Annotated in this window: 46 protein-coding genes (1 of these 46 cut by a window edge); 9 read left to right on the forward strand and 37 right to left on the reverse strand. The window is 68.9% G+C overall.

The features are described 5' to 3' along the window. A protein-coding gene (gene eccB, locus ABZ420_RS19430; protein WP_357124376.1) for a type VII secretion protein EccB crosses the window boundary here: on the reverse strand, window positions 1–704 show its start. It extends 781 nt beyond the left edge of the window; 704 of the gene's 1,485 nt are visible here — the first part of the coding sequence; its start codon is at window positions 702–704; the stop codon falls past the left edge of the window. 113 nt (window positions 705–817) lie between these two features. Here eccB (ABZ420_RS19430) and eccE (ABZ420_RS19435) point away from each other — a divergent pair, with 113 nt between their 5' ends. After that, window positions 818–2,461: a type VII secretion protein EccE gene (gene eccE, locus ABZ420_RS19435; RefSeq protein WP_357124379.1), complete on the forward strand. Its 1,644-nt coding sequence runs from the start codon at window positions 818–820 to the stop codon at window positions 2,459–2,461. 221 nt (window positions 2,462–2,682) lie between these two features. Here eccE (ABZ420_RS19435) and ABZ420_RS19440 read toward each other — a convergent pair whose 3' ends face one another. Beyond that, window positions 2,683–3,243: an NAD(P)H-dependent oxidoreductase gene (locus ABZ420_RS19440; RefSeq protein WP_357124382.1), complete on the reverse strand. Its 561-nt coding sequence runs from the start codon at window positions 3,241–3,243 to the stop codon at window positions 2,683–2,685. 456 nt (window positions 3,244–3,699) lie between these two features. Between ABZ420_RS19440 and ABZ420_RS19445 the strand changes: the two genes are divergently transcribed. Next, window positions 3,700–4,542 (forward strand): NAD(P)H-binding protein, encoded by an 843-nt coding sequence (locus ABZ420_RS19445; protein WP_357124385.1) that lies wholly within the window; start codon window positions 3,700–3,702, stop codon window positions 4,540–4,542. Window positions 4,543–4,674: 132 nt separating this feature from the next. On the opposite strand, the gene ABZ420_RS19450 is transcribed toward ABZ420_RS19445, so the two are convergent. Further along, window positions 4,675–5,484: an S-methyl-5'-thioadenosine phosphorylase gene (locus ABZ420_RS19450; RefSeq protein ID WP_357124388.1), complete on the reverse strand. Its 810-nt coding sequence runs from the start codon at window positions 5,482–5,484 to the stop codon at window positions 4,675–4,677. 198 nt (window positions 5,485–5,682) lie between these two features. On the opposite strand from ABZ420_RS19450, the gene ABZ420_RS19455 reads away from it, so the two are divergent. Continuing rightward, window positions 5,683–6,006 (forward strand): metal-sensitive transcriptional regulator, encoded by a 324-nt coding sequence (locus ABZ420_RS19455; RefSeq protein ID WP_357124391.1) that lies wholly within the window; start codon window positions 5,683–5,685, stop codon window positions 6,004–6,006. Window positions 6,007–6,011: 5 nt separating this feature from the next. Here the strand turns inward: ABZ420_RS19455 and ABZ420_RS19460 are convergent, their stop codons facing one another. From ABZ420_RS19460 to ABZ420_RS19480, 5 genes are all read right to left on the reverse strand, one after another. Continuing rightward, window positions 6,012–6,947 carry a TAXI family TRAP transporter solute-binding subunit gene (locus ABZ420_RS19460; protein WP_357124394.1) on the reverse strand — a complete coding sequence of 312 codons (936 nt, stop codon included), beginning with the start codon at window positions 6,945–6,947 and terminating at the stop codon, window positions 6,012–6,014. After that, on the reverse strand, window positions 6,944–8,365 hold the full coding sequence (locus ABZ420_RS19465) for a HAMP domain-containing sensor histidine kinase (RefSeq protein WP_357124397.1): 1,422 nt from the start codon (window positions 8,363–8,365) through the stop codon (window positions 6,944–6,946). The genes ABZ420_RS19460 and ABZ420_RS19465 overlap by 4 nt, the downstream gene beginning before the upstream one ends. Window positions 8,366–8,393: 28 nt before the next feature. Next, on the reverse strand, window positions 8,394–9,053 hold the full coding sequence (locus ABZ420_RS19470) for a response regulator transcription factor (RefSeq protein ID WP_040864915.1): 660 nt from the start codon (window positions 9,051–9,053) through the stop codon (window positions 8,394–8,396). 46 nt (window positions 9,054–9,099) lie between these two features. Further along, on the reverse strand, window positions 9,100–10,470 hold the full coding sequence (locus ABZ420_RS19475; protein ID WP_357124400.1) for an MFS transporter: 1,371 nt from the start codon (window positions 10,468–10,470) through the stop codon (window positions 9,100–9,102). A 163-nt stretch (window positions 10,471–10,633) separates the two neighbouring features. Then, the gene (locus tag ABZ420_RS19480; RefSeq protein ID WP_357124403.1) at window positions 10,634–11,467 is read right to left on the reverse strand and encodes an LLM class F420-dependent oxidoreductase; all 834 of its coding nucleotides are present in this window, start codon (window positions 11,465–11,467) and stop codon (window positions 10,634–10,636) included. A 173-nt stretch (window positions 11,468–11,640) separates the two neighbouring features. Here ABZ420_RS19480 and ABZ420_RS19485 point away from each other — a divergent pair, with 173 nt between their 5' ends. Next, complete coding sequence (locus ABZ420_RS19485) at window positions 11,641–12,153, forward strand: Hsp20/alpha crystallin family protein (RefSeq protein ID WP_357124635.1); 513 nt, start codon at window positions 11,641–11,643, stop codon at window positions 12,151–12,153. 48 nt (window positions 12,154–12,201) lie between these two features. Here ABZ420_RS19485 and truA read toward each other — a convergent pair whose 3' ends face one another. The 8 genes from truA to infA form a co-directional block, all read right to left on the reverse strand. Further along, window positions 12,202–13,023 carry a tRNA pseudouridine(38-40) synthase TruA gene (gene truA / locus ABZ420_RS19490; protein ID WP_357124638.1) on the reverse strand — a complete coding sequence of 274 codons (822 nt, stop codon included), beginning with the start codon at window positions 13,021–13,023 and terminating at the stop codon, window positions 12,202–12,204. Window positions 13,024–13,169: 146 nt separating this feature from the next. Then, window positions 13,170–13,691: a 50S ribosomal protein L17 gene (gene rplQ, locus ABZ420_RS19495; protein ID WP_357124406.1), complete on the reverse strand. Its 522-nt coding sequence runs from the start codon at window positions 13,689–13,691 to the stop codon at window positions 13,170–13,172. A 128-nt stretch (window positions 13,692–13,819) separates the two neighbouring features. Beyond that, a complete protein-coding gene (locus ABZ420_RS19500) occupies window positions 13,820–14,878 on the reverse strand; it encodes a DNA-directed RNA polymerase subunit alpha (protein ID WP_039796155.1) in 1,059 nt (352 codons plus the stop codon). Between the two features lie 104 nt (window positions 14,879–14,982). Beyond that, window positions 14,983–15,588, reverse strand: coding sequence for a 30S ribosomal protein S4 (gene rpsD, locus ABZ420_RS19505; protein ID WP_040864912.1), 606 nt, complete (start codon window positions 15,586–15,588; stop codon window positions 14,983–14,985). A gap of 20 nt (window positions 15,589–15,608) precedes the next feature. After that, window positions 15,609–16,022, reverse strand: a complete 414-nt coding sequence (gene rpsK, locus ABZ420_RS19510) for a 30S ribosomal protein S11 (RefSeq protein WP_014349147.1) — start codon at window positions 16,020–16,022, stop codon at window positions 15,609–15,611. 9 nt (window positions 16,023–16,031) lie between these two features. Next, on the reverse strand, window positions 16,032–16,403 hold the full coding sequence (gene rpsM, locus ABZ420_RS19515) for a 30S ribosomal protein S13 (protein ID WP_040864911.1): 372 nt from the start codon (window positions 16,401–16,403) through the stop codon (window positions 16,032–16,034). A 246-nt stretch (window positions 16,404–16,649) separates the two neighbouring features. Next, on the reverse strand, window positions 16,650–16,763 hold the full coding sequence (gene rpmJ / locus ABZ420_RS19520; RefSeq protein ID WP_011207363.1) for a 50S ribosomal protein L36: 114 nt from the start codon (window positions 16,761–16,763) through the stop codon (window positions 16,650–16,652). 149 nt (window positions 16,764–16,912) lie between these two features. After that, complete coding sequence (gene infA, locus ABZ420_RS19525) at window positions 16,913–17,134, reverse strand: translation initiation factor IF-1 (RefSeq protein ID WP_003418601.1); 222 nt, start codon at window positions 17,132–17,134, stop codon at window positions 16,913–16,915. Window positions 17,135–17,645: 511 nt separating this feature from the next. Here infA and ABZ420_RS19530 point away from each other — a divergent pair. Continuing rightward, entirely contained in the window at window positions 17,646–20,936 is a 3,291-nt protein-coding gene (locus ABZ420_RS19530; RefSeq protein ID WP_357124411.1) for an AAA family ATPase, read from the forward strand. A 51-nt stretch (window positions 20,937–20,987) separates the two neighbouring features. Here ABZ420_RS19530 and ABZ420_RS19535 read toward each other — a convergent pair whose 3' ends face one another. Beyond that, on the reverse strand, window positions 20,988–21,299 hold the full coding sequence (locus ABZ420_RS19535; protein WP_357124414.1) for a DUF4254 domain-containing protein: 312 nt from the start codon (window positions 21,297–21,299) through the stop codon (window positions 20,988–20,990). Window positions 21,300–21,654: 355 nt separating this feature from the next. Here ABZ420_RS19535 and ABZ420_RS19540 point away from each other — a divergent pair, with 355 nt between their 5' ends. Both ABZ420_RS19540 and ABZ420_RS19545 read left to right on the forward strand, forming a co-directional pair. Further along, entirely contained in the window at window positions 21,655–22,461 is an 807-nt protein-coding gene (locus ABZ420_RS19540) for a GntR family transcriptional regulator (RefSeq protein WP_357124417.1), read from the forward strand. A 3-nt stretch (window positions 22,462–22,464) separates the two neighbouring features. Then, a complete protein-coding gene (locus ABZ420_RS19545; RefSeq protein WP_357124420.1) occupies window positions 22,465–23,070 on the forward strand; it encodes a GNAT family N-acetyltransferase in 606 nt (201 codons plus the stop codon). 90 nt (window positions 23,071–23,160) lie between these two features. On the opposite strand, the gene eccCa is transcribed toward ABZ420_RS19545, so the two are convergent. From eccCa to eccD, 3 genes are all read right to left on the reverse strand, one after another. Beyond that, on the reverse strand, window positions 23,161–27,240 hold the full coding sequence (eccCa, locus tag ABZ420_RS19550) for a type VII secretion protein EccCa (protein WP_357124423.1): 4,080 nt from the start codon (window positions 27,238–27,240) through the stop codon (window positions 23,161–23,163). Window positions 27,241–27,286: 46 nt separating this feature from the next. After that, on the reverse strand, window positions 27,287–28,624 hold the full coding sequence (mycP, locus tag ABZ420_RS19555; protein ID WP_357124426.1) for a type VII secretion-associated serine protease mycosin: 1,338 nt from the start codon (window positions 28,622–28,624) through the stop codon (window positions 27,287–27,289). Window positions 28,625–28,695: 71 nt separating this feature from the next. Then, window positions 28,696–30,174 carry a type VII secretion integral membrane protein EccD gene (eccD, locus tag ABZ420_RS19560; protein WP_357124429.1) on the reverse strand — a complete coding sequence of 493 codons (1,479 nt, stop codon included), beginning with the start codon at window positions 30,172–30,174 and terminating at the stop codon, window positions 28,696–28,698. A 239-nt stretch (window positions 30,175–30,413) separates the two neighbouring features. Here eccD and eccA point away from each other — a divergent pair, with 239 nt between their 5' ends. Continuing rightward, window positions 30,414–32,246, forward strand: a complete 1,833-nt coding sequence (gene eccA, locus ABZ420_RS19565; RefSeq protein ID WP_357124432.1) for a type VII secretion AAA-ATPase EccA — start codon at window positions 30,414–30,416, stop codon at window positions 32,244–32,246. A gap of 191 nt (window positions 32,247–32,437) precedes the next feature. Here the strand turns inward: eccA and eccB (ABZ420_RS19570) are convergent, their stop codons facing one another. Next, window positions 32,438–33,946 (reverse strand): type VII secretion protein EccB, encoded by a 1,509-nt coding sequence (eccB, locus tag ABZ420_RS19570; protein WP_357124435.1) that lies wholly within the window; start codon window positions 33,944–33,946, stop codon window positions 32,438–32,440. Window positions 33,947–34,211: 265 nt separating this feature from the next. On the opposite strand from eccB (ABZ420_RS19570), the gene eccE (ABZ420_RS19575) reads away from it, so the two are divergent. Continuing rightward, the gene (gene eccE / locus ABZ420_RS19575) at window positions 34,212–35,858 is read left to right on the forward strand and encodes a type VII secretion protein EccE (protein ID WP_357124438.1); all 1,647 of its coding nucleotides are present in this window, start codon (window positions 34,212–34,214) and stop codon (window positions 35,856–35,858) included. Between the two features lie 64 nt (window positions 35,859–35,922). Here eccE (ABZ420_RS19575) and ABZ420_RS19580 read toward each other — a convergent pair whose 3' ends face one another. The 16 genes from ABZ420_RS19580 to ABZ420_RS19655 all read right to left on the reverse strand — a co-directional run bounded on the left by ABZ420_RS19580 (window position 35,923) and on the right by ABZ420_RS19655 (window position 47,890). After that, complete coding sequence (locus ABZ420_RS19580; RefSeq protein ID WP_062971801.1) at window positions 35,923–36,216, reverse strand: hypothetical protein; 294 nt, start codon at window positions 36,214–36,216, stop codon at window positions 35,923–35,925. A gap of 60 nt (window positions 36,217–36,276) precedes the next feature. After that, on the reverse strand, window positions 36,277–36,582 hold the full coding sequence (locus ABZ420_RS19585) for a WXG100 family type VII secretion target (protein ID WP_062971803.1): 306 nt from the start codon (window positions 36,580–36,582) through the stop codon (window positions 36,277–36,279). 89 nt (window positions 36,583–36,671) lie between these two features. Further along, entirely contained in the window at window positions 36,672–37,463 is a 792-nt protein-coding gene (locus ABZ420_RS19590; RefSeq protein ID WP_357124442.1) for an ESX secretion-associated protein EspG, read from the reverse strand. Beyond that, entirely contained in the window at window positions 37,460–38,434 is a 975-nt protein-coding gene (locus ABZ420_RS19595; RefSeq protein ID WP_357124445.1) for a PPE domain-containing protein, read from the reverse strand. The genes ABZ420_RS19590 and ABZ420_RS19595 overlap by 4 nt, the downstream gene beginning before the upstream one ends. Before the next feature lie 42 nt (window positions 38,435–38,476). Next, the gene (locus ABZ420_RS19600) at window positions 38,477–38,818 is read right to left on the reverse strand and encodes a PE family protein (RefSeq protein ID WP_357124448.1); all 342 of its coding nucleotides are present in this window, start codon (window positions 38,816–38,818) and stop codon (window positions 38,477–38,479) included. A 32-nt stretch (window positions 38,819–38,850) separates the two neighbouring features. After that, window positions 38,851–40,230 (reverse strand): hypothetical protein, encoded by a 1,380-nt coding sequence (locus ABZ420_RS19605; protein ID WP_357124451.1) that lies wholly within the window; start codon window positions 40,228–40,230, stop codon window positions 38,851–38,853. After that, the gene (locus tag ABZ420_RS19610; protein ID WP_357124453.1) at window positions 40,227–40,544 is read right to left on the reverse strand and encodes a type VII secretion target; all 318 of its coding nucleotides are present in this window, start codon (window positions 40,542–40,544) and stop codon (window positions 40,227–40,229) included. Before ABZ420_RS19610 ends, ABZ420_RS19605 begins: the two co-directional genes overlap by 4 nt. A gap of 51 nt (window positions 40,545–40,595) precedes the next feature. Continuing rightward, on the reverse strand, window positions 40,596–40,943 hold the full coding sequence (locus ABZ420_RS19615) for a YbaB/EbfC family nucleoid-associated protein (RefSeq protein WP_357124456.1): 348 nt from the start codon (window positions 40,941–40,943) through the stop codon (window positions 40,596–40,598). 24 nt (window positions 40,944–40,967) lie between these two features. Beyond that, window positions 40,968–41,324 carry a hypothetical protein gene (locus ABZ420_RS19620; RefSeq protein ID WP_357124459.1) on the reverse strand — a complete coding sequence of 119 codons (357 nt, stop codon included), beginning with the start codon at window positions 41,322–41,324 and terminating at the stop codon, window positions 40,968–40,970. A 16-nt stretch (window positions 41,325–41,340) separates the two neighbouring features. Continuing rightward, a complete protein-coding gene (locus ABZ420_RS19625) occupies window positions 41,341–42,117 on the reverse strand; it encodes an ESX secretion-associated protein EspG (RefSeq protein ID WP_357124462.1) in 777 nt (258 codons plus the stop codon). Then, window positions 42,114–43,973: a hypothetical protein gene (locus tag ABZ420_RS19630; RefSeq protein ID WP_357124465.1), complete on the reverse strand. Its 1,860-nt coding sequence runs from the start codon at window positions 43,971–43,973 to the stop codon at window positions 42,114–42,116. The genes ABZ420_RS19625 and ABZ420_RS19630 overlap by 4 nt, the downstream gene beginning before the upstream one ends. A 470-nt stretch (window positions 43,974–44,443) precedes the next feature. Then, the gene (locus ABZ420_RS19635) at window positions 44,444–46,051 is read right to left on the reverse strand and encodes a hypothetical protein (protein ID WP_357124467.1); all 1,608 of its coding nucleotides are present in this window, start codon (window positions 46,049–46,051) and stop codon (window positions 44,444–44,446) included. A gap of 98 nt (window positions 46,052–46,149) precedes the next feature. Next, window positions 46,150–46,593 carry a hypothetical protein gene (locus ABZ420_RS19640; protein ID WP_357124470.1) on the reverse strand — a complete coding sequence of 148 codons (444 nt, stop codon included), beginning with the start codon at window positions 46,591–46,593 and terminating at the stop codon, window positions 46,150–46,152. Continuing rightward, window positions 46,590–47,081: a DUF6301 family protein gene (locus ABZ420_RS19645; RefSeq protein WP_357124473.1), complete on the reverse strand. Its 492-nt coding sequence runs from the start codon at window positions 47,079–47,081 to the stop codon at window positions 46,590–46,592. Before ABZ420_RS19645 ends, ABZ420_RS19640 begins: the two co-directional genes overlap by 4 nt. 29 nt (window positions 47,082–47,110) lie before the next feature. Beyond that, window positions 47,111–47,395 carry a hypothetical protein gene (locus tag ABZ420_RS19650; protein ID WP_040864907.1) on the reverse strand — a complete coding sequence of 95 codons (285 nt, stop codon included), beginning with the start codon at window positions 47,393–47,395 and terminating at the stop codon, window positions 47,111–47,113. A 48-nt stretch (window positions 47,396–47,443) separates the two neighbouring features. Then, on the reverse strand, window positions 47,444–47,890 hold the full coding sequence (locus tag ABZ420_RS19655; RefSeq protein ID WP_357124477.1) for a hypothetical protein: 447 nt from the start codon (window positions 47,888–47,890) through the stop codon (window positions 47,444–47,446). Window positions 47,891–48,405: the final 515 nt, after the last annotated feature.

Here is a 48,405-nt window from a genome sequence, read left to right on the forward strand (position 1 = left end):
ATCGCGTTGAGCAGGCCCTCGCTGATCGGCCGCGGTGCCACATTGCGAATGCCCAGCGCCTCGGTCACGGCGTTGCTGTTCATGTCAATGCGGGCGCGCTTGTTGTCGTAGACGAGGTAGGTGGCGTCCTTGCCCTTGACGAGCAGGGCGTTACCCGACTCCATCGCCGAAGCCTTGGCTCCCAGTTCGACGTCGCCGATGAGCACCGAAGTGGTGGTCTTGTTGGTGCCGTCGAGCTGGAGGGTGTCACACACCGTCCACGCCCGCCCCTTGCCCTCCTTGTCGAAGTGCAGCGAGCCGGGAGCGCCTGGAATGCCGATCAATTGGCCGCGCGGCTTCTTTCCGAGCTCGGACTCCTTCACGGTCGCGGGCTTGGCCGCCTCGCCCGCGGCGAGGCGGGCCGAGGCGAGGTTGAGGGCCGGGTGCACCACGTCGTCGATCACCACGTAGACGGCGCCGGAGTCCTTGCCGATCAGGATCTTGTTGTCGTCGCCGATCTTGCCCTGGGGACGAAGCAACGCGAGCACGCCGCAGCCTGCCAGGACGACACACGCCAGGATCAGTCCCGCCGCGTACGCGCGGGACTGGGATCGCATGGGGTCGTGCAGCATTCGCACGTCCCGGCGCACCAAGGCGTGCTCCATCCGCCGGACCAGAAAGCGGTAGCCGCTCACCTGCCAGCGTGTGGTGGGTTTTGAAGGCATTATTCCTCCCCCGAACAGTGCTCACGTTCGCGGAACACAGTACAGTTCCCAAGGACTCTTGTTCAGCTCGGCCACAGTGAACCGGCCGATATCGGGTACTTTGGGGGACGAGGATGGCGGAACCGGCAGGTGCGGGACCACGACCGCTTCTCGGGCGCGTCTCGATGCAGAACCTGCTGATCGCGCAGATCATCGGGCTGATCGCCGGAGTCGTCGCGCTGTTCGCCGGGCTGCCCGGACTTCCCGCGTTCGCCGTGGCGGTCGTCGTCGCGTCGATCCCGCTGGTTCCCGTCGCCAAACGCACCCTGCTGGACTGGATCGCCACGTATTGGCGCTATCTCACCCATCGTGACTACGAGCTCGGCGACACCGTCGACTTCCGCGGCACGGACGGACGTTCGCTCGGCCTGTACTGGGACGGCAGCCGCGTGGTGACGGTGGTCGAGGTGCTGCCCCCGCCAGGCGGGCTGACCAGGATCGCCCGCACCACGGTGCACGCCTCGCACCTGCTTCCGCTCGCCGAGCTGGCGAAATGCTTGAACCAGCACGACATCCTGCTCAACGGCATCGACATCATCAGCCACGGGCACCGCAGCCGTTCCGGCACACCAGCTGGCAAGATCTACGAATCGCTGCTCGGCCCGCTGCCCGCCACCGCCCACCGCACGGTGTGGCTCGCGATCGGTTTCGACGCGGTGGCCTGCCCGGAGGCCGCGGACCGGCGCGGCGGCGGAGCGGAAGGCGCCTCGCGCGCTGTCACCATCGCCACGCAGCGGATCATGCGCACACTCGAGGACGCCGACTGCAACGCCCGCATCCTGACGGCGCCCGAGATTCGCAAAGCGGTCCTGCAGATCACCGGTGGCTACGACCCGCGCACGCTCGAACACCGCTGGCGCTACGCCGAAATCGGCAACAACGTGAACATCGGCAGCGCCGTGGATCCCAAGCGGCTCGCGTCCGATCTGCTCGCCCAGCTCTGGGTGGCTCCCTCGCGCGGAACGACGGTGGCGGTGCGGCTGCGCCCCGGCAGTTCGGCCGACTCGGTGAGCATCGGCGCCGCATGGCGGCTGACCGCGCGGGAGCTGCCGGAACGGTCCGAGTTGCCGGGCATGATCTCGATGAACGGACGCCACCGCGACGGGCTGCTGGCCCATCTGCCGCTCGCGGTTCCCGGTGTGGACGACACCGTCCCGATGATCGAGCACCTGATCGACATCGTCGACGATCTGCACCTGCCCTCCTCCGGCTGCGGCCAGCTGATCGGGTCGGACGACGAGGGAAACGGTGTCGCGGTCCGCATCGTCGGCGCGGGCATTTCGACGGTGTACGTCGCGGGCGAGCTGTATCTGGCGCAGCAGTTGGTGTTCCGCGCGCTCGCGGTCGGCGAACGGATCCTGATCCGCACCGATCGTGCGCGGGCATGGGAGAACCTGGTCACCACGATCGGCAATCCGGAGCGGCTGACCATCGCGGCCGAAACACACCAGTCCGACGCGGGTTTCACCGCCACGGTGGTGGACGGGGTACTCGCGCCCGCCCCGCACGCGGGCGTCACCACCATCTATGTCACGGGTGATCCGATGGGCTGGCCCGCCAGCCGTCCCGACTTGGCCATCCACCAGCCCGGCGCGATCGGCAACCATGTGGTGCTGCGCACCGGCACCGCGCAGGTCGACCTGACCCTGGTGTCCATTCCCAGTGAAGCCACCTACATCGGTCAGCCGCGCGGCCGTCGGGCAATGCAACCGCAATAGACCGCGCGAGTCTCCGTGCCCGAAAGAATTCGACGCCGACTCACTCGGTGGCGACATTCGTTTGACGCTTCCAAATCGGAAGCTGATGTCTGGCAAGGCGGCTCGAGATCAGGGCCGTCCTGTTTGCGACCTGGCGCTGGTATCGGTTTCCGTTTGCGACCTGGCGCTGGTATCGGTTTCCGACGAGCCGACCACATCGGTCGGGCCGTGCCCGGTAGCGGTCAACCGGGATACGGGTCGGCAGCGCGAGCGGATCGCAAAGTGCGTGCCCACCATCCTAATTGGCGCAACATTCGTTCCGCCGCGTCGATGGCGGCGCCGTCACGAGTCTCGCCCGTTTCATCGAACGACTTCTTGGCCTGGTGGAAGCTGACCGTCTCGCGCACCGACACCATGTGGATTTCGGCGACGACCTGGCGTAGTTGCTCTACCGCACGCAGCCCCCCGGAAAGTCCGCCGTAGGAAACGAAAGCGATGGGTTTCGCGCGCCACTCGTGCTTCGCGGTGTCGAAGGCCGTCTTCAGCGACGCCGGATAGCCGTGGTTGTACTCGGAGGTGACGACGACGAAAGCGTCGGCCTGCCGCAGACGCGCGCGATAGGCCACGGTCTCGTCGTTCTCGGTGAGTTCCACCGGCAACGGTGTGTGCGCGAGATCGATGACACCGGTGTCGAATTCGGGATGGGCGCGCACCGTACGCAGGAACCAGTCCGCGACTACCGGCGCGAACCGCTCCGGACGCACACTGGCCACGATGACCTCGAGCCGTAACGGAGTATCCACCGCGCGAGCCTAACTCGGGACCTGTCGACCGCCGGGCACCGCCGCGCGCGGAACACCCCGCGAGCCGGGCTTGCCACCGTTGCAGGGCCACCACTGAGTACCGATACGCAAGTCGCAATTCGCCCGGCACGGACGTACACAGAAGAGTTGCCGCGAACCGCCTTCCCGGCAGTGGCGAATACCCGGTCCCCAATACAGCGGATACGCTTTGGCGGATCAGACCCCTACCCTTCGCGCGGCAGTGGACATCCCGAACGAGCACAGCGTTGAGCAGGCGCTGAAGGCGACTACACAACTGGACCAGCGAGCGTCCGATTCCGCGTATATCCCTCACGCGACGACATCGGCCCAACCAAGTCCATCGAGCCGAGCATTGCCCGTTCGCGGCCCGGCTCGCAATAAGCGGGTCGCGGAACACGGTGCTCCGCCGAACTGGAAGACGAAGACGGAGACGAAATGATCCTGGTAACCGGCGCCACCGGCAATGTCGGCGCGGAACTGGTGCGGACCCTCACCGGGTCGGGCGAGCAGGTGCGAGCACTGGTGCGCGACCCCGCCAAGGCGACGCTCCCGCCGGGCGCCGAGGCCGTCACCGGCGATCTGAATCGCCCGGAGACGCTGGCCGACGCACTGGACGGCGTGGATGGAATATTCCTGCTCCCCGGCTACGACAACCTGCCGGACCTGCTGGAACGCGCGAACAAGGCCGGGGTGCGCCGGGTCGCGCTGCTCTCCGGCGGTTCGGCCGCGCTGCGGGACATGGACAACGCCGTATCCCGCTACATGACGCTGTCCGAGGACGCGGTGCGCGCCTCCGAACTGAGCTGGACCCTGCTGCGCCCGCGGTCGTTCATGTCGAACGCGCTGCGCTGGTTGCCGCAACTCGCCGCGGGCGACGTCGTCCGCGTGGAGTTTCCCCGAGTCCGGGTCGGCGCGATCGACCCCGCCGACATCGCGGCGGTCGCGGCCGCGGCGCTCACGCGAGACGAACTCGCCGGGCAGGTGCTCGAGCTCACCGGCCCGCAGGCGCTGCGACCGGCGGAACAGGTCGCTGTGCTCGCCGCGGTGCTGAACCGGCCGCTCGTGGCACACGAACTCAGCGACGCGGAGACCGAGGCCGAACTGGCCGCCACCATGCCGAGGGAGTACGTCGACGCGTTCCTCGGCTTCTTCGTCGAGGGCACGCTGGACGAGGCGACGCTCTACCCGACCGTCGAGCAGGTGACCGGCCGATCGCCGCGCACCTTCGAACAGTGGGCGACCGACAACGCCGAAGCCTTCGCGCCGACACCGAGCTGACGGCTTCCGGCCGAGCCGATACAGCATGGTCGAGGCCACCTCGCCCCGAGCGTGGACAGGCGTCCCGAAGCGATGTTCGATGTGAGGAAGCCGGTCAGAGCCTGCCGAACGCCCCGGTGACCACCATCGGACTCAGGGCAGTTCGAACGGCAGCGACACTCCCGCGTGGACGCGGCAGCGGTCACACGTGCCGGTGCCGTCCACCCCGGCCACCGCGCGGCGGATGAGTTCTTTGAAGGGCGCGAGGTTGCGTTTGAACTCGGCGAAGACATCGACGGCGTGCACTCCTTCGCCCTCCTCCAGACCGGCGTCCAGGTCGGTCACGAGAGCGACGGCGGCGTAGCACATTTCGAGTTCGCGGGCGAGCACCGCCTCCGGATGACCGGTCATATTCACCAGGTCCCAGCCCTGGGCGGCGAACCACCGGCTCTCGGCGCGGGTGGAGAAGCGCGGTCCCTCGACCACGACCATCGTGCCCGCGTGCATCATGTGCAGCGCGTCGGACTCGGCCTTGATGGCGGCGGCACGCAGTTCCTCGCAGTACGGATCGGCGAAGGACACGTGAATGCCGCCGCCGTCGAAGTAGGTCTGCGGACGGCCGGAGGTCCGGTCGACCAGCTGATCCGGCACCGCGACCGTGCCGGGGCCCCAGTCCGCCCGCAGGCTGCCGACCGCGCAGGGCGCGAAGATGCGGCGCACGCCCAGCGAGCGCAGGGCCCACAGATTGGCCCGGTAGGGCAGGGTGTGCGGCGCGAATTCGTGGTTCTTGCCGTGTCGCGGCAGGAACGCCACCGGCCTGCCCTCCACCTCTCCGACGGCGATCCCAGCGCTCGCGGCGCCGTAGGGAGTCTCGACCTCGATGGTGGTCGCCTCGTTGTCGAAGAAATCGTAGAAGCCGCTGCCGCCGATGACGGCGAGCGCGGGCCGGGGGTGCGAACTCATACCCCGATTGTCTCGTCCCGCGACGGCCGTCGCGCGGCGGGCTGCGCGTTACCCTGCTTCCGGGGCGGCTCGTCGACTGTTGCGGCCGGCCGCCGGGTGGTCGTCACACGCGTCCGACCTGACAAGACGTCCCGAAAACTGTACCCTAGGGGGGTATTGATCCGGTTCCGGCGACCGGCAGGCAGCGAGGAGACATCGGTGGCAGATTCCCCCAACGACCACACGGCGGCCGAGCACGCCGCGCATGGCTATATCACCGCCAAGGACGACTACCTCAAGCGGCTGCGGCGCATCGAGGGCCAAGCGCGCGGTCTACAGCGGATGGTCGAGGAGGAGAAGTACTGCATCGACATCCTCACCCAGGTCTCCGCGATGACGAAAGCCCTGCAGGCGGTAGCGATGGGCCTGCTGGAGGACCACATCAGCCACTGCGTGGTCGACGCGGCCGTCGCGGGTGGCCCGGAGGCCGAAGCCAAGATCAAGGAGGCCACCGACGCCATCGCCCGCCTGGTCCGGTCCTGACGTCGCTAGCCGTGCCAGCGGCGGTAGACCGCGGCCGCGCCGGGATGTAGCGGAATCGAGCCGGTGCTGATCAGCGAGCGCCCGTCGAGGAACTGGGTGCCCGCCGCTTCGGTGGGCACCAGCGCGTCGGCGTGCCATACCAGCAGTTCGACGATCGAAGCGGCCACTTCCTCGGGCATGGCGGGGGCGGCGAGCAAGAGATTCGCCACCCCGATGGTGTGCACCGAGACACCACTCGGATAGGCGTCCGCGGGAATCGCGACCCGGTCGTACACCGGCCCGAACAGCTCTCGCATCGGAGCGGCCAGTTCGCCCATGTCCACCAGCCGCATCCGGCTCGGCACCGCGAGCAGCCTGGTCGGGACGCCGCCCGCCCACAACAGCGCATCGGCCTCGCCTGCGGTCAGGGCGGCCACCGCCTCCGCCAAGGGGCGGTGCGAAATCGCCACGTCGGCATGCGGGTCCAGCCCCGCGACGCGCAGGATCCGCTCGCCGGTCAGGGCCGCGCCCGACCCTTCCGCACCCAGGCTCACCCGGGTTCCGCGCAGATCCGCGACCGAGCCGATCGTGCTGTCCGAGCGCACCACCAACTGCAGGTAGTTCTCGTAGACCCGCCCCAGCGCGCACACCCGATCGGCGTCGTCTCGCAGCGAGTCCGCGAGCGCTAGCGCGGCATCGACCTCGCCGCGCGCCAGCAAAGTCAGATTGGCCTGCGAGCCCGAGGTGGCGACCCGCTCGATCCGCACGTCTCCGATGTTCTCGGCGGCCAGGCCGAGCAACCCCGCGAAGGCGTGATAGAAGCCGCCGACCTCGCCCGACGCCAGCCGCACCGTGGCTTCCCCGCCACTCGGAGCGCAGCCCGCGACACCCGCGGCGACAGCCAACGCGAGAAAGCCGCGCCGATCGATGCCGCGCCGGAGGATCGACTCGCGGCCGGTCACCGGGCCTCCGCCGCGGGCAATCGCACAGTCACCGCGAGACCGTGCGGACGCGTCGCCACGACGGTGAGAACGCCACCGCGCGCCTGTGCCAACGCCGCGGCGATCGGCAGGCCCAGCCCCGAGCCACCGCTCCCCGCGGACGAACCACGGAAGAAACGCGTGGTCAGCTTGTCTATCTCGTCGGGGGGAACACCGATGCCGTCGTCGCGGACGGTCACTGTGACCCAGCCGGGCTCCGTCGCGACGACGAGATCGACGTGCGCGCCCGCTCCCGCGTAGCGCGTTGCGTTGCTCAGCGGTACGTCGAGCATCTGCGCGAGCACGTCGGCGGGGACCGCGACGTCGGCGCGCTCGGTCATGGGCGGCACCCGCAGTCGCTGGCCGGCCGCCTCGAACGCCGAGCACCAGGCGTCGAATCGGTCGGCCGCCACCTGCACGGCGTCGCACTGGTTGTCGCCCTCGGCGGTGTGCGCCATGTCGAAGGCCGCGGGTGTCTCGGCGACGGCCAAGCTGAGCAGGCCGTCGAGCAGCGCGGTGAGCCGGTCGACCTCGGCGCCCGCGCCGCGGAAGGTGCTCGCCGCGCCGGCCGGGATCGCGGGCTCCAGGGAATCCAGGCGGATGGTCAGGGCTGCCAGCGGGTTACGCATCGCGTGTGCGGTGTCGGCGACCAGTTGGCGCTGCGCGTCCGCCGAATCGGCGACCGCGAGAGCCATCGCGTCGAAGGACTCCGCCAGCGCGCGCATCTCGGGCGGCCCGCCGTAGCGGCCCGCGATCGACACCGGAGCGATTGTCCCGGCGCGCGGCTTGGGCAGCGTCGCGGTCAATTCCGCCACACCTTGCGACAGCGCCGCCAGCGGCCGCAGCACCCAGCGGCCGATCGTCACCGCCAGCAGCACGAACAGCACCATCGCCACGACACCGCCGAGCGCGATCACCGCCCAGGCCCGCGCAATGTCACCACGGGCACGCGCTGTCGACGCCTCGATCACCACGGCGCCGTTCACCTGCACACCGGTGCCGACCGGCCGTGCGACGAGCATGGTCGGCGCGCCCCACGGCGTCAGCTTGTCCGCCGCGTGCGGGCGCTGGTTGCGGCGGGCGGCCGCCACCGCCGCTTCGACGTCGCGATCGTTCACGTCCGCGCCCGCGTTCACCGTCGTCGCACCCCTGGCGTCGACCACCAGCACGTTCTCGCCGTACAGCTCGTGGTAGCGCAGTACCTCGTCGGCCAGCGCGCGGCTGTCTCCCGCGGTGACCGCGTCGTCGGCCAGGGTGGCGAAGCGGTCGGCGTCCCCGGACCGGGCCAGCACCAACTGCTGGGTGCGACTGGTGGCGACGGTCAGCGACAGCGGCACCGCGAACGCCAGCACCGCGATGGCCGCGAACAACGTCAGCGCGACGAGCAGGCGACGCCGCATGGCATACCTCCGGCCCGCCGGACCGCGCTCACTGTCCCCACCGATACCCGTATCCGCGGATGGTGGTGATCAGGCCGGGCCGGTTGAGCTTCGCCCGCAGACCGGTCATGTGCACATCCAGGGAACGCGAGACCGCGACGAAGGCGTCACCCCAGATGCGATCCATCAACTGCTGGCGACTCACCGCGGCACCCGGCCGTTCCACCAGCGCCTCGACCAACTCGAACTCCTTCTGGGTCAACGGCACCGGCGCACCGGCGACCTCCACCACGCGGGCCCCCAGGTCCACCCGCACGTCACCGGTGACGACCACCGATTGCGCCTGCCGCGCCGCGGCCGCCGCCCGCCTGGTGACCGTCTCCAGCCGCGCGACGAGTTCCGCGATCCGCGGCGGCTTGACCAGATAGTCGTCCGCGCCGCCGCGCAGGCCGCGCACGATCGAACGTTCGTCGCTGCGCGCGGTGAGGATCAGCACCGGAACCGAACTCACTTCGCGCAGTCTGCGCAACACCTGCAGGCCGTCACCGTCGGGCAGTCCGAGGTCGAGGACCACGGCGTCGAAGTCGCGGTGCGCGACCAGCAGATCCGCTCCGCGACGCATGCGTTCGGCGCGGTAACCGCGGGCGTTCAAGGCCTCGACCAGCGCGTCTCCCACGCCGTCGTCGTCCTCGACCACCGCAAGCCGCACGCGCCGATCCTCCCACAGCGGGGGAACCGGCGCGTGTGCCGGACGGTCAGTCACGCACGGTGGCCATCCGCCGTCCCGGCTCGGCCGCCGCCGCGCCGGTGGGCTCGCTGTCGATCTGCGACGAGGCCGAGGTCTCCCGCATGAAGTAGTAGGTGATCAGCGAGATGGCGATGCAGCCCGCGACGTACCAGAAGTACAGCGACTCGTGGCCGCCCTTCTTCAGCGCCAGCGCGATCGTCTCCGCGGTGCCGCCGAAGATGGCGACGGTGAGGGCGTAGGGCAGCCCGACACCGAGCGCGCGGATCTTCGTCGGGAAGAGTTCGGCCTTCACGATCGCGTTGATCGAGGTGTATCCCGTGATGATCAGCAGCGCGACCATCATCAGGCCCCACGCGGCGACCGGATTGGTGGTGTGCGCGAGCACCGTCATGATCGGCACGGTGAGCAGCGTGCCCGCCACGCCGAAGAAGATCAGCAGTTTGCGCCTGCCCACCCGGTCCGACAGCGCGCCCGCCAGCGGTTGCAGCACCACGAAGACCAGCAGCGCGATGAAGTTGATCCACGCCACCGTCGATTTGGAGATGCCGGAGGTATTGATCATGAACTTCTGCATATAGGTCGTATACGTGTAGAACGCGACCGTTCCGCCCAGCGTCAACCCGACCACCAGCAGACACTCGCGGGGGTATTGCAACAGGATCCGCAGCGAACCACGGGACTGCCCCGCTCCGGCGGCCGTCTTCTGCGACGCCTGCCCGGATTCGGCGCGGAACTGCTCGGACTCGTCCATGCCGCGCCGCAGCCACATCACGATCAGCGCACCGGCGGCGCCGATCACGAACGGAATCCGCCAGCCCCAGGCGTTCATCCGGTCGGCGTCGAGGAATTGTTGCAGCACGATCTGCACCCCGAGCGCGACGAGCTGGCCTGCCACCAGGGTCACGTACTGGAAACTCGAGTAGAACCCCCGCCTGCCCGCCGAGGCCACCTCGGACAGGTATGTCGCGCTCGTGGCGTATTCGCCGCCGACCGACAGACCTTGCAGGAGCCGGGCGACCAGCAGCAGGGCCGGAGCGGCCACACCGATGGTCTGGTAGCCGGGTGTCACCGCGATCATCAGAGAACCCGCCGCCATCACGGTCACCGACAGGGTCAGCGCCGAACGACGGCCGAACCGGTCGGCGTACCGGCCCAGTGCCCAACCGCCGATCGGACGCATCAGGAAGCCGACCGCGAACACGGCGGCGGTGGACAACAGCTGCGCCGTCGGATCGTCCTTGGGGAAGAACGTCTTCGCGAAGTACACGCTGAACGCGGCGTAGACGTACCAGTCGTACCACTCGACCAGGTTTCCGATGGATCCGCGTAGCACGTTCGCGACCACCCGGCGCTCACTCACGGGCTGTGTCGTAGTCACAAGATCTCCTCCTCCGACGCCTCATCACGTCGTCGCAGATCAGTGTGGCGACAGTCACAAGCTCGCGGAATGGCTCTCGATGCTTCCTAACAGTCCCTTAGGACGATCGCCGGAAAACACCTCCGGCCCCGGCAAGAGGCCGGGGCCGGAGGTGAGCCGATGCTCAGGCTTTCGCGGTCAGCAGCGGGGCGAGGGTGCGCAGCGCGGGGAGGTAGTTGTCGCCGAGGATCTGCACCGCGACATGGTCGGCACCGGCATCGAGATGCTCCGACAGCCGGGCGGCGATCCGCTCCGGCGTGCCGTACGCGATGACGGCGTCGAACACGCGATCGCCGGGCGGGACGGCGAGGTCGGCGTCGGTGAAGCCGAACCGGCGCAGGTTCGACGCGTAGTTGGTGAGGCCCAGGTAGAACTCGACGGTCCCGTCGGCGACGGCGTGCGCGGCTCGGGCGTCATCGGTCAGCACCACCTTGTGCTCGGTGACCAGCAGCGCATCAGGACCGGCGATCTCGCGAGCCTTCGCGGTGTGCGCCGCGGGTACGAAGTACGGCAGCGGCCCCGAGGACCGCTCGGCGGCCAGCTTCAGCACCCGCGGGCCGAGTGCGGCCACCGCGCGCCGTTCGGCGGGCACACCGGCGGCGTCGAGGTCGTCGAGGTATTCGACCAGCGCGTCGTACGGCTTGCGGTACTCGCCGGTGTGCTCCGGGTGTCCCGCACCGATGCCGAGCAGGAACCGGCCGGGGAAGCGCGCCTCGATCCGGTGGAACGAGTCGGCCGTCTCCTTCGCGGGCGACGCCCAGATGTTCACGATGCTGGTGGCCACGGTGATCGTTTCGGTCGCCTCGAGCAGCGGTTCGACGGCTGCCAGATCCGCGGGCGGCGAGGCCCCCAACCACAGCGCGCCGTAGCCCAGCTGCTCCAATTCCCGTGCGTCCTCCGGGCCGAACCCGTTGAACGCCCGCCACACTCCGAACCGTCCGAGACTGTCGAATGCCATGTCCCGAGCCAACACGTGCCCGGAGGCGGCTATTCCGTGCCGGTGGATCTCGCGGTCGAGCATCCGTCGGGCTTGATGCTCTACCGCTTCAGGAGGGCTACTGTGGCTATTGCACAGCTATGGCGCCCGCCGCCGTGGCAGGCGTCACCACTAACGAGATGGAGGTGATCGCTGTGCTGAGATTCGATCCATTTCATGACATCGACACAGTCGCCCGCCAGTTGCTCGGTGAAAGCGCAGGAACCGGTCGCGCACCGCGATTCATGCCGATGGATCTGTTCAAGGCGGGAGATCACTACGTCCTGAACGCGGATCTGCCCGGCGTCGATCCCGGCTCGATCGACGTCAGTGTCGACAACGGCACGCTCACCCTGCGGGCCCAACGCACCGTGCCGAGCGAGGAAGGCGTCCAGTGGATCGCCTCGGAACGCTTCGCGGGCACCTTCATGCGCCAGATGTCGCTGGGTGAGAACGTCGACGTCGAGAACATCAGCGCGACCTACAACAACGGTGTGCTCTCGGTGACGATTCCGATCGCGGAGCGCGCGAAGCCGCGGCGTATCCAGATCTCCGGGGCGTCCCAGGAACCGAGGACGATCGAAGCGCAAACGGGCCGTTCCGGACAGCCGGCGCAGGCCGAGCAGCAAGGACAGTCCCAGCAGCAGTACCCGCGATCGTCGAAGTGAGCGCCGCGCTGCCCGCACCCGAGCACGGGTGCGGGCAGCCCCGCATTCCTAGTCGCCGCAGCAACCCGCCCTCGGGGCTGGGACCGACCGCATCTCCCGCGTCTGCGCGTTGCGGGCGGCGAGTTCCCCGTCGGCCGGGTAGTCGACGGCGATCAGGCTCAAACCGTGTGCGGGCGCGACGGCGACCGAGCTGGAGCGCTCCGTCTCCCGCAGCAGCGCGGCGACCCATTCCACGGTGCGCCGCCCCTCGCCGACGGCGAGCACCGCGCCGACCAGGCTGCGCACCATCGACCAGCAGAACGCGTCGGCGCTGACGTAGGCGATCAGCAGATCGCCGTCGCGGACCCAGTCGAAGCGCTGCAACTCCCGAACCGTCGTCGCGCCCTCCCTGCGGCGGCAGAACGCGGCGAAGTCGTGCAGCCCCAACAGTGTTCGCGAAGCCTCCCGCATGGCCCCGACATCGACGCCGGATCGGCAAGCGACCACGCTGCGGGCGTGCAGCGGCTCCGCTCCGTACGGCGCGGTGGTCAATCGATAGGCATAGTGGCGGCGGATGGCGGAGAACCGGGCATCGAACTCGGGCGGGGCCGGGCGCGCCCCCGTGATCCGCACGTCCTTCGGCAGGAATCGCGCCATTCGGTGCACCAGCTTCTCCGCGTCCAGTTCGCCGGACGTGTCGAAATGCGCGATCTGCCCCTCGGCGTGCACGCCCGCGTCCGTTCGCCCCGCCACGGTCAGCTGGATCGGCTCGCGGAACACCTTGCTCAGCGCGTCCTCCAGCACGCCCTGCACGGTGCGCAGACCGGGCTGACGTGCCCAGCCGGTGAAATCCGTGCCGTCATAGGCAATGCTCAGCCGGACCCGCGACATGCCGGTCCCCCGCACGTCCTCGGGCGGCCGGTCCGCACTCGATCCCACCGATTCCTCCACGGTCACATGATCCTCCGGTCGAAACGAACGAGCCCGCCGACCCAGTGCGGGTGGCGGGCTCGTGCGCGAACTCCGAACGCTCGGCGTCAGGCGTCCTTCTTGTCCTCAGCGGTTTCGTCGGCAGCCGGAGCCTCGGCGGTCTCGGCGGTGGCCTCCTCGGCCTCCTCCTCGACGACCTCGGCGGCCGGAGCCTCCTCCGCCTTCTTCGACGCGGCGACGCGACGGGCGCGATCGGCCTCGTTGGTCACGGTCTTCTCCCGGACCAGCTCGATGACCGCCATCGGCGCGTTGTCACCCTTACGCGGCAGCGTCTTGGTGATGCGGGTGTAACCACCCTCGCGTCCCTCGAACGACGGACCGATCTCGGCGAAGAGTTCGTGTACGACGTTCTTGTTGCGGATGACCTTCAGCACCTCGCGACGGTCGGCCAGAGTGCCGCCCTTCGCCTTGGTGATCAGCTTCTCCGCGTAGGGGCGCACGGCCTTGGCCTTGGCCTCGGTGGTGGTGATCCGGCCGTGCTCGAAGAGCGCCGTCGCCAGATTGGCGAAGATCGCCTTCTGGTGCGACGCCGACCCGCCGAAGCGGGCACCCTTCTTGGGCTTGGGCATTGTGGTGTTCTCCTGTGTGTCTTTTGCGGCGCTCCCGGCGCCCTGCGTGGTTACGCTCTGCTACCGCTTCCGGGCGCGTCGCTCACGCCACGGGTACGAGGCCGGGCCGGGGCGCCTACCCCGGGGGCCTAGAGCTGTTCGGTCTCGGCGTAGTCCTGCTCGCCGCCATCGGTGTCACTGAACGTGCCGCTGTCGCTCCACGTGCCGGTGCTCGCGTCGTAGCCGACCACGCTGGACGGATCGAACGACGCCGGGCTGTCCTTGAGCGAGAGGCCGAGCGCATGCAGCTTGACCTTGACCTCGTCGATGGACTTCTGGCCGAAGTTGCGAATGTCCAGCAGATCCGACTCGGTGCGGGCGACCAGCTCGCCCACGGTGTGCACACCCTCGCGCTTGAGGCAGTTGTAGGACCGGACGGTGAGGTCCAGGTCCTCGATCGGCAGGCCGAACGAGGCGATGTGATCCGCCTCGGCCGGCGAGGGGCCGATCTCGATGCCCTCGGCTTCGACGTTCAGCTCACGGGCCAGGCCGAAGAGCTCGACCAGGGTCTTGCCCGCCGAGGCGAGCGCGTCCCGCGCGCTGATGGAGTTCTTGGTCTCCACGTCCAGGATGAGCCGGTCGAAGTCGGTGCGCTGCTCGACGCGGGTGGCCTCGACCTTGTAGGTCACCTTCAGCACCGGCGAGTAGATCGAATCCACCGGGATCCGGCCGATTTCCGCACCGGAGGCCTTGTTCTGCACGGCGGGGACGTAGCCGCGACCGCGCTCGACGACGAGCTCGATCTCCAGCTTGCCCTTGTCGTTCAGGGTCGCGATGTGCATGTCCGGGTTGTGCACCACGACGCCGCTGGGCGGGACGATGTCACCGGCGGTGACGGTGCCCGGACCCTGCTTGCGCACGTACATCGTGACCGGCTCGTCCTCCTCGGAGGACACGACCAGGCCCTTGAGGTTCAGGATGATGTCGGTGACATCTTCCTTCACGCCCGGGACGGTGGTGAACTCGTGCAGGACACCGTCGATGCGGATGCTCGTGACCGCCGCCCCCGGAATCGAGGACAGCAGAGTACGCCGCAGCGAGTTGCCGAGGGTGTAACCGAAGCCCGGCTCGAGCGGCTCGATGGTGAACTTCGAGCGGTTCTCGGCGACGACCTCTTCGGTCAGCGTCGGACGCTGTGAAATCAGCATTAGGATCATCCTCCTTTTTGGGCGCCCGCTATTTGACGCCTCGTCTCAGGGGTTGTGTGTGGCCGCCCGTATCCGGGCGACCACACACCAGCAGCACGTGCCGATTACTTCGAGTAGTACTCGACGATCAGCTGTTCCTGCAGCGGCACATCGATCTGGGCGCGCTCCGGCACCTGGTGGACCAGGATCCGCAGCCGGCCCGGGATCACCTGCAGCCAGCCCGGCACCGGGCGGTCGCCGACGGTCTCGCGCGCCACCTGGAACGGCAGGGTGCCCAGCGACTTCTCCTTGACATCGATGATGTCGTACTGGGTGACCTGGAAGCTGGGAACGTCGACCTTCTTGTTGTTCACCAGGAAGTGGCCGTGCGAGACCAGCTGGCGAGCCTGGCGGCGGGTACGCGCCAGACCGGCGCGGTACACGACGTTGTCCAGCCGGGTCTCGAGCAGACGCAGCAGGTTGTCACCGGTCTTGCCCTTGAGGCGGTTGGCCTCTTCGTAGTACCGGCGGAACTGCTTCTCCATGACGCCGTAGGAGAAGCGGGCCTTCTGCTTCTCCTGCAGCTGGAGCAGGTACTCGCTCTCCTTGATCCGCGCGCGGCCGTGCTGGCCGGGCGGGTAGGGGCGACGCTCGAACGCCTGGTCGCCTCCGACGAGGTCGACGCGCAGACGACGCGACTTGCGGGTGATAGGGCCTGTGTAACGAGCCATTGTTCGCTATTCCTTTCCCGCTAGACGCGACGCCGCTTGGGCGGACGGCAGCCGTTGTGCGGCTGCGGGGTGACATCGGAGATCGTGCCCACCTCGAGGCCTGCGGCCTGCAGCGAGCGGATCGCGGTCTCGCGGCCCGAACCGGGGCCCTTCACGAACACGTCGACCTTCTTGACGCCGTTCTCCTGCGCCTTGCGGGCGGCGTTCTCGGCGGCGAGCTGCGCGGCGAACGGGGTCGACTTGCGCGAACCCTTGAAGCCGACGTGCCCGGACGACGCCCAGGAGATGACGTTGCCACTCGGGTCGGTGATCGACACGATCGTGTTGTTGAACGTGCTCTTGATGTGCGCGTGGCCGTGCGGGACGTTCTTCTTTTCCCGGCGACGCGACTTCTGGGTCTTCTTGGGGCCGGAGGCCCTGGACTTGGGAGGCATCGGTTATCCCTACTTCTTCTTGCCGGCGACGGTGCGCTTCGGGCCCTTGCGGGTGCGCGCGTTGGTCTTGGTGCGCTGGCCACGCACGGGCAGGCCACGACGGTGGCGCAGGCCCTGGTAGCAGCCGATCTCGATCTTGCGGCGAATATCGGCCTGCACCTCACGGCGCAGGTCACCCTCGACCTTGAACTCCGAAGCCTCGATGTAGTCACGCAGCTTCGTCAGATCGTCGTCGCTGAGATCCTTCGAACGCAGGTCCGGGCTGACGCCGGTGGCGTCGAGGATCTCCTTGGAGCGGGTACGGCCAATGCCGAAAATGTAGGTCAGTGCGATCTCCATGCGCTTCTCGCGCGGGAGGTCGACGCCCATGAGACGTGCCATCTGGCAGCTTCCTTAATCGTTGCGGAGGTCTGCTCCCTGTCCGTCCCCTCGTCTTGGTGGGGCACCGGCCTCCGAACCGGTGGTAGGCGCACACGCCCAGGGCGAACCCTGATATCCGCAGCGTGCGGCTGGTGCTGGGAGTTCTTCTTGCCAATCCGAACTGCGGTTCGGTGCTTGGCTGGTGTCGCGTCGAGCGCGCCTTCGGCATGCCTCGGGCGGGTGGGACGAGGTCTCCCTCGCCTCCGCTCAGCCCTGGCGCTGCTTGTGGCGCAGGTTGTCGCAGATCACCATGACCCGGCCGTGACGGCGGATCACCTTGCACTTCTCGCAGATCTTCTTGACGCTCGGCTGAACCTTCACGTCCGTCCAATCTGTTGTGGTTCACAGGGGTGTGAACACAGTTTTTCCCCAGTCGGCGACTGGGGAAGTTCTGTAGCGAGTCTTTCGACTCGGCCCCGGCTCACGCCGGGACTGCCGGGTTCGTATCGACCCGATCGCGCCGGGCGCGATCACTTGTAGCGGTATACGATCCGGCCGCGCGACAGGTCGTAGGGCGAGAGCTCGACGACAACGCGGTCCTCGGGCAGGATGCGAATGTAGTGCTGCCGCATCTTCCCGCTGATGTGCGCGAGAACCTTGTGCCCGTTCTCGAGCTCGATCCGGAACATCGCATTGGGCAGCGGTTCGACAACTCGACCCTCGACCTCGATGGCCCCGTCTTTCTTCGCCATGTCCTCCGCGATCCCGGTTACGCTCAACCTGGTTTGTTTGCCTGAGTCTGCTCGTCTGGACCGACCGCCGGAGCGGACCGCTCGCACACAAACAGGCGGCGCGTAGGTGCACCGCCGCTCCAGCTTACCGATCCGTTCCGGATCGGGCAAAAATGCCTCCCTGTATACCCGTGTCGCCTGGGGTTTCACAGCCGTCTTCCCACTCATGGCGGGCCTCGGGCGCTGCGCCGCGACGGGGCCGGGTTGTCGCGTAAACTGGCCGCTGTCCAGGTATTTGGGTCGAACAGATCGAGGGGGATGCGTGAGCCGGCGCAGCGAGCGAGCCACCGGCGGAGGCGCCCTCGGTCAGGGTCGAAGCGAGCGGCAGGGAGGCGAGGCCGTGAGTAAGCGTAGCGAGCGAGTCACCGGCAGAGCGCCCCTGGCCACGACCGAGCCGAGCGGCAGCGAGGGAAGTCGTGAGTGAACGCAGCGAGCGAGTCGTCGGCACGCCGAGCGGCAGCGAGGCGCAGTCGTGAGCCGTAGCAACGACGGCCTGCCCATGCTGCCGCCCTGGCTGTCGGAGAGCGAGGTCGGCCAGAGCGGCTACGAAGCGCCGGTACAGAACCTTCCGCACGAAGAACTCATCGAGGAAACCCCTGGCCGCAGGCGCGGACGTTTCAAGAACCGCGCGCCGGAGGCGGACCGCCCGGACGCCGCGCGCCCCGAGAAGCGCCGCAAGGGCTGGCGCCGCGACAAGCACGAGGGGGCCGCCGACGAGGAACAGCGGCAGAGCGAGGCGAGCCACGCGCCCGCGCCGGTCCCGGACGAGCCCGTGCCGGCTCAGCTCCCGCCCGAATCCTGGCAGCACCCCGGCTACGACCGCACACCACCGGCGCAGGACAACTCGTGGCAGGCGCCGCCCCAGCGCGACCACATCCCCCAGCGCGACAACACTCCGCAGCACAGCCTGCCCACCCGCAACCCCGCACAGCCCTCCCCTGGTTTCCAGCCGCTGGGCAGCAGGGCCGCGGACGCGCCCGTATCGAACGACCAGCCGACGCACCGGCAGTCCGAAAGACCGGATCTCCCGCCACCGCCGCCGCGGCAATCGGCCGACGAGCGGCCCGGTCGGGCACCGAACGACGAACCCGTTTCGCCCTCGCGCGGCGAGAGCGCCCAGGTCAGCGGCGGCCGACCTCCGCTCGGACCGCAGAACGGCGGGTGGCCGTCCACCGGCAACCCTCGGCTCGACGCCGCGCTGTCGGCGGTGCGGCCGAGCCAATGGCCCGCCTCGACGCCGCCCGGCCAGGCCGCCGCCGCACCGGTGTCCCCGGTCGAGCCCGCGCAGCCGGGTGGCGAGCCCAGGAAGACGCCGCAGGCCGGCAGCCCGACTCGAGCAGCGCCGACCGGCAACCAGCCGACCGCTCCGACCAGCGCCGACCCGTCAGCTCCGCCGTCCAAGGGCGGATACCCGTCCGCCCCCGACCCCGCGGCATGGCAGAGCGGATACTCATCGGCGCCGACGAGCGCGCAGCCCACGCCGCCGCACGGCGGATACCCCGCCGCGCCGCCGCTCGCCCCGGACCCCGCATGGCAGCGCGGGCACTCGCCGATGCCGACGAGCGCGCAGCCCACGCCGCCGCCTACCGTCGACCCGGCGATGCCACCCACCGGCGACAGCCCGGCCGAACCGGCGCACGACCACACCGCCGCTGTGCCGAGCTCGAGCGCGCCGCCGGCTCAGCACCCGACCACATCGTCGGGCGGTTCCACACCGGGCGCGAGCGACACCACGCCACCGATCGAGGCTCACCAGACACTCCCAGGTGATCGTCAGGTGCCGGCACCGCAGGCCGCCCAAGCCGGGCCCACCGCGGTGACACCGGACGGTCCGCCGCCCTGGCTCGCCGCGCCGCAGCCCGCGCAGACCGAGGCATCCGCGACAGACACACCCCGCCGTCTTCCCCCACTGCCCGATCCGCCCGCGCCGCACGAGCGGCCGCACAGCGGCGGGTCCGGCACGCCCGCGACGGCTCCGGCGCGCGACGAGCACCGGCCGACGCGCGGTACGGACGGCCCGCCACCCTGGCTCGGTCACACCGCATCGGAACAGACCGGTCGTCCGAGTCGGCCCGGTCTCCCGCCCGCACCGAACGAGACTGCCGCACAGGCAGGCAGCGCGCCGAGCGAACCCCATCTGCCTGCCGATTCCCCACCGTCATCGCACCAAGTGCCCGCGGATCACGCTGCTACGGAACCATTCCTCGCTGCTTCCGCGACCGTCCCGCACGCCGAACAGGGCGGGGCCGTCCCAGTTTCGCCCACAGCCCGAAGCGTCTCCGCGATCGGCGTCACGCCTGTCTCCGCCCCTGCGCCGGGAACCGCCGCGCAGCCGGATCCGGCCGGGTTGGTGAACACGACTCGCGTGCAAGGGGATCCGGGCGCCTCCGCGCCGAGCTGGACCAGTGCGACCGAAACCGGTCCGGCGTCGATGCGACCCGTCGCCGGTGGCGGGCGGCACCGGCTGTCCGCCGAGTCCAACGACCCATCGGCTCCGCACGCACCGGTCGAACAAGCACCGATTGTCGACCAGCAGCCGGTTCCGCAGCACCAGCCCGAGACGGCCCACGGCGCGGGCGGCCCGCACGCGGTACCTGCCGGTGTGCCAACACAGTTCGCGAGTGGTCAGGCGCCGGGTCTCCCACCTCAGGCCCCCGCCGCCCAGTGGGGCAATGCCGCCGCACCGGCCCCTGCGCCCGAATCGGGTTCGGTAGGCCCGCATTCCGCGCCTCCGCAGTATCACCCCGAACATCAGGCCGCTGGGCAACCGATACCGCAGCCCGGGCAGTGGGGCACGCCGCCGGGTTACGCGCAGCCGCCGGGTGCGCCGTTCCAGCAGCCCTCGCTCGACAACGTGCCGCTGCGCCGGGCCAAGAAGGCGCCGGGATCGGGGTGGCGCAAGGCGGTGCACCACGTGTCCGGCGGCTCGATCAACCCCGGCATGTCCGCCGAGGAGCGCAGACTCCAGGAGCTGGTCGCGCGGATCAGGCAGCCCGTCCGCGGCGACTACCGGATCGCGGTGCTCTCGCTCAAAGGCGGTGTCGGAAAGACCACCACCACAATGGGTATCGGCTCCATCTTCGCCTCCATCCGGGGCGACCGCGTGATCGCGGTGGACGCCAATCCCGACTTCGGCACCCTGTCGCAACGGGTGCCGCTGCAAACCAGGTCCACTGTGCGCGACCTGCTCCTCGATTCGTCCATCCAGCGCTATTCGGACGTGCGCAGGCACACCTCGCAGGCGACGAGCCGACTGGAAGTGCTGGCCAGCGAACGCGATCCGGCCGCGTCGGAGGCGTTCAGCGAGGACGAGTACCGTGCGGTCGCCCGGATCCTGCAGCGGTTCTACAACATCATTCTCACCGACTGCGGTACCGGACTCATGCACTCGGCCATGGCAGGCGTATTGGACCTGGCGCACTCGCTGGTGCTGATCTCCTCGCCGGCCATCGACGGAGCGCGCAGCGCCGCGGCGACATTGGACTGGTTGTCGCTGCACGGCCACGATCACTTGGTGCGCAACGCGGTGGTGGTGATCAATTCCCCGCGGGCCGGATCGCCGAATGTCGGTATCCAGCAGCTACGGGAGTACTTCCTCTCCCGGTGCCGCGCGGTGCACATCATCCCGTTCGACCCGCATATGTCCGAGGGCGCGGAGATCGATCTGCACCGGCTGCACAAGCAAACGAAGCGGGCCTACGTCGAGCTGGCCGCGACCGTCGCGGACGACTTCGCCACCGATCACCGCCGCTACCAACCCTGACACCCGCCGGGCCGTGACCCGGCGGGCAAGAAGGGCGAACGGATCAGCCGCTCACCACTCGGGCAGACGCCGTCTGCCCGCCATGACGTCGCGCACCAGATCGTCGTAGGCGTCCGCGAGTTCGGCGAGATGGTGCCATGCGTTATGCAACAGCTCGTCGTGTGCGTTCAGAGTCATCAACGCGTGGTGCGCGCGCACCGACGCCTCGGCGAGGCGATCGATCACCGCGCCCACCGTTTCGGTGTGCAGCGTGGCGCCGAGCCGATGCTGCGGCACGCTGCGCATCACCCAGTCGTCGATCGCCATCACCAATTCGACTCTGCGACGCTCGATTTCGCGGATGACCGCCACGGCGGTATCCACCGATCCACCGCGACCGACCAGGCGGCGCTCATGTAGCACTGCCAGATCACGAGCGAACCACAGGAGCGGGCCACCGACTACTCGGTGCCCGCGACACGCCCGAACCAATAGGTCGGACGTGGGAAGCAATCCCGGTGCCGGAGAGCGCACCGAAGGATCGACACACCTCGGTGTGCCGGGGAGGGCCATTACGACCGTTGTATCCGAACCTGCCACGTTGCCTCGCCGTCATCGCCGCACAACACCGGATCAGGACTTCATTACAATAAACCTCTGAAGGCACCTGTCAAGCGTTACCCGGCCGTAGGGAGTCACGAAGAGTACACTTCGTTACCTGCACGACCAACCGAGGAGCATGATGGCGGACGGTCCGACGTATCACCGGATCGCAGACCTCCTCCGCGAGGAGATCCGCGCAGCGAAGTGGAAACCGGGCGACCGGCTGCCCAGTCATTCCGAGCTTGCCGATCAAATGCAGGTCTCGATAACCACCGCCCGCAACGCGATCCAGGTGCTGGTGACCGAGAATCTGGTCTATACAGCTACTTCCCGCGGGACGATCGTTCGAAACCAAGAAGTTCTGGAATCCGTGGTCACCGACTCTATCCGTCCCGACCGGCCGCAGACACCGCACGACATCTTCGAGGAGATCGCGCGGGCCGCGGGCCGGGAACCGTCGAAGGAGTTCAGCGCGAAGATGGAGCCGGCCAGCCCCGAAGTCGCGACTTGGCTGGGTGTTCCGCCGGAATCCTGGGTGCTGGCCAGGACCGTTGTCCAGTTCCTCGACCACGAACCGTGGTCGTGGGAGGTCAGCTTCTATCCCCGGGACCTGGCCGAGGCCACCGGGATCGACTCCCCGCACGACATTCCGGAGGGCACCACCCGCCGCCTCGCCGACCGGGGGCATGCCGAGACCGCGCACCGCGACACCCTCGTCGCACGGCCCGCCAGTGCGGAGGAAGCCTTGGTGCTCGGCGTCGCCACCGGCACCATCCTGCTCGACCACCTACGTATCGGCGCCACCCACGAGCGGGTCACCCGGGCCACGCGGCATCGCTCATTGGCCACCGGCAATCGGCTCGCCTACGAACTCGGCGACGCCGAAGGCACCGCGGTCATCCGGACGACGCTGGCCAATCCGCCCGGGTCCGGTTCGGCCTAGCCCATGACGATCGTGCTGCGCCAGGCGACAATAGGAGATCTCGGCACGATCTGCCGCCTGCGCGTGCAGCGCACGGCATGGCTCACCGCGCGCGGCTCCGATCAGTGGACGGTCGCCGGACGCGGCCTGCCCATCGAGATCTTCGCCCGCGCCGTCGGACGCTCGCTGGACGCCGGTGAGACCTGGATCGCCGAGATCGCGGGCGAGCCGGCGGGAACCATCACGGTCAACGACCGCGCCGATGCCGGTCTGTGGTCGCGGTGGGAACTCGACGGCGCGGTGATCGTCCATTTCATGATCGTGGACCTGCGCTTCGCGGGCCATCGTGTCGGTCACCGGATGCTCGCCCATGCCGGAATGCTCGCCCGCCACCAGCGGCGCGAGTGGGTCCGGCTGGACGCCTGGACCACCAACACCGACTTGCACGACTACTACCGCTCGGCGGGATTCCGCTTGGTGCGCATCGCGGGGCCGCTCGCGGTGGGACCTTCGCGCGCGCTGTTCGAACGGCGGGTCGACAGCTGGGACGACGAACTGCCCGTGCCGGTTTCGGCGGTGGCGCATGCTGCCCCCTCGGCGTTCCTGCGCACACCACGGCCGAACAACTGACCGAAGCGCGCGGGCTGGGGTACGTCCGTCGCGGGCCGCCCGGTGCGCGCCGGAGGCATGCGGCGCGCGAGGGGTTCGACGGCGCGCCGATCAGACCGGCGGCAGGTGCGCGATGTGCACCATCTCGATACCTCTGCTGCGCGAGACCAGGGTGCCGCGACCGGGAGGCAATTTGCTGGGCCGCACGTCGCCCATCAGCTTGCCCTCGTCGCGCGACCCACTCATGATCAACGTCTCCACCGACATGTTCTTCATGGTGCCCAGGATCGGGTCGTAGAGCGCACGGGAGACGCCGCCGCTGCGGCGCGTGACGACGAGGTGCATGCCGATGTCGCGGGCCTGCGGCAGGTATTCCAGCAGTGGCGCGAACGGATTCATGCCGGTGCCGGTGGCCACCATGTCGTAGTCGTCCACCACGATGTAGATCTCGGGGCCGCTCCACCAACTGCGTTCGCGCAGTTGCTGCGGGGTGATGTCCGAGCCGGGAATCCGCTTGGCGAGATACCCGGCGACCTCCTGGATCATCGGAGCACAGGTCTGCGAGGACGTGGAGTAGCCGGCCAGGTGGTCGCCCTCGACCACGCCGAGCATGGTCCGGCGGTAGTCGACCATGATGATCCTGGCCTGCTCGGTGGTCGACTGCTCGACCACCCCCATCACGATGTTGCGCAGCAGCGTCGTCTTGCCGCATTCGACGTCCGCGAAGGCCATGAAGTGCGGCTCGACGCCGAAATCCAGGACCAGCGGCTGCAATTCGGCCTCGCCGAGACCGACGACGACGCGGGTGGGGCTCAGCTCGATACCTTGGGCCTTCGCCGAGGCCATCAGCTCGTCCCTGCCGAAGCGCAGCGGCAGCATGCGTACCTCGGGCGCGCGGCTGCTCGGGTACTGCTGCTCGAGTCCGGCCCGCGCCCGCGCGACACCGTCGGCCATACTGCCCGGATCGGAGTCGGAATCCAGGCGCGGCAGGGCGATCAGCATGTGCAGCTGCTCGGGGGTCAGACCGCGACCGGGACGGCCGACCGGAACCTGGTGCGCGGTGCGCCTGCCCATCTCCGAATCCGACGGATCGCCGAGCCGCAGTTCGATGCGGGTGCCGATCTGGTCCTTGACCACCGGACGGATCTCCGCCCAGCGCGCGGCGCCGATCATCAGGTGGATGCCGAACGACAAGCCTTGCGCCGCGATGGCGTTGATCTGCGGCTCCAGCATGTCGAACTCCTCGCGGATCGCGGCCCAGCCGTCGATCACCAGGAACACGTCGCCGAATTTGTCGTCGGCCAAGGGATCGGAAGGTCCGGCCGCGCCGTCCGGAACGCGCTGCCCTTCGCCGAATTTGCGCCGCCGGAACTCGGCCATCGACTCGATGCCCAGGGCGGCGAACCGCTCCTCGCGCTGGCGCATCAGCGTGGTGAGTTCGGCGATGGTGCGGCGCACCCGGTCACCGTCGAGGCGGCCGGCCACCGAACCCACGTGTGGCACGCCGGACAGGCCCGCCATGCTTCCGCCACCGAAATCCAGGCAGTAGAACTGCGCCTGTTCGGGGGTGTGCGTGGCCGCGGTCGCCATGATGATGGTGCGCAAGGTCGTCGACTTGCCCGACTGCGGGCCGCCGACCACCGCGACATTGCCCTGTGCGCCCGCCAGATTGATGGTGAGCACGTCACGCCGCTGCTCGTATGGCTTGTCGATGACGCCGATCGGCATCCACAACTGGCCGTGCCGGTTGACCGGCGAACGCCAGTCCGGGTCCGGCAGCAGCATGTCCACCGTCGGGGATTCGTCCAGGGGCGGCAACCACACCTCGTGCGCCGGGCGGCCGTGCCCGGTGAGCCGCTTGACGACCACGTCGAGCAGCGTGTCCGGGATACCCTCCTCGGCGCCGGGCACGCTGCCGAGGGCCGACGGTGGCGGCGGCAGCTCCAGCAGCGGGTTCGACGGCGAGGCAGGCGCCGCCTCGGCCTCGGTGTCGATCGGCTCGGGCAGTTCCACCGGCGCGGCGGTGAACAACGCGGGCCGGTGACCCGCGACCGGACTGCCGTCCTCTCCGGTGACCGCTCCCTGCGGCGCGACGTAAGGGCCGGACACATAACTGGCGTTGAACCGCAACGGATCCGACGCATCGCTCTTCAGGTAGCCGGAACCGGGCACGCTCGGCAGGTGGTATGCGTCGGTGATGCCGAGCACCGCCCGCGATTCGTTCGCCGAGAACGTGCGCAGGCCGATGCGGTAGGACAGGTGCGACTCCAGGCCGCGCAGCTTGTTCTCCTCCAAGCGCTGCGAGGCCAGCAGCAGGTGCACGTGCAGTGACCGGCCGAGCCGGCCGATCATCACGAACAGTTCCGCGAAGTCCGGCTTCTGCGAGAGCAACTCGGAGAACTCGTCCACCACGATGAACAGCGCGGGCAGCGGGTCGAGCGGCACGCCCGCGGCACGCGCCTTCTCGTAGTCGGTGACGTTGGCGTAGTTGCCCGCCGAGCGCAGCAGCTCCTGGCGGCGGTTCATCTCACCCGCCAGCGCGTCCTTCATGCGGTCGACCAGCGACAGTTCCTCTTCCAGATTGGTGATCACCGCGGCGACGTGCGGCAGCGAGTCGAGGCCGAGGAAGGTCGCGCCGCCCTTGAAGTCGACGAGCACCAGGTTCAGCGCGTCCGGGGAATGTGTGGTGACCAGCGAAAGCACCAAAGTACGAAGGAATTCGGACTTTCCGGAGCCGGTCGCGCCGATGCACAGGCCGTGCGGGCCCATGCCGTTCTCGGCCGATTCCTTGATGTCGATCTCCACCGGCGTGCCGTCGGGAGTGATGCCGATCGGAACCCGCAACCGCTCCCTGCCGGTGCGCGGACGCCACACCCTGGCCGGATCGATCTGGGCGGCGTCCGGGATCTTCAGCAGCGCCATCAGTCCCGGATCGGTGGTGGTTCCCTCGCCGAGACTGACGATCTGCGCCGCCGTGGCGAGCCGGTACCTGGCCAGCGATCGGGCGAAGGACTCGGCCTCGGCGGTGCTCACCTCGTCGGCGGTGGCGAACTTCTCCACTCCGGCCGCACTGCGCGCGGCGACCTCACCGTCGGCGGCGACCAGTTGCAGTCCGCGCCGCGCCGCGAGCCCGCCCTCCGGCGCGGTGAGGTCCAGCACGGTCACCGAATCCAGGCCCGATTCGCTGACCAGCCGTTCACTGCCGCTGACGTAGCCGTCATCGATGACGACCACCAAGTGCAGCCGCCCCTGGGTCGGCTGGGGGTTGCGCATGAACCGGCCGCGCTCGAGCAGCTCGGCCGCCAGCGCAGTCTCCAGCTCGCCGAGCGAGTGATACATCATCCGCGCCGAGCCCATGCCGTCGCGCTGCGTGGGATGTTGCAGTTGCGGTAACCATTTCGCCCAGGACCAGGCCGGGCCGTCCGGGTCCGAGCAGACGATCGCGATCGCGAGATGGTCGGGACCGTGGAAGGCGGCCAGCTCCATCAGCATCGCGCGCACCAGCATGTGCGCGTCTTCGCCGCGGCCGCTGATGTTGATCGCGGGAAACGCGCGCAGCGACACGGCGGTCGGCAAGCGGTGCACCACCGAGTGGGTGCGCACGAAGCGGCGCAGCGCCACGGTGGACACCGGCTCCAGATCCTCCAGCGGGCCCGTCTCCGGGCGCGCCAGTTTGGTGGCCAGCCGGTGGCTGCCGACGCCGACTCGCACGTGCCCGAAGTCGGGGTCGTTCGGCCTGCGCTCCCACATCCGCCTCGTGCCGATCAGGGAGGGCAGGTCGGCCGGTTCGGGATGACTCCACCGCAGCGTCTCCAGTTGCTTGCCGCCGGTGCGGCGCACCTCCTTGCGGACCTGGTCGAGGTAGCGGAAGTAGTCCTTGCGTTCCTCGTTGAGCTCGACCGCGCGTTTGGGCCCGCCGCCACGGAAGCCCGCCATCATGCCGACCATCGACATGAGCATCATCATCGGGAACATCATCATGAACGGATTGGCCAGCAGGTTGCGGCCCATCATCGCCATCATCGCGATCATGCCGACCACCGCGACCACCATGACGATCGGCATCAGCTTCATCATCAGCGGCGCGGGCAGCGCGCGTGCGATCTCCGGCGGAGCGGTCAGCGCCACCTCGCCGCCGGGTGCCCGGGGCGGTGCGATGCGTGGGCGGCGCACAAAGCCTTCGGTAGCCATGGTTCCTTCGTTCGGTCGGCGGCGAGCGATCGATATGCCGCTCGCGCTACGGATCGAATTCCGCGTTCAGGTCCTGCCCGGACCGGCGGAACGGCATCGCCACCGCCACGCCGATGGCCAGGCAGGCCAGGCAGAGGACGGAGCCGATGACGGCGATCCGGCGTGGCCGCGGGTCCGGGCCGGGCGGAATCACCGGCGCGGCGACGGCTCGCGCGGCGTCGGCGCCCGCACTCACGGGTTTCTCCGGCAGTTGCGCGGTCAGCGCGGCGAGCGGATCGATCAGGCCGTGCCCGATCCGGTCGTCGCGTCCGGTGCCCGGTCCGTGCGCGGTGCGGATGATGCGGTCCATCACCTGCTGTGCGGTGAGTTCCGGGAAGCGCGCCCGTACCAGCGCGGCCAGCCCGGCCACGTAGGGCGCCGCGAAGCTGGTGCCCTCCACAGCCCTGATTCCCTCGGTGGTCTGCACGCCGTCGACCACGCCGGTGGCGCCGGGCTTGCTGTCCAGCGAAACGATATTGCGGCCGATCGCGGCGACGGCCACCCATGGGCCGTGCAGCGACAGCTCGGACACCTGGCCCGTCGAGTCCACCGAGCCCACCGAGAGCACGTAGGGCGTGAACCAGGCCGGACTCGCGACGGTGGTCACCGAGCCCCACCCGGAACCCTCGTTCTGTTTCGAGCACGCGCCGTCGGGTTGCAGGTTGCCCGCGGCCGCGACCACGACGACATTGCGGTCGTAAGCGTATTTCACCGCCGCGCCGAGCGAGGCGTCGGCGGTGTCCGATCCGGCTGCGGTGCAAGCGACTTCGGAGATGTTGATGACGGTGGCGCCGAGATCGACGGCGCGGACGACTGCCGCCGCTAGCGTAAGGACGCTGCCGTAGCCGTCGCTGCTGATCTTGCCCGGCGGATCGTCCCGGCCGCGGTCCTTCGGCTCGTAGGCCAAACTCAGCTGCCGGATGGTGAGCAGGTCCGCGTCGGGCGCGACGCCCGCGAAGGCGTCGCCGGGATGGGGCTGGGCCGCGATGATTCCGGCCACCAAGGTGCCGTGGCCGTCGCAGTCGGCTGTTCCGTCGCTGTCGGAGACGAAATCACCACCCGGTTGCAGCGAACGCAGCCGCGGGTGCGGATTCACCCCGGTATCGATCACGGCCACTTTCTGCCCGGCGCCGCGGCTGAACTGCCACGCCGACGGCAGATCCAGCACTCGTTGCGCCATCGGTGGTTCGCTGGGCGCCGCGCCGGTGAGCAATGGTTCGGCGCAGACCGCGCGCTGCTCGGTCGGCTCCAGCGGCGCGGGCCGCACGCTCAAACCCTGTGCGACGCCCAGTGCGCCGGGATCGATCGCCGGCGGCGAGATCGCCTGCGCGCTCGGCCACGGCATACCGATTCCGGCGCCGACAACTGTTGCGGCGCAAGCCATCCGCATGACTCTCCGGCGGAAGGCGCTGCCGGTCATATGTTCCGGGCCATCGAGTAGATGTTCATCACCCACAACACCAGGGGAATCACCGACACGATCAGCAGATACTCGAAGACCTCGATCATCCGCCTTGTCACCGGCGTGACCTCGATGTGCGGACCGATCACCCCGAAGCCGATCACGCCGGTCGCGAACGCCAGCAGCACGCCCGCCGCGAGCAGGGTGTACTCCGAGTCGCCCACCGCGAACCCGACGGCCAGTGCGACGGAGGTCAGGCACCCGCCCGCGATCATCGTCGCCGCCTGGGTGAGATCGGCGAACGAGCGGCCGCGCAGCGCGAGGATGATCGCGGTGACGACCGCCAGCGTGATCCCTTGCCAGCGCGCCGAACCCAGTGGATCGGCCACGCCGAACGCGCCGATGACGGCGCTCACGGTGCACGCAGCGATCAGGCCGGACTGGAACCGGTTGGCCACGCGGGCCCGCACCCCGAGTCCGGCGGCCGAGGGCAGTGCGCTGGCGCCGATGGCGCCGATGCCCTCGATGGTCGGGCGCGGCTCGTGGTCGGCCGGGTCGATCGCGCCGCCCGCGGTGGGGACCGGTGGAATCGGCAGCCGCGCGAGCACCGCCGCCAGCCTCGGCACCGCCGAGATGATCGCGATGCCCGTCACCAGCAGACCGGCCGACAGCTTGGGCAGGCCCGGATGCCAGATCAGGTAGATCGCCGCGGCGACGCACGCGATGACGGCAAGCGCTGCGGCGCAGGAGAACAGCGTCGCGCCGGTGCCGGTGACCCGGTAGCCCACCAGCGCCGCGATCAGCAGCACCGAACTGCCCAGCAGCAGATGGGGACTGCCGAGCGTCCCCGGCACCAGCAGTGCGGCGCCGCCGAACAGCAGCAGCAGTCCGTCCAGCGACAGCCAAGTCGCGGTCACCGCGTCGGTGTACCTGTGCGCGGCGATACCCGCCGCGACGAACGCGGCGATGCCCGCGCCGAGCAGGGCGAAAGCGGGCGTGAGCGGATCGCCGTTCCCGCGCGAGACCACCAGCACGGCCAGCGCGGCGAGCACGGCGAGCGCCGAGACGATCAGCCCCATCCAGCGGGCGGCCAGACCGGACCAGCTCTGGAAATCCTCTGTGGTGAGCCGCGATACCGCGTCGATGACGTCATCGAACAGTGCGGGCGATTCCTTCGCGGTGACCGACCGCAGCACCAGCAGTTCACCGTCGTAGACCTCGGCCTCGGTGAGTGTGCGGCTCGGCGCGATCGCCTCCCGGCCCAGCCGAGCCAGCGTCCAGTGCCGCGCGTCCAGCGGCGCCGACTCCTCCTCGGTCTCGGGTCGCTCCGGATTTCGCGATTCGATCAGCGCCACCAGATCGCCGATGAAGGTGGCGATCGGCACGGTAGCCGGCAATCCGACATCGACCTGAGTGTTTCCGCCGATGACCGAAACACGACTCAATACGGGCTCGGTGGTACGTGTAACGCTCGCCGACTCGATCAACGGCAACCATCCCCCGCCCTCATCCGGAACAATGAATCACACATCGACAACATTTGCTGGAACACGTCCTGAGTGAACGACTTCACCACTCGTCAAGCACTCTCACACATAGCCGACTCTTGCGTTGCGACCTCCCGGCAGCTGAACCTAATGTAACGGACGCACCGGGCCACGCGCGATCGGTAGTCTGGTATCCAGATGAACGTCTCTACTATGAGAAACGAAGATTTCGGGGTTCGACAGCAATGACCGGCAACCGTCAAGCACAACGCGCATTCGATGCCGGAATCCTGTCGCTCGGATTGTCCATCGAGGGGCAAGAATCCGCACGTGATCTCGACTACGCGAAACTGGCTTTTCAGCGCGCCACGGAGTGGGATCCCACGATGTGTGACGCATGGCTCGGCCGCGCCGCCGCGGGCGAGCTGACCAAGGACGTTCTGTTCAACCTGTACAAGACCGCTACGAGCACGCTCTATCGCGAGCAGCGCAGGCTCGGCCTGCGCCCGCGTGAACTCGCGGGCCGGTTCGTGCCCGGTCTGTACATCGACTACCCGCTGGCCAACCACACCGAGATCACGCTGGCCTGGGCGTCCCAGCTGATCGCCGACAAGGAGTACGACGAGGCCGAGCGCGTGCTCGACGAGCTCGACACGTTCCGACGTGGCCAATTGAGCAATCCCGACGGCGAGATCGACGACCGCATCTGCGCGTATGTCCGTGGCGTACTGCACTACAACACCCAGCGCTGGCCCGATGTGATGGCGGTGCTGGCGGGTTCGGCGGACTGGGAGGACCCGTACCTGGCGGCGGGCGCGCACGTGATGGTGGGCACGGCGTGCGCGCAGCTCGGCTTGTTCGGCGAGGCGATCCGGCGAATGCAGCAGGCCGAGGCGGGCCCGATCCCGGCGGCCCGCTCGACCGCGATGTTCTGCCGCGGTCTGTGCCTGCGGGAATCGGGCAACGAGGAGGAAGCCCAGTCGCTGTTCGAGAAGGTGTACTCGCAGGCACCGGATTTCGAGGCGAACGCGGCCGCGATGCGCGACCGCACCTATCGGATCACCGTCACCAGCCGCGAGGTGATCGATGCGCGCACCGACAAGTGGGACCCGGCGTCCTCGCCGTCGATGGAGCAGATGGAGCAGGAAGAAAGCCAGGACCGGGCGAAGAAGATCCTCGTCGAGGCTCGTGCCGAGCTGGATTCGCAGATCGGTCTGGCCTCGGTGAAAACCCAGGTGGCCAAGCTCCAATCGTCGGCGCAGCTGGCGAAGATCCGGGCCGAGAAGGGGTTGGCGAGCCAGCCGCGCGGCCAGCACCTGGCCTTCACCGGGCCGCCCGGTACCGGTAAGACCACCATCGCCCGGGTGGTCGCGAAGATCTACTGCGGTGTGGGTTTGCTGAAGACCGACAAGGTGGTCGAGGCCAAGCGCGTCGACTTCGTCAGCCAGAACCTGGGCGGCACCGCGATCAAGACCGAGAAGCTGATCGACACCGCCATGGACGGGGTGCTGTTCATCGACGAGGCGTACACGCTGATCCAGACCGGTTTGCAGGGCGGCGACGCGTTCGGCCGCGAAGCGGTGGACACGCTGCTGGCGCGCATGGAGAACGACCGGGATCGACTCGTCGTGATCATCGCGGGCTACGACGGCGAGATCGACCGGCTGCTCGCCGCCAACGACGGCTTGGCGTCGCGCTTCTCGAAGCGGTTGCAGTTCCCCTCCTACACCCCGGACGAGCTGGGGCAGATCGGTCAGGTGATCGCGCGCAAGCGCGACTCCGACCTGTCCGAAGGCGCGCTCGAGCAGCTGGTACGGGCCTGCGAGCGCCTGTACGCGATGCAGAGCACCGACCAGAGCGGTCAGCCGCGCCGTGGCGTCGACCTGGCGGGCAACGGGCGATTCGTCCGCAACGTGATCGAGGCGGCCGAGGAGGAGCGCGAATTCCGCTTGGCCAACGACGAATCGCTGGACCTGACCGATATCGATGAGGCGGTGCTGCGCCGCATCGAGGCGTCGGACATGGAGCTGGCGTTGTCCGGCCTGCTCAGCACCCTGAACGTCGGGTGGACGGACTGAGGACCGAACCCGCTGCCATGGGCTGGACGGACCGAGTTCAGCCCTGCCGTCGGCTGGAGTTCAGTCCCTGCCGTCGGTTGAACGGACCGAGTTCAGCCCTGCCGTGGGCTGGAGTTCAGCCGCTGCCGTCGGCTGGACGGACCGAGTTCACCCCTCGAGGTGCGGCGGGCCGGTGATCGGTCCGCCGCGCGTCAAGGGTTGGGCAGCGCATCGTGGCTGACCAGCGCGTCTCGCGCCGACAGAGTGGGCCCCGGCACCATCTGGCCGATGATCGCCCAGGGCGCGAGGCGCGGGGTGTTGCCGAGCCCGAGCACGTTCGCGGTGGCCGCGTCCGGGATGCCGTAGCGGACACCGGTGTCGGCGATGTAGAACAGGCTGCCGCGGCGCGGACTGCCCGGCTCCATGCCGGTCACCTGGACGAACTCGCCCGATCCCGGTGCGATGTAGGCCGCGTCGACCCGGTCGCCGACGCCGTCGGAGGTGGACAGCTCGACGGCTTGCGCGGATTCCGTGATCGGCAAGCGTGTGCCGACCAGCAGGCTGACCGTTGCCCGTTCACCAGGACCGTCGCCCGTGTTGTCCTCGCTCTGCCCGGGAGCGGTGCCCGGTGACTTCGCCCAGGCCACACATGCCACGGGCGCGTCCTCGGCAGGCAGGATCCGCGGGGTTCGCACCGGGAAGTCGTCGAGTGGCAATTGCCGCACCACCGCAACCCGATCCAGCACATCGGGTGGCATGGTCGCGATCTCCCGCATGCCGTGCGAATCGGCGTACCTGATCACCTGCGCGGCGAACGGCGATACCGGCTGCAAACCGTCGGCGAGCACGACGTACAGCGCGGAACCGCCGTCCGGGCCCACACCGGACACCGAGATGACGCCGCCGATCGGGATGCTCGACAGCGGGCCCGGACCCGGCTCGCCCGCCCTGGGGATCTGCGGCGGGGTGAGCGCGGGCACCTGTGTCGTCGCGCCGAGCAGGCCGGTGCCGACCGGACGCGGCCGGTGCGACTTCAGGTCCAACGCCCTGGTCATCACCGAATTCGCCGGGTCGACCTCGGCGCGTTTGCCGTCGTAGACCAGGTAGGTCTTGTCACCGCGCCGGACCAGCAGCGCCTCGTCCTGATTCGAGGTCTTGATCCGGCCGTTGAGCGCGGGATGACCTGCGATCACCGTCGTCGTCCCGCCCGAGGAGGAGGCGGCGCTACCGCCTTCGGACAGTGCGATGGTCTCGCACAGTGACCACTCGGAGTTGCTGCCCTGCCGCGAACCCGGTAGCGCGCCGGGCGCGCCCGGAATGCCGAGTAGCGGTCCGCGCGGCAGATCGTCGAGCTTGTCGTCCTTCACCGCGTGCGGTTCGGCGTTCGCCCCGGTGATCAACCGTGCGGATGCCAGATTCAGCACCGGATGCAGGGTCTTGTCGCCATCTCGGCCCTGTACCACCACATACAGCGCGCCACTCTGTTTCCCCGACACGATCAGGGCGTCGCCGATCGCGCCCTGCGGCCGCAGGAAGGCCAGGATCGCGGCGCCTGCCACCACGAGTACGCCGAGCACCGCGCCGACGAGCAGCGAGCGGATCTGGGAACGCATCGGATCGTGCAACATGCGAACATCGCGGCGCACCAGCGCGTGATCGAGCCTGCGCAACAGAAATCGGTATCCGTTGACCTGGGCGCGGGTGGTCAGCTGTGCCGGCACATGGTCTCCATCGAGCTATCGATCACCATTCTCCTCGACACGGTACCGTAATTCACCGACGGCCCTGAACCGATGGAATACGAAGCCGATCGACGACGGCCGCACGCAGGCGAGGCAGGGGCGAATAATGGTGAACGAGACGATGAACGGCGAGACAACTGTCGGCGAAATATCGGATGCGCCGAGAAATGCACGTCGATCGGACTATGACACTCTGCGAGATCCGGAATTCTGGTTGTTTCGCATTTTTCCGCTCCGGGTGATCGTGCCCGTCGCGTTATCGGCGGCGGGCGTCGCGTGGATTGTTCTCGCGTTCGGTGATTCGGCCTGGGGCGCGATCGCCGCGGGGGCGGCGACAGCGCTGGCCGGTCTCGCGCCGATCGGCGGCCGTACACCCGCCGCGCGCATCGGTAGCGCGATCGCTCGCAAGCGCCTCGGCCTGCGCCCGGCCGAACGCCTCACGCAGGCACCGGCACTCGACGTGCCGCTCACCGAGGGCGGCGGTTACGGCGTGCGCTGGGACGGCGACCTGCTGCTCACCATGCTCCGGATCGATCCCCCACCGGACACGCTGACGCTGCTGGATCGCGGCTCGCTCAGCACCGACCAGCTGCTCCCGCTGCCCGAGATCGCCCGCTGCCTGGACCAATTCGATCTGACCCTGGCGAGTATCGACGTGGTCAGCACCGGCGCGCGCACCGCGGGCACCGGCGTGGCCGCACAACTCTACGACCGCATCCTCGGCCCGCTGCCCGCCATCGCACACCGCACCTGCTGGCTGGTGCTGCGGATGGATCCGCTGGCCAACGCCGAAGCGGTGGACCACCGAGGCGGCGGTGGCAGCGGCGCGCTGCGCACCGCGATCATCGCCACCCGCCGGGTCGCCAACCGGCTCGCCGCGCACGACATCGCCGCGTCGGTGCTCACCGCCACCGAGATGAACACAGCGGTGCGCCAGCTCACCCACGGCTTCGATGTCGACCAGCTCGTCGAGTCCCCGAAATCGCTGGAGTATCAAGGCCGTTTTCTCACCCAGTACCAGATCGCGGCCGACATGATCGGTCCGCGCGGACTGGCAGGCATCTGGGCGGTGCCCAGCTTGTCCACCACGGTGACGCTGCGCTTGCGGCCGGGAGCGGGCAGGCACGATCGACACACCGATTTCGCCGACACCGTGGTGCTCAACGCGGTCGTCCGCTTCGATACCGTCGCTGCGCCGGAGGAACCGCCGCTGCCCGGATTGCGTGAGCTGGTCGGCAACCAGCTGCGAATCCTGCTGGACACCTTGCCCATCGGCTACGCGGGCCGCTGGGGCAGCGACATCGCCTATCGCGGCACCCTGGCCGCGCTCACCGAGTTCGCGGTGCCGACGGCCGGCTGCGGTCAGCTCATCGGCGCCGACGAGCGCGGCCAGGGGATCGCGGTGCCGCTGATCGGCGACGGCACCCGGCACCTCGAGGTGATCGGCAACCTGGATCTCGCCCAGCAGGTGATTCTGCGCGCCACCGCGCTGGGCGCCCATGCCATCGTGCACACCGCCCGGCCCGAGGCATGGCACACCATGGTGACGAATCTCGACGCGCCGCACGTACTTTCGATCGCGCCGCGCGCCGCGGGCGCCAGCTACCACCCACCCGCTCCCCCGCCGCCGCCCGCCGCGCCCTATCCGAGCACGACGGTGCTGGTGTTCGACGGGATCCCGCCGATCGCGCACGCGGGCGGTGCGACGGTCGTGCACGTGCGGCGGCCGGACGATCCCGGCGGGTCGATCGACGCGGACGTCACGCTGGTGCAGGATCCGGACGCGCCCAACCGGATCACGGTGCGCACCGCCGCGCGAAGCGCGACCGTGCTGATGGTCACCACGCCGGACGAGATGCACTACATCGGGGAATCGCTCGCGGCGCGCTGACCGGCGGACACACGAAACGGCCGGCTGGAACCCTTACCGTTCCAGCCGGCCGTCGTTCGTGCGATCAGAAAGCGGCGAAACCGTCGCCGACCTTGCCGTCTGCCTCGATGGCGCGCCCCAGCGCGTTCTCCACCTTGGTGGCGAGGTTGTCCAGCTTCTGGAGGGTGTCCTCCAGCTCGGTGGTCAGGTTCTTGTGCGCGGTGTCGAAGTTCGTGACGGCCTGCTCACCCTGCAGGTTCTCGCGGAACGCGGCGGCCGCGCCGTTGAGTTCGTCGATCTGCGCCTTCATGTTGGAGCCGTACTGGTTGAGGTCACCGACCATCTCGGTGATGGCGGGCGAGTTGTACTTGATCGTCATCGTTGTTTCCTTCTGGTCGTGGGGGTGGTGATCCGGTTGGACGGCAACACCGTCCAGGGGTCACAAACCACCCTGGTCGGAGCCGACAATGGTGTTCTTGCCCGAGGTGACGGCCTGGGAGAGCCGGTCGAGCTTGCCGTTGAGCGCGGTGACCTCGTCGTGCCACTCGGTGGCCGCGGTGTTGAATTCGCGGTGGGCGTCACCCTGCCAACCGCGCGCGACGGCCTGCACCGACTCGTCGATCTGGTTGATCGAGGTGCGCAGCGTCGAGATCGAGTCCTCCATGCGGCTGACGACGCTGTCGATGCCGCCCTCTTCGACACCGTAGGTCTGTCCCGAGCCGTCGCCGAGAGTTGTGTAAGCCATTTCGTTGATCCTTCCGTCAGAACTGGTGATGGCGAGATGCGGACGATCTCACCGGGCAATGAGGCAACCGAGTTACTTGCGACCGAGAGCTACGGTGACAGCCACCTCCCCCCGGGCAGCCCTTCCAGCAACGTGGCGACCGCCTGAGTCACCCGGTGGTCGGTGCCCGTCGTGACCGTCGACCAGATCTGCTGATCCGGCGAGACCATTGGGGCGGCGACGATGCGCCCGCGGCCGGTGTCGTACACCACCACCGCGCCCGGCGCCCTGCTGGTCAGCCCGTCCCGATGGGCGTAGGCCACGATCTCGGCATAGGCGCGGCAGGAGCCGAAAGCGAGTCCGAGCACGGCGGCGTCGCGCTCGCCGACGCCGATGGCATACATCGCGTCGGCGTAGCCGCTGGAGCCCTCGGCCGCGTCCAGGCGGTCGGCCAATTCGGCGGCGAGGGCACTGAATCCGCCGATCTCGGCGGGCTCGCACGGGCCGAGCCCGGCCAGCAGCGGACGAGCCAGCGACACGTCCGACCCGTCGGCCCAGATCGGATGAACCTCGAAACGGTCACCCGAGCGGACGGCGAGCGCGTGCTGCTCTCCCCTGCGCGCCAGGCAGAAGCGGCGTGCACCGTCTTCGGTGTAGACGCGGGCGACGAGTTCGCGGTCCGGCTGCGCCAAGACGAACAGCGCGGCGGCCAGTTCCGATTCGACTTCGCCCTCGGCGTCGAGCAGGCCGTCGCCGAGCAGAGCGGTTACCGCACGCTCCCGCGCGGCACGATATCCCTCGATCGAATCCTGTTGCGGTCCAACGGCCAGAGCCAGCGGCAGGGTCTGTACGCCGAGCCGTTCGGCGACGACGAGCAACGCATCGTTCGTCAGTGACGTCACGCCGCACCTCCCGTCCCTGGGGTGGTCTCCGTCGGCGCGGGCTCCGGGGCACCGAGCACCGCGGGCGCCGCTCGGATGCCACCTTCGAAGCCGATCTGATCGCTCGCCTGCCCGGGTAGGCCCGCGCGCGGAAACCGAGCGGTGTCCTGGGCCGGAGCGGCTTGTCCCAGCGCACCGGGAACGAGCGGAGCGGGCTGCCCGCCTGCGCTCACGGTGGCCTGCGTAGCGCGCGGCGCCACTTCGGCTGTCGCGGCCGACTGGGCGTACACCGGCGCCTGATACGCGGTGGGCACCCGCGGCATCGCCGGGATGGGCACCGTCCCGATCGGCATCGCACCGATCGGCGCGGCACCGCGCGGCAGCACGGCCTCGATCGGTGCCGCGGTCCGTTCGGCGGTCAGCGCCTGTTCCGGCGCCACCACCGGCGGCGGCTGCTGCTGCCACGGCGCGGCGAGGGGCTCGGTGGCCATCTCGTAGTTCTGCATGACCCGCGAGGCCACGGCCTTCGCCACGTCCGCTTCGGCGTCCGTCTCCGCCGCGATCGCCCGGATCGGCGCGCCGACCATGCCGCCCATCGACTCCAGCATTCGCTGGACCTGCTGGAGGGATTGGAGGTCCGCGGTATTCGGCATCGCCAGCCGGGCGATCTCGTAGGCGGCGACCTGCGCCTGGAACCGGGTGGCGTTGGCCGCCGCCGCGGCGGCCGCGTCGATCAGCCAGTCACGCAGGGTCGTAATGCGTTGCAGCACCTCGTCGCTGCGCCCCGACCGCCAAGCGCCGCGCATGTCCGCGAGGACCTTCTCGTACTCGACCACCGCGGCGCCGAACGACGCGGCGAGGCGCGACCATGCGGCGACGGCCTCGGCCATCGGCACGGCGCCCGGCCCCGTGGTGAGGTCGCGCGCGAGCCGCTCGGGCGGTCGCGCGGGCCACACCACGCCGGTGAAACCTGGCTGCGGTGGTTCGATCATTGCTGCGGAAGACCTTTCGGTTGCCCGACCACGCCGGGACGGTCAGGCGGACCGGCCGCCCGTGGTGTCGAAATCCGCCGTGTTGGCCGATTCCATGCCGTCGAACTGGCTGGAGTGCAGCCGCAACGCGGCCGCCAGCTTGCGCAATTCGTGCACGCCTGCCTGCGCGCCCCCCAGATATGACGCGGCCACGTCGTTCGCGGTCTGCGCGGCCCGGCCGGAGACCTCGTCGGCGCCCGCCGGAACGACGGTCAGCGCTTCCTCCGCGGAGCGCAGATCCGACACCAGCCGGTCGGCCAGCGCGTCCAGCCCGGAAGACGCCCTGCCCGCCGTGACCGAGTCGAATTGCACGCTGTCGTACACCTCACCCCGCCCGTCACTCATAAGACCCTCCTGTGTCGTGCTCGGCACTCGCGTCAGAGCGTGAGTTCCTTATCCGGCGGTGGTTCCGATGTCGTATCGGCCGCGCCGACCACCGGCAGCGAGACCCCTTCGATCCGGCCGACCACTTCGTCGCCGTGCTGGCCGGTGACCATCTGGCCGCGCAGCGCGTCGGTGGTCGATTCGCCGTCGCGGGCCAGTCCCGCACCACCCATGGCACCGCCCATCGGCATGTACCCGGTACCGGTCCCGGTCCCCGCCGCGGTGGTGCTCGTCGCGGTGGAGGCCGTGGACGCGGTACCGGTACCTGCCGCGGGCACACCGCCGATGCTGCCGAGCGAACCGCCCGCGACCCGGGTTCCCGGCCACGGGTTGAGCGGTGCGGCAGCCGCGGCGATCGCACCCGGGACGCCACCGCCGATGCCACCGGCGCCGCCCGCACCACCGGTGCCCTTGCCTTGCCCGGCTTCCTCGCTTTCCTCGGGCTCACCCGCGGCCTCGTGGCCGCCGGGTGCGCTGATCGGTTTCGGCGCCAGCAGCGACGGATTCGCCGCCGCCAACTGCCCCAGCGACTGGGCGACCTGGCCCGCCGTGCTGATCAGCGGCGTGATCATGCTCATCAACTGGGTCAGCTGCTCGGCCGACTTCACGCCCGTCGGCGCGTTCGTGATCGGAACCTTCTGTCCCGCCTGCGTCATGCTCGCGCTGTGCCCGAGCAGCTCGGCCTTCGTCTCGGCGGTGATCGCCAGCGCCTCGGTCATCGCCTCGATGGCGGAGGCGACCAGGAAGCCCTGGCCTCCCGGTGAGGCCGCCAGCAGCGGCGCGAAGGCCATCGTGGTGGAGAACTTCGCCAGCACCGCCGACATCAGTCCCGCACCGGTGAACACGCTGCCCGCCGCGCCCGTGAGCACCGACTTCTCCTGTGTGCTCTGCGCCGCGAGCTGGTCCGCGTCGGCCTGCGCCGCACCGGCCTTCTTCGCGGCCTCCATCGCCGCCATGCCCTGCCACACCGTCATCAAGGTCTGCACCAGGGACGAGCCGACCTGCATCACGGTCTGCATCACGGTGGACACGTTCTGCAGCAACTGGGTCGGGTCGGCCGGCGGCGCGGGCGCGGCGGCACCGGCCTGTACCGGCGCGGGCGGCGGCGAGCCGAGCTGCCCGGTGCCGAACGCGGAGGCGAGATCGGTGAGCGGGCGCATGAGCGCGCCGAGATCGATCGTCGGTAGCGGCGGCAGCTCCGGCAGCTGCACGAAGGCGGGCATCTGCGGCAGGTGCGGTAGCCCCATGCTGTGCAGGACATCGTTCACCGGCATGTCCAACATGGGCGCGAGAGCGCTGCCCCGCAACAGTTCCAGGACCGTCGGATCCAGTGGATCGGCGCCGGGCGGCGGAATGGCTCCCGGCGAGGTCATGACCGCGTGCGGATCGCTCCGATGGCCGCGCCCGACGCGGTGTCCGTGCCCTCGTAGGTGGCGGCGGCCTGATGCGCCGTCAACGCGGTGCCCGCGTGCACGGCGGCGAGCTGCGCCACCGACGACAGGTGGTTGGCCTGCGCGAAGGCGTACGAGACGAGGAACTCCTGGCCGATCAGGCCGAACACCGGGACCACCGCGGCGACCGTGGCGGCTTGGTCGGTCGCCGCGATCGCACCGACACCGGCGGCCATGGCCGCCGACTCGCCTCCGTATACACGCAGCGCATCCGGGACTACTTCAATGTGGCTCATGATCATCGTCCAATCCCGAAACATCCCCCGATGTTTCGTTTTCAACTCTACCTAGCGACGACCGCGAATCGCGGTCCCGACGTGGTTAACATCCGGTGACCAACCGGTGGCTTCCTCATTGAATGCGGTGATCAGTTCACCACGCTTCGCGAAAGCCTTGTGGGCGGCCGCTCGCGCGGTGTCCACAACCGTTTTCTCGAACTCTTCCGGCGAAAGTTTCGATACCGCACCGGTAAATCTCAGCCCTACCAACGCGGCGTTTCCGTCCACCTCCGCGGATACCGATCCGTCGGGCGATGTCTCGGTGACCCGGATACCATTCATGGCATCGTTGAGATCGGTGAGCCGGTAGAGCTGATTCTGCACCCGAGCAATGAGCTCGTCCATTGTCTCGACCATGCCGCCTCCGAATTCCGCTGTCGCTCAGACCGATCGCAGCCAGCTCTGCGGTTCGGTGTCGTAGTCCTGCTCGTCGATGATCTCCTGCGTCGCCACCTGCTGTTCGGTGGGCAGACCGGTCAGTGCCAGCATCTCCGAGCTGAATCCCAGTTGCCGCAATTGCGCTCGCCGCGCCAGGCCGGCACGGTTCGCCGCCTGTTTGCACAACCGCAGGACGTCACCCGCCAGCGCTTCCGGATCCCGACGCAATTGATCGGCGTCGACCTTTACACCCAACGGCAGACCCATTTCGGTGGTACGCACCGAAATAGAGCCCGTGAGCGAAGTCGCCGTGAATTCCGTCGGGAATTCACCCGTCTGCCCCGGCTGCGATGCGGTCATCGGCAACACTCTCCGATCACAATCGTTCGTCTTTGATGGATTGGACGACCTCGGCGATCCGCGTGTTGATCAGGTCGGCCAGCCGCCGAACGTCCGCCGCCGCCACCGTCGGCGGCCTGCTCGGCACGATGACGTACCGCCCGTCATCGACGAGATCGCGCCAGGCCAAATGCGTTCGAGTGATACCGCGGGGGCCGAATCGCGAATATCCTTGCTCGACAACGATCGTGCCCGCCGTGGCGACCGGTGCCCGCTCGAAGGACTCCCTCCGGCTCGCCGCGCGATCTTCGACGTCGTTGACGAGGGAACGGCCGTAGAAATGGTCCAGACCGTCGCCCTCGGGCTCGGCCAGATCGAAGGCAGGCCGCTGACCAGCGTCGGCCTTCGGTAAAGCGGCGGCCACGACGTCACCGAGCGCCAGCACGTCGTGTTCGACCACCGTGAATCCCTCGGTTCGGCGCTCCGTGCGATTCGGCTTCTGGGTCACCAGGAAGGCGCGGTCTCCCCTGCGTCCGGCGAGCATGCGGATCGAGCCCATCGAATTCCGCGCCGCACCGCCGTCGACGCCGCGGACCACCAGCCGAATGTCCGGCACCGCGAGCACCGACATCAACTCCTCCAATTCACGGCCCCACCGTGTCCGAATCCGCTGCCACGCCTCGCTCTTCTGCCTCCGCGCGTCGTCGTAGTAAGTCGTGCCGCTGACGTACACGAACGGATCCGGCAGGCTCTCGTTCACGGCGTTCCACGCCGCGACGAATTCCAGGCCGGAGAACTCCCAGGTGTCGATCATTGCTCGACAACCGGTTTCGCCACTACGGGCGCATCACCCAGCGCCTCTTCCAAATGCTCGGTGGAATCCAGATAGTCGGCGCGCTTGTGTTCCTTCTGCTGTCCGCCCTGCGCGGCGCCGGGACCGCCCATCGGCATTCCGCCCATCGGGCTTCCCGCCATGCTCTGCCCCGCCGCGAGACCCGCGCGCGCGTCGGTGGCCGCTGTCACAGCGTTGGTCTGTGCCCGCGGGAACAACTTCGACGCCTTGTCCAGATTCTGGCCTGCATTGGACTTCGCCGCGCCGAGACCACCGGCCGAACCGCCGGGCCCACCACCGCCCTTGGCCAGCGCCGACTCGAGTTTCTTCGCCGCGTCCGAGATATTCGGCATACCCGGCAGTCCGGCCAGCGCAGCTTGCTGCGCGGCTTGCTGCGCGGCGCCGGCCACCTGCTGGCCGATCTGCTGCGCCTGTTGCGCGAGTTGCTGCGCAGCCTGCTGTGCCTGTTGGGCGAGTTGCTGCGCCGCTTGCTGGGCAGCTTGCTGGGCGGCCTGCTGTTGTTGCTGCTGCTGTTGTTGCTGTTGCTGTTGCTGCTGTTCGGCAGCTCGGCGCTGTGCGTCCAGCTGCGCTTGCCGCTGCGCGGCTTCCAACGCCTTGCGCTGTTGCTCGCTCTGCTGCTGTGCGCTCTGCATCGCGGCCAGCTGCGCGGCGCTGGTACCGGGGCCAGGCCCGGGCCCGGCGGCGGTGCCGGGCCCCGGACCGCCCGGCCCGGGTACCTGACCGGACGTGGGCGGAATGGGATCCGGCAGTATCGCGATGACCTGGTCGGTGGCCTCGATGCCCGGAACGTATACCTCTTGCATCGCCCTGACGTAATTCCGTACAGCGGCCTCTTCCTTCCGCTGCCGGTACGCGTCGTCGGTCTCGCCGGAGTTTCGTGTCGGCGGATAGTCGTCACCCTGCTGGAGGCGCACTCCGGTTGTGTACAACCATTCCGACACGTATTCGAGGCTGTCCCCGATGAGCTTCATGTTCGTGTTCAGCTGATCGGTGCCGGTGCCATACGCGGTGATCGCTTGACGCGCTCGATCGGCACCGCCGTTGTTGTTCGGACTCGTCCAGCTCGATCGACTGGTCGTCATCTGATTCGAGAGGATGTCGAACGTTTCCTTCAGTTCTCCCGCCAGCCATCGCCAATCCGACGCGGCCTGCGCGACTTTGATCGGCATGGACGGACTGCCGCCGGTGATCGAGGTGATGATCGTCTGATACTGGGAATAGACGAAATTCTCCGGATCGTCCGCACGCACCCCGCGGGGTTCGAATTTCACCTCGCCCGGCTCCGCCAAGCTGGTCGGCAATCCGTGATTCTCTTCCGGCCGCCGGTTACCGACCTCGTTCCAATCCGGATGCGCATAGGTATTTCCGCTGCCGTCACCCGCGGTGGTCAATCCAGCGGGACCCGGCCGGTCCGCGAGGTTCTCGGTGATTCCTTTGTGCTCACTTACCCGTCGTTCCAGCGTGGCGAAATCGACCCTGCTGTCCTCTTCGGTGCCCCGGTAGTGCCTGGCCGCCGCGAACAAAGTATCGGTCAGGTCGTCGAGGATGGTGATGTGGTCGTCCAGAATGCTCCCGAGTTCTCGCCCCTTCTCGGAGAAACGAGAAGCGAGCGCCTCCGCCGAGAGCAGCAAGGCGGCGAACGGCGGCAGCGAATCGATCTTCGACAGTTCCTTCTTGACCGACGCGACGCGAACGCGAACCCCGTTCGCCGCGTTGATCAAACCTTCCAGCGCACCGGGCCGCAGCTCCAAAGTGCCGTTCCCGGCCTCGGCGGACAGGACGCTCCACGGATTCGATGGATTCGACTCTTCAGACATGCCACACCCCTTCCGGCTCGGTGATTCGGAAGCACCTTCCCCCTGTTTCCAACATTGGGAAGTACTGGAGATGAGCGTTGACGGCGCGGGCGGATACGATGCCGAGGTCCGATCCCGGAGACAGAGGCTCCGACCCGCACAACTGCATAGACTCCCGACGTGGGCGACGGCTATGTGCGCGCCACGGCGCGGTTCCCCGTCCGCCCCCGCGCACGGGATCACGCTGCTGCGCCCGGCAACTCATACGCTGACGACCCTCCTCATCGCTGGCGTGCCGCGACCGGCGGTGCGCCACACGTCAATATGGCAGCCGGTTCTTACGGCACACCAAATATCGGCTTACGACGCACCGACGATTCTATGGTCAGTCGGGTTGTCTCCGCATGTACAGACCCGAATCCCGGTGCGCGCTTACGCGCTGCCCGCCGCGTCTGACCAGCCGGTTTACTCCGAAGATGAATTCTTGTGGCTCAGCGCTTTTCGTCGTGTGGCCAGGGCGCGCCCACCGGACCGTGCCGGTCCCGGAACCTCCGCTCGAAACCGGCGAGGTACACCGACGGCGCCACCGAGGACGAAGACCGTTCCAGCACGCCGTCATCGGCGATGTAGTAGATCGCCCGGCCGATCGCGATCTCCCCTGGTTCCACCGGGACGTACACCATCCAGCCGACGCTGAGCCGATCGGCGCGCAAGTCCTCCAGCGGATAGTCCGCGGTGTCGGCGCCGCTGTTCCGGATGAACCGCGCTACCGAGGCGATCGCCTCCTCCTGCGCCATCGGCTCCGGCGCGGTCATCGTCACCCCGGCCATGGTGAGCTGGAAGAATGCGCCGTCGACGTCGAATTCGCCGTCGTCACCGAAGACACCGGTGAGAATGTCCCGCGTGACGATGCCCCGCTCGGCCGCCGACACGAGGTCGCCGACGGCGGCGCGCCGCCTCGCGTCCACGTCGTCACCGAGCAGGTTGGCGACGATGTCCACGACGGTCTCGGAGGTCCACACGCCCGGCACCGCTTCGGCGAACCGGCCCGGCCCCGGCGACTCACCGCGGTACCAGCGGCCGCTCTCCCACCAGTAGCAGAACGACAGCAGACCGCTGGCACAGCGGTGGTTCAATACCTGGCCCGCCACCCACTCCGGTGCGCCCGCATACAGATCGGGCAAGCGGACTCCCTCGTTGTAGGCCGCCGCCAGTTCCGGCGCGTTCCACACCCCGCCCGAGAGCACCGCCCGTCCACCGGGCAGCGCGTACAGCGAACAGCCGCTGCGCTTGGCGCCCTCGAACCAGCCCACCGAGGGCAGTAGGCGTGGGCCCCATTGGGATTCGGCCGCGACGAACGCCGCGGCGAGCACCGCCCACCGGGCGGCCATGAGCGGGAACGGGGGCAGTTCGTCCTCGCACGGCACGGCATGCACGCCCGCCTCCCGATCCGCCCGTGCCTGCGCCGCCGCCACCTGCGGGGGCCGTGACTGGCGGTCGCCGTGCCCCAGATAGGCGCCGAGCCAAACCGGCAGTGAAGTCCGTGGGAACGCTGCCAGATCCGCGAGGTAGACCTCGGGCGGGAACAGCTGATCGTCCGGGAACGGCTCGTCGCCGTAGTCGTAGTCGACCTCCATCCGACCGGCGCTGGTCAGCGTGAAGAGCAAACGCCACCATGGGCCGTCACCGAGTCCGGCCGCCAGCTGCCGATGCTCCCGGACCAGCGCCACGATCCCGGGTTCCGGGGTCACGCGCACAGCGCGCTCCTGGTCGTCGAAGTAAACGGCCAGCGCCACCTCCGCGGCCACGGTCAGCGTGAACACCGCGTCCACCCGCTGCCACCCCGGCGGGCCGCCCGCGCCCAGCTCGCGGGCTACCTGGTGCATGAGCGCCTTGGCTCGTTCGGCGACATCCTCGACCGGAGCCGCCGCGGACAAGGTGAAACCGACATCGGGCTCCTGCGCTTCGGACGCGGTGTCCTCGGATGCCGCTTCGGCCGAATCCGCCGCTTCGGCGGACGGCGTCACATAAGTCTCGGCTTCGCGGTGCTCCGGGGCATCGGCGGGTTCGTCGGATGCTTGGCCGCCTGGGTTGGTCACGTCGCGGAAATCCCCTCATCCACCGCATCGGAGCCGGCGCACACGCCGTGATGCCTGCTTCGTCCGTCGTTCATCCTGGTACCGCGCCGGTGCGCGGGTCAGGGCTCCTGCCGCAGGCCGAGCAGCGGCAGGTCCAGTTCTCGATTTTCCAAACGTTCATTCCACGCGACATAGGCCAAGGCGGTAGGGGCGCCGATACCGAACCCATCGCGCAACCCGGTGACGACCATGTCGGACAGCCGCCGGTATCCGGCGGTGGAACTGGGCCAGGGCAGCTCGGTCCACCAGTTGACATGGCTCGCATCCCGTTGCCGCCAACCCGACTCGGCGATCAGCGCGCGTCCCGTGGCGCCCGCGCGCAAGGCGGGATCGAGCCATTCGTCGTCGACCAATTCGGCCGAGAGGGCGTCATCGAGCTGGAGGAATTGGGCGTAGCGCCGCCGCGGACCGGTGCCGGACTCGACCAGCTTGACGATGGAACCGGCACGCAGCGCGGCGAGTTCCTCGGCCAGACCCGCGGCGAAGTCTTCCCACCCCGTCAACTCTGCTCCTGCTGGTCCAGCTCGACGGACTGATCGTGCAGAGCGAGCCAGGAGTTGTCCGTCAGGGACAGCTCAACCGAGCGACCCAGATCCGCCACCACCAGCGTTGTGTCCGGACCAGCCCAGCGGATCTCGGCGGCGGCGCCGGGAACCCGGGTGGTCGGTTCACCGAGCGCGCCGGTCAGCGCATCGACCATCGTGACGAACGCGTCCCTCGACAGTGCCCGCCCCTGCGCGTCGTTCGGGGCGAAATCGGTGACGCGCAACTGGATGTCGACGATGCGGCCGTCACGACCATGGATCTTCCCGCTGGCCATTCCGAATCCGGCATCCAGCATCGCCCGGTCCGGATGGACGGTCAGCACTTTCCAGCCGAACGACTCCGCCAGCCCCGGAACCGCGTCCATCGGCTGGGAGCCGTCGAGCGACCGCAGGCCGGTGGCCAGGTCGACGATCTCGCTGTCGGTCAACGCGCGCCATTCGGTCATGGGCTCACCTTAAGTCGTGACATCGACGATCACCGGGCCGACCGGCGACGGTCGAGCTCTTCGATCTTGCGGGCCAGCGCCTCCTTGCGCTCGCGGGCGTTGGAGCCGTCGAGCTGGCCGGCGAAGGCCGCGCGGGCGGCGTCGACCAGCGCGTCCGGCACGTCGGGGTACGCCCGGGCGATCGTCCACAGGGCGTCCTCGGTCTTCATGTCGAGGCCGGTCTCCGTGCGGATGCCGCCGCCGGTGAGCACGGAGCGGAGCATCTCGTCGAAGTTCTCCCGCAGTTCGTCATCGGTCGGATGGTCGATACGCACCCTTCCTCCTCAGGTCGATGGTTACCTTGTCGTATCGCCGGCTTGCGGTCATCCGGCGAAGATCTCGGTGCGGCGCACGGGGTCGGCGAGCACGGCGCGGATCAGCGCGCCGATGTCCATCTCCTCCGGCACCGAGCGATAGATCAGCTCGCAGAAGACGACACCGCCGACGACCACCGCGAACCGGGTGGTCCGCCACCCGACCGTGCCCCACTCGACCTCGACCGGCCCGTCCAGATCCACCGCGCGATCGCCGATACGCAGGCCGAGCCCGCCGTCATGTCGATAGAACACCACCGAGACCCCGTCGAGTTCACCGTAGACGCCGCTGTGCGTGCCCGCCTCGGACGGGTTGGCGCGCAGCGCGCCGGTGACCGGGTCGAACTCGGCGGGCACACCGAAGCCTGCGAACGGGCGGACGAAGAGACCGCGATCCGGGCGACGATGCCCGTTGCCGTGCCGACCGAGGTTGTTCTTCGGGTGGCTGCCGTTCATCGGAGGCGGCATAGGCATGCCGGGCGGGGGCATGGGCATGCCCGGCGGGACTGTGCCGTCGGGATAGCCGGGGGCGTCCGGGGGATCGAGTGGTGCCGGGGGATACGGCGGTCCGGATGGTCCCGGATACGGCATCGACGGGTACGAGGGCGGGGTCGACGGGTACGGGGCCAGCGGTCCCGGAGGCGGCGGGTAGAGGGGCGGCTGGCCAGGCGTCGGCGAACCGGGTGGGTACGAAGGAGTGGGCGGCTCCGTTGGGTACGTCGGTGGGACCGGCGGGGTCGATGGGACCGGCGGTGTCGGCGGGACCGGCGGTGTCGGCGGCACCGTGGGTGGATCTGGCGGTACCGGTGGATGCGGCGGTGTCGGCGACACCGGCGGGAAAGGAGGCGTGGGCGGCTCCGTCGGCGTAGGCGGCACCGTCGGCGTAGGCGGCACCGTCGGCGTAGGCGGCACCGTCGGCGTAGGCGGCACCGTCGGCGTAGGCGGCACCGTCGGCGTAGGCGGCACCGTCG

Source organism: Nocardia sp. NPDC005745, assembly GCF_040630775.1.
In the GTDB taxonomy this organism is placed as follows: Bacteria; Actinomycetota; Actinomycetes; order Mycobacteriales; family Mycobacteriaceae; genus Nocardia.

Coding starts and splice junctions, on each gene's coding strand:
- ABZ420_RS19595 (WP_357124445.1), bottom strand. CDS start 38,434: ATGATCGAACCACCGCAGCCAGGTTTCACCGGCGTGGTGTGGCCCGCG.
- ABZ420_RS19465 (WP_357124397.1), bottom strand. CDS start 8,365: ATGCGGCGTCGCCTGCTCGTCGCGCTGACGTTGTTCGCGGCCATCGCG.
- ABZ420_RS19625 (WP_357124462.1), bottom strand. CDS start 42,117: ATGATCGACACCTGGGAGTTCTCCGGCCTGGAATTCGTCGCGGCGTGG.
- ABZ420_RS19585 (WP_062971803.1), bottom strand. CDS start 36,582: ATGGCTTACACAACTCTCGGCGACGGCTCGGGACAGACCTACGGTGTC.
- eccCa (WP_357124423.1), bottom strand. CDS start 27,240: ATGGCTACCGAAGGCTTTGTGCGCCGCCCACGCATCGCACCGCCCCGG.
- ABZ420_RS19545 (WP_357124420.1), top strand. CDS start 22,465: ATGACGATCGTGCTGCGCCAGGCGACAATAGGAGATCTCGGCACGATC.
- ABZ420_RS19630 (WP_357124465.1), bottom strand. CDS start 43,973: ATGTCTGAAGAGTCGAATCCATCGAATCCGTGGAGCGTCCTGTCCGCC.
- eccA (WP_357124432.1), top strand. CDS start 30,414: ATGACCGGCAACCGTCAAGCACAACGCGCATTCGATGCCGGAATCCTG.
- rpsD (WP_040864912.1), bottom strand. CDS start 15,588: ATGGCTCGTTACACAGGCCCTATCACCCGCAAGTCGCGTCGTCTGCGC.
- ABZ420_RS19600 (WP_357124448.1), bottom strand. CDS start 38,818: ATGAGTGACGGGCGGGGTGAGGTGTACGACAGCGTGCAATTCGACTCG.
- ABZ420_RS19615 (WP_357124456.1), bottom strand. CDS start 40,943: ATGGTCGAGACAATGGACGAGCTCATTGCTCGGGTGCAGAATCAGCTC.
- ABZ420_RS19480 (WP_357124403.1), bottom strand. CDS start 11,467: ATGGCATTCGACAGTCTCGGACGGTTCGGAGTGTGGCGGGCGTTCAAC.
- ABZ420_RS19450 (WP_357124388.1), bottom strand. CDS start 5,484: ATGAGTTCGCACCCCCGGCCCGCGCTCGCCGTCATCGGCGGCAGCGGC.
- rplQ (WP_357124406.1), bottom strand. CDS start 13,691: ATGCCCAAGCCCAAGAAGGGTGCCCGCTTCGGCGGGTCGGCGTCGCAC.
- ABZ420_RS19540 (WP_357124417.1), top strand. CDS start 21,655: ATGATGGCGGACGGTCCGACGTATCACCGGATCGCAGACCTCCTCCGC.
- eccE (WP_357124379.1), top strand. CDS start 818: ATGGCGGAACCGGCAGGTGCGGGACCACGACCGCTTCTCGGGCGCGTC.
- ABZ420_RS19580 (WP_062971801.1), bottom strand. CDS start 36,216: ATGACGATCAAGTACAACTCGCCCGCCATCACCGAGATGGTCGGTGAC.
- ABZ420_RS19445 (WP_357124385.1), top strand. CDS start 3,700: ATGATCCTGGTAACCGGCGCCACCGGCAATGTCGGCGCGGAACTGGTG.
- ABZ420_RS19620 (WP_357124459.1), bottom strand. CDS start 41,324: ATGACCGCATCGCAGCCGGGGCAGACGGGTGAATTCCCGACGGAATTC.
- ABZ420_RS19655 (WP_357124477.1), bottom strand. CDS start 47,890: ATGAACGGCAGCCACCCGAAGAACAACCTCGGTCGGCACGGCAACGGG.
- ABZ420_RS19645 (WP_357124473.1), bottom strand. CDS start 47,081: ATGACCGAATGGCGCGCGTTGACCGACAGCGAGATCGTCGACCTGGCC.
- ABZ420_RS19610 (WP_357124453.1), bottom strand. CDS start 40,544: ATGAGCCACATTGAAGTAGTCCCGGATGCGCTGCGTGTATACGGAGGC.
- ABZ420_RS19605 (WP_357124451.1), bottom strand. CDS start 40,230: ATGACCTCGCCGGGAGCCATTCCGCCGCCCGGCGCCGATCCACTGGAT.
- truA (WP_357124638.1), bottom strand. CDS start 13,023: ATGTCGCGGGTCCGGCTGAGCATTGCCTATGACGGCACGGATTTCACC.
- rpsK (WP_014349147.1), bottom strand. CDS start 16,022: ATGCCTCCCAAGTCCAGGGCCTCCGGCCCCAAGAAGACCCAGAAGTCG.
- rpsM (WP_040864911.1), bottom strand. CDS start 16,403: ATGGCACGTCTCATGGGCGTCGACCTCCCGCGCGAGAAGCGCATGGAG.
- infA (WP_003418601.1), bottom strand. CDS start 17,134: ATGGCGAAGAAAGACGGGGCCATCGAGGTCGAGGGTCGAGTTGTCGAA.
- mycP (WP_357124426.1), bottom strand. CDS start 28,624: ATGCCGTGGCCGAGCGCGCAGGCGATCTCGCCGCCGGCGATCGATCCC.
- ABZ420_RS19500 (WP_039796155.1), bottom strand. CDS start 14,878: ATGCTGATTTCACAGCGTCCGACGCTGACCGAAGAGGTCGTCGCCGAG.